The 57,671-nt window shown below is 43.4% G+C and carries 47 protein-coding genes, 1 tRNA gene, 1 pseudogene and 1 riboswitch (1 of these 50 running past the window's edge); of the genes and pseudogenes, 12 read left to right on the forward strand and 37 right to left on the reverse strand.

Annotated elements, in window-relative coordinates:
- From NFS18_RS04750 to yicI, 3 genes are all read right to left on the reverse strand, one after another.
- Positions 1 to 218 (reverse strand): transposase (locus NFS18_RS04750; protein WP_251388479.1); only part of this gene is annotated, 218 nt, incomplete at its 3' end.
- Positions 219 to 305: 87 nt separating this feature from the next.
- Positions 306 to 1,373, reverse strand: coding sequence for a glycoside hydrolase family 3 protein (locus NFS18_RS04755; RefSeq protein WP_331477514.1), 1,068 nt, complete (start codon positions 1,371 to 1,373; stop codon positions 306 to 308).
- Between the two features lie 50 nt (positions 1,374 to 1,423).
- A complete protein-coding gene (yicI, locus tag NFS18_RS04760; RefSeq protein WP_251388481.1) occupies positions 1,424 to 3,748 on the reverse strand; it encodes an alpha-xylosidase in 2,325 nt (774 codons plus the stop codon).
- Between the two features lie 227 nt (positions 3,749 to 3,975).
- On the opposite strand from yicI, the gene NFS18_RS04765 reads away from it, so the two are divergent.
- Both NFS18_RS04765 and NFS18_RS04770 read left to right on the forward strand, forming a co-directional pair.
- Positions 3,976 to 5,799, forward strand: coding sequence for a sensor histidine kinase (locus NFS18_RS04765; RefSeq protein WP_251388482.1), 1,824 nt, complete (start codon positions 3,976 to 3,978; stop codon positions 5,797 to 5,799).
- Positions 5,796 to 7,343, forward strand: coding sequence for a response regulator transcription factor (locus tag NFS18_RS04770; RefSeq protein ID WP_251388484.1), 1,548 nt, complete (start codon positions 5,796 to 5,798; stop codon positions 7,341 to 7,343). Before NFS18_RS04765 ends, NFS18_RS04770 begins: the two co-directional genes overlap by 4 nt.
- On the opposite strand, the gene NFS18_RS04775 is transcribed toward NFS18_RS04770, so the two are convergent.
- From NFS18_RS04775 to NFS18_RS04805, 7 genes are all read right to left on the reverse strand, one after another.
- On the reverse strand, positions 7,306 to 8,322 hold the full coding sequence (locus tag NFS18_RS04775; RefSeq protein WP_251388487.1) for an alpha/beta hydrolase: 1,017 nt from the start codon (positions 8,320 to 8,322) through the stop codon (positions 7,306 to 7,308). The two genes, NFS18_RS04770 and NFS18_RS04775, sit on opposite strands and share 38 nt — an antisense overlap.
- Positions 8,303 to 9,013 (reverse strand): SGNH/GDSL hydrolase family protein, encoded by a 711-nt coding sequence (locus tag NFS18_RS04780; protein WP_251388489.1) that lies wholly within the window; start codon positions 9,011 to 9,013, stop codon positions 8,303 to 8,305. The genes NFS18_RS04775 and NFS18_RS04780 overlap by 20 nt, the downstream gene beginning before the upstream one ends.
- A gap of 17 nt (positions 9,014 to 9,030) precedes the next feature.
- Positions 9,031 to 10,524: an alpha-L-fucosidase gene (locus NFS18_RS04785; RefSeq protein WP_251388491.1), complete on the reverse strand. Its 1,494-nt coding sequence runs from the start codon at positions 10,522 to 10,524 to the stop codon at positions 9,031 to 9,033.
- Between the two features lie 24 nt (positions 10,525 to 10,548).
- Positions 10,549 to 12,567, reverse strand: a complete 2,019-nt coding sequence (locus NFS18_RS04790) for a beta-galactosidase (RefSeq protein ID WP_251388494.1) — start codon at positions 12,565 to 12,567, stop codon at positions 10,549 to 10,551.
- A 210-nt stretch (positions 12,568 to 12,777) separates the two neighbouring features.
- Positions 12,778 to 14,544 carry a type 2 periplasmic-binding domain-containing protein gene (locus NFS18_RS04795; protein WP_251388496.1) on the reverse strand — a complete coding sequence of 589 codons (1,767 nt, stop codon included), beginning with the start codon at positions 14,542 to 14,544 and terminating at the stop codon, positions 12,778 to 12,780.
- A 36-nt stretch (positions 14,545 to 14,580) separates the two neighbouring features.
- Entirely contained in the window at positions 14,581 to 15,486 is a 906-nt protein-coding gene (locus NFS18_RS04800) for a carbohydrate ABC transporter permease (RefSeq protein WP_251388498.1), read from the reverse strand.
- Positions 15,487 to 15,504: 18 nt separating this feature from the next.
- The gene (locus NFS18_RS04805) at positions 15,505 to 16,452 is read right to left on the reverse strand and encodes an ABC transporter permease (protein ID WP_251388500.1); all 948 of its coding nucleotides are present in this window, start codon (positions 16,450 to 16,452) and stop codon (positions 15,505 to 15,507) included.
- Positions 16,453 to 16,683: 231 nt separating this feature from the next.
- Between NFS18_RS04805 and NFS18_RS04810 the strand changes: the two genes are divergently transcribed.
- Positions 16,684 to 17,319, forward strand: coding sequence for a YesL family protein (locus NFS18_RS04810; protein WP_251388502.1), 636 nt, complete (start codon positions 16,684 to 16,686; stop codon positions 17,317 to 17,319).
- A gap of 29 nt (positions 17,320 to 17,348) precedes the next feature.
- Positions 17,349 to 19,784 (forward strand): GH36-type glycosyl hydrolase domain-containing protein, encoded by a 2,436-nt coding sequence (locus NFS18_RS04815; RefSeq protein WP_251388504.1) that lies wholly within the window; start codon positions 17,349 to 17,351, stop codon positions 19,782 to 19,784.
- A gap of 82 nt (positions 19,785 to 19,866) precedes the next feature.
- Here the strand turns inward: NFS18_RS04815 and NFS18_RS04820 are convergent, their stop codons facing one another.
- From NFS18_RS04820 to NFS18_RS04830, 3 genes are all read right to left on the reverse strand, one after another.
- Positions 19,867 to 21,504, reverse strand: coding sequence for a Na+/H+ antiporter NhaC family protein (locus NFS18_RS04820; protein WP_251388506.1), 1,638 nt, complete (start codon positions 21,502 to 21,504; stop codon positions 19,867 to 19,869).
- Positions 21,505 to 21,615: 111 nt separating this feature from the next.
- Positions 21,616 to 21,786: riboswitch (Lysine riboswitch) on the reverse strand.
- 119 nt (positions 21,787 to 21,905) lie between these two features.
- Entirely contained in the window at positions 21,906 to 22,901 is a 996-nt protein-coding gene (locus NFS18_RS04825; RefSeq protein ID WP_251388508.1) for an FIVAR domain-containing protein, read from the reverse strand.
- A 3-nt stretch (positions 22,902 to 22,904) separates the two neighbouring features.
- Complete coding sequence (locus NFS18_RS04830; RefSeq protein WP_251388510.1) at positions 22,905 to 28,196, reverse strand: fibronectin type III domain-containing protein; 5,292 nt, start codon at positions 28,194 to 28,196, stop codon at positions 22,905 to 22,907.
- Between the two features lie 289 nt (positions 28,197 to 28,485).
- Here NFS18_RS04830 and NFS18_RS04835 point away from each other — a divergent pair, with 289 nt between their 5' ends.
- The 6 genes from NFS18_RS04835 (at position 28,486) to glgX (ending at position 37,184) form a co-directional block, all read left to right on the forward strand.
- Positions 28,486 to 29,253, forward strand: coding sequence for an ABC transporter ATP-binding protein (locus tag NFS18_RS04835; protein ID WP_251388512.1), 768 nt, complete (start codon positions 28,486 to 28,488; stop codon positions 29,251 to 29,253).
- Entirely contained in the window at positions 29,246 to 30,055 is an 810-nt protein-coding gene (locus NFS18_RS04840) for an ABC transporter permease (RefSeq protein WP_251388514.1), read from the forward strand. Before NFS18_RS04835 ends, NFS18_RS04840 begins: the two co-directional genes overlap by 8 nt.
- A gap of 170 nt (positions 30,056 to 30,225) precedes the next feature.
- A complete protein-coding gene (locus NFS18_RS04845) occupies positions 30,226 to 30,915 on the forward strand; it encodes a YczE/YyaS/YitT family protein (protein WP_251388516.1) in 690 nt (229 codons plus the stop codon).
- A 354-nt stretch (positions 30,916 to 31,269) separates the two neighbouring features.
- Positions 31,270 to 33,102, forward strand: coding sequence for an NAD(P)-binding protein (locus tag NFS18_RS04850; RefSeq protein WP_251388518.1), 1,833 nt, complete (start codon positions 31,270 to 31,272; stop codon positions 33,100 to 33,102).
- Entirely contained in the window at positions 33,096 to 34,832 is a 1,737-nt protein-coding gene (locus NFS18_RS04855; RefSeq protein ID WP_251388521.1) for a [FeFe] hydrogenase, group A, read from the forward strand. The genes NFS18_RS04850 and NFS18_RS04855 overlap by 7 nt, the downstream gene beginning before the upstream one ends.
- A gap of 276 nt (positions 34,833 to 35,108) precedes the next feature.
- The gene (gene glgX / locus NFS18_RS04860) at positions 35,109 to 37,184 is read left to right on the forward strand and encodes a glycogen debranching protein GlgX (protein WP_251388704.1); all 2,076 of its coding nucleotides are present in this window, start codon (positions 35,109 to 35,111) and stop codon (positions 37,182 to 37,184) included.
- Positions 37,185 to 37,283: 99 nt separating this feature from the next.
- On the opposite strand, the gene NFS18_RS04865 is transcribed toward glgX, so the two are convergent.
- The 8 genes and pseudogenes from NFS18_RS04865 to NFS18_RS04900 all read right to left on the reverse strand — a co-directional run.
- Positions 37,284 to 38,198, reverse strand: coding sequence for a calcium/sodium antiporter (locus tag NFS18_RS04865; protein WP_251388522.1), 915 nt, complete (start codon positions 38,196 to 38,198; stop codon positions 37,284 to 37,286).
- Between the two features lie 119 nt (positions 38,199 to 38,317).
- On the reverse strand, positions 38,318 to 39,109 hold the full coding sequence (locus NFS18_RS04870) for an anti-sigma-I factor RsgI family protein (protein ID WP_251388524.1): 792 nt from the start codon (positions 39,107 to 39,109) through the stop codon (positions 38,318 to 38,320).
- On the reverse strand, positions 39,102 to 39,584 hold the full coding sequence (locus NFS18_RS04875; protein WP_251388526.1) for an RNA polymerase sigma factor: 483 nt from the start codon (positions 39,582 to 39,584) through the stop codon (positions 39,102 to 39,104). Before NFS18_RS04875 ends, NFS18_RS04870 begins: the two co-directional genes overlap by 8 nt.
- Positions 39,585 to 39,605: 21 nt before the next feature.
- A complete protein-coding gene (locus tag NFS18_RS04880) occupies positions 39,606 to 40,148 on the reverse strand; it encodes a hypothetical protein (RefSeq protein ID WP_251388528.1) in 543 nt (180 codons plus the stop codon).
- An 89-nt stretch (positions 40,149 to 40,237) separates the two neighbouring features.
- Positions 40,238 to 41,608 carry a sodium-dependent transporter gene (locus NFS18_RS04885; protein WP_251388530.1) on the reverse strand — a complete coding sequence of 457 codons (1,371 nt, stop codon included), beginning with the start codon at positions 41,606 to 41,608 and terminating at the stop codon, positions 40,238 to 40,240.
- A 257-nt stretch (positions 41,609 to 41,865) separates the two neighbouring features.
- Positions 41,866 to 44,037 carry an alpha-galactosidase gene (locus tag NFS18_RS04890; RefSeq protein ID WP_251388532.1) on the reverse strand — a complete coding sequence of 724 codons (2,172 nt, stop codon included), beginning with the start codon at positions 44,035 to 44,037 and terminating at the stop codon, positions 41,866 to 41,868.
- A gap of 13 nt (positions 44,038 to 44,050) precedes the next feature.
- Positions 44,051 to 44,875 carry a carbohydrate ABC transporter permease gene (locus NFS18_RS04895; RefSeq protein WP_251388534.1) on the reverse strand — a complete coding sequence of 275 codons (825 nt, stop codon included), beginning with the start codon at positions 44,873 to 44,875 and terminating at the stop codon, positions 44,051 to 44,053.
- Between the two features lie 12 nt (positions 44,876 to 44,887).
- Positions 44,888 to 45,436: pseudogene (locus NFS18_RS04900) on the reverse strand (carbohydrate ABC transporter permease); the annotation flags it as partial.
- 150 nt (positions 45,437 to 45,586) lie between these two features.
- Between NFS18_RS04900 and NFS18_RS04905 the strand changes: the two are divergent.
- Complete coding sequence (locus NFS18_RS04905; RefSeq protein WP_251388535.1) at positions 45,587 to 46,450, forward strand: AraC family transcriptional regulator; 864 nt, start codon at positions 45,587 to 45,589, stop codon at positions 46,448 to 46,450.
- A gap of 129 nt (positions 46,451 to 46,579) precedes the next feature.
- Positions 46,580 to 46,652: transfer RNA gene (locus NFS18_RS04910), tRNA-Thr, on the forward strand.
- 81 nt (positions 46,653 to 46,733) lie between these two features.
- Here NFS18_RS04910 and NFS18_RS04915 read toward each other — a convergent pair.
- The 16 genes from NFS18_RS04915 to NFS18_RS04990 form a co-directional block, all read right to left on the reverse strand.
- Entirely contained in the window at positions 46,734 to 47,642 is a 909-nt protein-coding gene (locus NFS18_RS04915) for a mechanosensitive ion channel family protein (protein WP_251388537.1), read from the reverse strand.
- Positions 47,643 to 47,708: 66 nt separating this feature from the next.
- Positions 47,709 to 48,566 (reverse strand): peptidoglycan editing factor PgeF, encoded by an 858-nt coding sequence (gene pgeF, locus NFS18_RS04920; protein WP_251388540.1) that lies wholly within the window; start codon positions 48,564 to 48,566, stop codon positions 47,709 to 47,711.
- A 61-nt stretch (positions 48,567 to 48,627) separates the two neighbouring features.
- Complete coding sequence (locus NFS18_RS04925) at positions 48,628 to 48,984, reverse strand: YraN family protein (RefSeq protein WP_251388543.1); 357 nt, start codon at positions 48,982 to 48,984, stop codon at positions 48,628 to 48,630.
- A gap of 54 nt (positions 48,985 to 49,038) precedes the next feature.
- Positions 49,039 to 49,791, reverse strand: a complete 753-nt coding sequence (locus NFS18_RS04930) for a ribonuclease HII (RefSeq protein WP_251388545.1) — start codon at positions 49,789 to 49,791, stop codon at positions 49,039 to 49,041.
- On the reverse strand, positions 49,784 to 50,329 hold the full coding sequence (gene lepB / locus NFS18_RS04935) for a signal peptidase I (protein ID WP_251388546.1): 546 nt from the start codon (positions 50,327 to 50,329) through the stop codon (positions 49,784 to 49,786). The genes NFS18_RS04930 and lepB (NFS18_RS04935) overlap by 8 nt, the downstream gene beginning before the upstream one ends.
- 32 nt (positions 50,330 to 50,361) lie before the next feature.
- Entirely contained in the window at positions 50,362 to 51,216 is an 855-nt protein-coding gene (gene ylqF, locus NFS18_RS04940) for a ribosome biogenesis GTPase YlqF (RefSeq protein ID WP_251388548.1), read from the reverse strand.
- 42 nt (positions 51,217 to 51,258) lie between these two features.
- Positions 51,259 to 51,978 carry a signal peptidase I gene (gene lepB, locus NFS18_RS04945; protein WP_251388550.1) on the reverse strand — a complete coding sequence of 240 codons (720 nt, stop codon included), beginning with the start codon at positions 51,976 to 51,978 and terminating at the stop codon, positions 51,259 to 51,261.
- A 66-nt stretch (positions 51,979 to 52,044) separates the two neighbouring features.
- Positions 52,045 to 52,392, reverse strand: a complete 348-nt coding sequence (gene rplS / locus NFS18_RS04950; RefSeq protein WP_251388552.1) for a 50S ribosomal protein L19 — start codon at positions 52,390 to 52,392, stop codon at positions 52,045 to 52,047.
- Between the two features lie 222 nt (positions 52,393 to 52,614).
- A complete protein-coding gene (gene trmD / locus NFS18_RS04955; RefSeq protein WP_251388554.1) occupies positions 52,615 to 53,472 on the reverse strand; it encodes a tRNA (guanosine(37)-N1)-methyltransferase TrmD in 858 nt (285 codons plus the stop codon).
- Positions 53,472 to 53,975: a ribosome maturation factor RimM gene (gene rimM, locus NFS18_RS04960; protein WP_251388556.1), complete on the reverse strand. Its 504-nt coding sequence runs from the start codon at positions 53,973 to 53,975 to the stop codon at positions 53,472 to 53,474. Before rimM ends, trmD begins: the two co-directional genes overlap by 1 nt.
- A 176-nt stretch (positions 53,976 to 54,151) precedes the next feature.
- Positions 54,152 to 54,382, reverse strand: a complete 231-nt coding sequence (locus tag NFS18_RS04965) for a KH domain-containing protein (protein WP_251388558.1) — start codon at positions 54,380 to 54,382, stop codon at positions 54,152 to 54,154.
- A 26-nt stretch (positions 54,383 to 54,408) separates the two neighbouring features.
- Positions 54,409 to 54,654, reverse strand: a complete 246-nt coding sequence (gene rpsP / locus NFS18_RS04970) for a 30S ribosomal protein S16 (protein WP_251388561.1) — start codon at positions 54,652 to 54,654, stop codon at positions 54,409 to 54,411.
- Positions 54,655 to 54,707: 53 nt separating this feature from the next.
- A complete protein-coding gene (ffh, locus tag NFS18_RS04975) occupies positions 54,708 to 56,066 on the reverse strand; it encodes a signal recognition particle protein (protein WP_251388563.1) in 1,359 nt (452 codons plus the stop codon).
- A gap of 1 nt (position 56,067) precedes the next feature.
- On the reverse strand, positions 56,068 to 56,418 hold the full coding sequence (gene ylxM / locus NFS18_RS04980; RefSeq protein WP_251388564.1) for a YlxM family DNA-binding protein: 351 nt from the start codon (positions 56,416 to 56,418) through the stop codon (positions 56,068 to 56,070).
- A gap of 234 nt (positions 56,419 to 56,652) precedes the next feature.
- Positions 56,653 to 57,321 (reverse strand): deoxyribose-phosphate aldolase, encoded by a 669-nt coding sequence (gene deoC, locus NFS18_RS04985; protein ID WP_251388566.1) that lies wholly within the window; start codon positions 57,319 to 57,321, stop codon positions 56,653 to 56,655.
- A gap of 54 nt (positions 57,322 to 57,375) precedes the next feature.
- Positions 57,376 to 57,671, reverse strand: the end of a protein-coding gene (locus NFS18_RS04990; RefSeq protein WP_251388568.1) for a NupC/NupG family nucleoside CNT transporter. 907 nt of this gene lie beyond the right edge of the window; the window shows 296 of its 1,203 coding nt (coding positions 908-1,203); its start codon lies off the right edge, out of view; it ends in the stop codon at positions 57,376 to 57,378.

The raw sequence follows: 57,671 nt of genomic DNA on the forward strand, positions 1-57,671 counted from the left end.
TGGCAGAGCATCTGGAGCAGGTTTTCATCATCTTTATGGATGCGGAATGAAGCAGGGTCATTGGTCTTGAAACTGGCCTTCAAGAGTTTTTCAAAGCCAAGAACATGGAGGAATTCCTTCATCATAAGAAGCCCGCCATCGGAAGAGAGTTCACCTCCGTCAAAATTTACTATAAACTGCTTATTGCATTTAAGCTGGATATCCTTTAAACTATGCATAGAGTTTCTCCTTTGCAGAATTTATGTATGGTTGAGGTCCAACATAATTATAGCAAATCTGAAACTCTTTTTTAACCAAAAATAGTTTCACCTACTAAGTGAAAATGTAAAGCGGTTGAAAACACAGTAACTATACGGGTTTTTCCATAATTGGTACCGCCAGCGTGAATAATTCAGGATAATAGATTCCCTTGCCGTTTCCAGTGTTTTCTGCCGATGTTCCGGCGTGTTATAAGCTCCGCTCTTTCTTGTGCCATCCATCATATGCAGCTTTATCATCAGCATCAGAATTCGTACCACTTTCTCGTCTACTGCTGATTCTTTGATTTCTCCCTTTTCTATCTTTTCTTTCAATGGATCTGCCATAAAATACTTATCAAAATTATCGGTTACGGACATCTCAATATCCAACTGAGAAGCCGCCGCCTTTTCCGTATCATGGACAGCTCCCCAATCGGATACGACAACACCGTCGTATCCCCATTCTTTCCGCAGAATATCATTCAACAGATATTCACTCTGACAACAGTGTTCTCCATACAGTAAATTGTAAGCTCCCATCATAGTATAGACACCACCCTTTTTGACTGCATCATAAAATACCGGAAGATAAATTTCCCGCAGAGCATGCTCATCCACTTCCACATCCACCCAAAGACGTTCTGTCTCCTGATTATTGGCTGCAAAATGCTTCACACAAGCCGCCACATCCCATTCCTGCACACCTTGTATATAAGGTATAGCAAGTTCCTTAGTCAGATAAGGATCCTCGCTGAAATACTCAAAGTTCCTTCCACAAAGAGGACTTCTCTTAATGTTGACTCCGGGTCCTAAGATAACGTCTTTTCCACGTCCTCTTGCCTCTTCGCCAAGTACACATCCCGTCTCTTTCGCAAGCTGGCGATTCCATGTAGAAGCCAATGCACTGTTGCACGGAAGATAAGTCACATAATCATCGGAATGTCCGACCGTCTGCCATTTTGATGCCTCAAACTCCTGACGGACCCCCATAGGTCCGTCGGAGAATTTTATCGGCAAAATTCCAAGCCGCGGGACTCCCGCTGTCTGAAATAACTGCGCACCATGAATCATTCCGATCTTTTCATCTAAAGTCAGCTTCCCAAGTAACTCTTCTGCCTGTCTTCTCAATTTCATCTGTTTTTCACCTCACACATTTTTGCAGTCTGCTTTCATGGCAGTCATACCTATTCCATCTCACATATAAATGTAGTTCCTCTTTCTTCCACAGTCACAACTGTGTCCTCTCCGTCAAGTTCCATTTTGGCTCCCTGTACAGATTTAACAATGCAATTGACAAACCGGATCTTAGCTCCGGCTGTCACCTTTCCGGTAATCTTGCTGCCCTCATTTACAAAAGAAGCTGTCAGCACTTCTTTTTCTGCCTGATATACACATGTTTCTGCTTTGTCCGTCAGTCCGAATACCTTCAACTCCAGATTGTCCGCAAATGTATAATCTATCGTATCGTATTCGATTCCTGAAGCTACAATGCTGTTTTCTTTTACCCAAAGCGGAATAGACAGATAATCATGAATCTCTTTTCTCCATGTACCGCCCCACACTGTTTCGCCCGTTAGATAATTGGTCCATGTTCCCTCCGGAAGATAATATTCTGCAATGCCTTTTTCATTGAAGATCGGCGCTACAAGCAAAGCGTCTCCCATCATATACTGTCTGTCCAGATAGCGGCAGTTTCTGTCTGTCTCGAATTCAATCGCCATACTTCTCATCATCGGCACACCTGTCCTGGAAGTGTCAACTGCACTGCTGTACAGATAAGGAAGTAATTCCAACTTCAATCTTGTAAAATATCTTACCACGTCCACAGCCTCTTCATCATAAATCCACGGCACACGGTAGGAAGTACTTCCATGCAGACGGCTGTGGGAAGACAACAATCCAAATGCTGCCCATCTTTTATATACATCTGGCGTGGACTGGCTTTCAAAGCCTCCTATATCATGACTCCAATACCCAAAACCGCTGCTTGTCAAAGACAGTCCGCCCCGCAGGCTCTCACTCATAGATTCATAATCAGACCAACAGTCACCGCCCCAGTGTACCGGGAATTTCTGACCGCCCACAGTTGCAGACCTTGCAAAAAGCACTGCTTCTTCTTTACCGCGTTTTCTCTCAATTACTTCATATACTGCTTTGTTATAAAGATATGTATAAAAGTTATGCATTTTCTCCGGATCAGCCTCATTATAATACACTGCATCCGTTGGAATCCGTTCTCCAAAATCAGTTTTAAAACAATCCACTCCCATATCCAGCAGTTCTTCCAGTTTTGTCTGATACCACCTTACTGCTTCCGGATTAGTAAAGTCAACGATCGCCAAACCGGGCTGCCACATATCCCACTGCCATACATCACCGTTCGGACGTTTCAGAAAATAACCTTTCTTCCTGCCTTCTTCAAACAAGATAGATTCCTGTCCGATATAGGAATTAATCCATACGCAAACCTTCAGCCCCTTTGCCTTAATCCTCTCAAGCATTCCTTTCGGATCCGGGAATACACGCTCATCCCAGACAAAATCTGTCCAATGGAACTCCCGCATCCAGCAGCAGTCAAAATGGAACACACTAAGGGGAATCCCTCTCTCTTGCATCCCGTCAATAAAGCTCATAACAGTTTTCTCATCATAATCCGTTGTAAAGGAAGTTGACAGCCACAGGCCAAAGGTCCACTGCGGAGGCAGCGCCGGCTTTCCGGTAATATCTGTATAACGCATCAGAACATCTTTCATCGTTGGTCCATCAATAAAGAAATAATCCAACCTTTCTCCCTTTACACTAAATCCTACTTTGGACACCTGCTCTGTCGCAACTTCAAATTCTACCTTTTCCGGATGATTCACAAAGACACCATAGCCGCGGTTTGACAGATAAAATGGTATATTTTTGTAAGACTGGTCTGTACTGGTTCCTCCGTCTTCATTCCAGATTTCTACGGACTGTCCATTTCTCACAAATGGTGAAAAACGCTCGCCAAGACCGTAGATCAGTTCATCTACAGAAAGTCCAAGCTGCTGTCTCATATAAGCATTACCGCCACTGTCATAAGCAAAGCCCTTCCAATCCTCTTTCAGATATGCCAAATCTCTCCCAAGACTTTTCGTCAGCAGTTCCCCGTCTCTTTCATAGCGCATAGACCAATTTTCTTTATCGATCACGAGACTCAAACGCCCGCTTCTGACTGTCAGAAATCTCTCCTCTTCTATCATTTCCAGCGCCCCTTTTTGAAACAGCTCCAATTCAAATTCCGGTGCTTTTTCCATAACACCCCTATGATGAAACGTCTGCACCCTGATAACGTTTGGCATGGGGGCTGAAATCTTCACCGTCAGGCTGATCCCTCCGAGAGTATCTCCTTTTTTTTCGATCCGGCTTGTGGGTGCAGCCAATGTTACCTCTTCATCACCTTTTCTCACCTCATATACATGCTGTGGGGAAAAACATTCAATTCCTTCTTTAAATAACCAGCATCCGTTGTGAAATTTCATGATTCTAAGTCCTCCTATGTCTTTATGAAATAAATAATTTTCCTTTTATACGTTTTCATTATAAAAAAATCAGCTTAGAAAAAATACCACACGTTTCGGAACGAAAATACCCCTCTTTTCAGAGTTTTTATTGTTTTTTTACCCACATTTAAATATAATAAAACTATATCCGGCGAAAGATTTTTATCGGACAGACAATTGATGCTGATTATAAAAGGAGTTTCCTGATGCACTTTAACAAACTTTATTTACGATTCTTTTCAAAACAAAAAGTAGGCAGACAACTGATGACATTATATTTCTTCATCATTTTGCTTCCGGTTCTGATCTTAAGTCTTACCATTTACTTTATATCAAATAAGCAGATTACTGAGAATTATACAAGCCTGACTGAATCCAAGGCATTTCAGTTCCGCTCCGTCCTCGTTGCAACAACCCTTTCTCTGAACGAGACCTATGAGGCTGTAGCATGGGATGACTCCTTGCAAAGTCTCCTGTCTCAGACTTATACGGATGAAGACTCTGCCCAGGAAGCTCTGACTAGTTACGATACTTTTGACAGTATTATGAAAAATCAGACAGCATTGACTGATATGCGTTTATATATCCATTGTGACAAAATGCCTCTAACTAAAAACTACAGCCATTTTTATCCGATCACAGCGGAAACAGAGTCCGAAGAATGGTATCAAAAAGCTATTTCCCAGAGGAACAATTTCTGGAAAAGCAACCTCTATACTTCCGTTTCCAACTCCAGTCCTGAATCATGGACACTAAATTACTACTGTCGGATCCCACTTCCCCAGATTGATTCCGAGGCATTTCTGGTGATGACAGTTTCCAACAACCACCTTCGGAATCTATTCCGGACGGGAGATTATGAGGTATACATCTCTGTGAATGAAGATCCAGTCTTCTTAAGCAGTTCACGGAACTATGCCGGAAATGAATTCCCGGTTGTGATCAACGCCCCCTCCCGCTTTTATGATGAAGCCGGGAAGATGGAGTTAAATGGGGCAATGACAATGGCTGCCATACAGACTTTCCAGTCCTATTCCACAAAGGATCAATTCAAGATTCTGGTGATAGACCCAATGGCAATTCCCTACCTGCAAAAGATAGAGCTTGCATTTCTATTGATAGGGATATCTGTACTGGCTGTGTCTGCACTGTTGATTTACCTGTATACCACCTATTTCAGCGCAAGAATCCAGACTCTCCGCCTTGCTATGTACAAGGTCTCACACAATGACTATGAAATTGTAAACAGTATTCAGGGCGATGATGAATTAAGCGCCACATTCCGAGATTTGAAGGTCATGATTGAAAAGCTAAAAGAAACAGAAGCTCAGATTTATGAAGCTCAGATCAAAGAACAGGAACTGTCTAACCAGCAGCAGCAGATGGAGTTAAAACTGTTGGCAAACCAGATCAACCCTCATTTTCTCTATAACACACTGGAGATGATCCGTATGAAAGCATTTGCCAACGGGGATAGGGACGTAGCCAAAGCAATCAAACTCCTCGGCAAATCCATGCGCTATGTGCTGGACAATACCAAGTCCACGGCAACTACACTGGATAAGGAAATTGACTATATCTCTTCCTATCTGCAGATACAGAAGCTGCGTTTTGAAGAACAAATGGATTACACTATCGAAATTGATAATAAACTAGATTTAAAAGCATACCGGATTCTCCCGCTTTTGATTCAGCCTCTTGTGGAAAATGCAATCTCTCACGGTCTTGCCGATACAGAAAAGGACGGGCATATCCGCTTCAGACTATACATCACTTCAGATGACCTTCTTATGGCCGAAGTATACGACAATGGATGCGGTATGACAGCGGAAAAGCTTGCAGATGTCATTGCTCATCTGGACGTCCCGCAAAATGAAGCAGAACATGGAGTCGGTCTATACAATATCAACAACCGCGTCCATCTCTTCTACGGCGAGGAGTACGGTCTGAATATCAAAAGCCGGCCGGGAGAGGGAACTTTGATTACACTGACCGTTCCATTATTAAATCTGACGGAGGAAGTAAAATGAATGTATTGATTGCAGATGATGAACGAGTTGTTCTGGAGGGATTAAAATATATCATCGACTGGCACGGTCTCGGGTTTTCAATCTGTGGCACGTCTTCTAACGGTGCCGATGCCCTTGAAAAAATCTTAAGCCTGAATCCGGATCTCTGCCTTTTGGATATCCGAATGCCGAAGATGAATGGAATTGAAGTTGTACAGGCTGCCGTAGAACAGGGCTACACCGGCAAATTCATCATATTAAGCGGTGTCACAGATTTCAAACTGGCACAGACCGCCATGCGCTATGGTGTTGATTTTTACCTGACCAAACCAATTGACGAAGATGAACTGAAACAGGCTGTAACCACTGTCCGGGAACTGATTCTTTCAGAAGAAAAAAACCAGATCTTCTATAAAGAATATCGTGACAAGGCTAAGCAAAGTATTTTGCAGGAAATTCTGCTCAACACATGTGACTATTATAAGTTGGATTTAGATGACTTGCACCTGAATGCCAATATTTATCAAGTTGTCTCCTATGAGAATTATAATCAGGAATTCTTTTATCAGACATGGAATTTTGCGGATTTAATGCGTGTATCAAATCAAGATAACAATACTTTCGACTTATTAGAGCTAGACCGGCGCAAGATTATTTTGCTGAAAGGCGACTTTGCGATTTCCAAATTTGAGAACCTGCTTGCTCATTATCAGCTAAAACCGCAGAAAGGTTCTCCTTTCGATTCGGTATTTCTCGCTTATGGACAGAAAGTCTCCCGGATACAGGATATTTATCTCTCCTATCAGGACATCTGCCAGTTATCGGAACGGCGCTTTTTCTGTGAGGAGAACCAACATATCATTGGCTATGAGGAACTTCTGAAGAAATATCAGAACTTGACCGCCTCCGCCCTTACTCAAAATACAGCGCCTGACTATGCTGAACGATTTTTAAACTACATTCAGTCTCATAATCAGACGCTCATTACGGAAACGCTGCGTGAATTAAATACATACCTTGTATCCCTGAACACAGATATTGCCAACATTAAGCATTTTCTCATTGACCTTTATATTCTGGTCAAACAGAAAATTATGCATCTGTATCCGGACGTGGATATTCCGTTCCCGGCAAATGCTGCGGCAATTGATTTGCTGGAACGCAAATATTATCTCTACGAAATTATCACATTTCTCGCAGAACAATTTGATATGTGGCTCCACTCCGTAGGATATTCTTCCGGTGAAAATGTAATGGATGAGGTTCTGTACTACATCCACCACAACTATCAGGAAAATTTAAAGCTGGAAACCATCGCGCCTCTGTTTGGATACAACAGTTCCTATCTGGGAAAGATATTTAACAAACGGGTCGGCATCAACTTCACTTCCTATGTAGATCAAATCCGCATCGAGGAAGCCAAAAAGCTGCTGGGACAAGACCGCCTGAAGGTCTATGAAATTGCCAAGCAGGTAGGTTACAGCAATGTGGATTACTTCCATAAAAAGTTTAAAAAACACGTGGGTACTAGTCCTGCTGAGTACCGGAAAAATCTCTGTCCATAAATTCAATCATGGCACGGCTCCACGGATAGGCAGATTTTGAAAATGCCAGTGCACATCCGTGGCCGCCGGTCGGATATACATATGTATCACTTGGCACATCTGCCTTCTTAAGCGCCTCGCCCATTCTGACTGTATTGGATGGCGGCACACAGTCGTCATCTGCACAAGTCCACACAAAACTCGGCGGATACTTCTTTGTCACCATATATTCTACAGACAATTCCAGCATAAGCTTTCGATCCCCTTTGGTCAGATTCACCGCACTGCCCTCATGGGCTTCTTTTACAAAGCTGATGACCGGATAACCCAGACAGATTTTGTCCGGCTTTGCCGCCCCCTCATAGAGCGCCGCTTCTGAAGCGCAGAGATGTCCTCCTGCTGAGAACCCCATGGTCATCACATTCTCTGAATCCACGCCCAGCTCATTTGCGTGTTCTCTCACAAGTCGAAGCGCCTCCGCCAAATCCTCCTGAGGCTCGGGATACGCTGCCGGAGCCACCCGGTATTTCAATATAAACGCCCGGTATCCCTGTGCCTCCATGAAGTGCATGACCGGAGTTCCCTCTCCACTGAAGCATACATTTTCATAGCCGCCGCCCGGGCAGATAATAACTGCGGGCTTTTTATCCGTCACTTTCAACTCATTGCGTGCAACCAAAAAAACACCACGTTTCTCACTCTTACTGTCATTCCCCAACACCCAGTCCTCTGACGGATTCCAGAGTGAAATACATCGTCTCGTATGATTTTCCCGGATATCCAGAACTAGATTAACCGCATCCAAAAGCTGATCAACTACATTTGAAAAGGGTTCATCCCATGGCGTCTCTCCAAACTGCTGTGCCAGCATAAAAGGTTCTCCATAATACTCCTTCGGAAACATGGATAGCAGATATTCCGAATAAAACACCTTCAGATACTGCGCCATATCCGGATAAGCCAATATGTCATTCATGGAATTATATTTTGTAAATCTCATTCTGTTTTCCCCTCACTTCTTCATGTGATAAATATTTCTCACCAAGGACTATATGACCTGCTGCCTTTAACCACTGTTCTGCAATCAGCCCATGACCATTCTCGGTGGGATGTACCCCGTCCCAGATCCAGTATGCCGTATCCTGATTCTCACATGCCTGTTCAAAACACTCCTGAAGAGGTACAAACACTGCCCCAAATTCTTCTGCTATCTGCCTTGTCTCTTTCTGATATTCTTGTATACAATGATGCCACAATTCATAATCGTTATCATAAACCGGACCATGCTGCCCGATAAACGGCTCACATATAACAAACTGCACCTCCGGCAGCGCCGTCCTGATTTCTTTCAGCATCATACGATAAATGATCCCGTATGCTTCTCTTCCCGTTGCATGCCGGGCATGCTCTGCCTGAGGACCATCGTTTACTCCTACGAGAATACTGACCACATTTGGTTTCCATGCTATCACATCTTCATAGATCCTTCCATAAAGTTCAATGATACGATTGCCGGAAATTCCCCTGTTTATAAAATGCAGATTCTTCTCCGGATATTTGCTTCCCAGCAGAGCGTTGATAATATAAGCATAGCTGTGCCCCATCTGGTGGTTCAGATCCTCTCTGTCCTTCTCGTCCTTATAACGATTGCCGTCTGTTATACTGTCTCCATAAAATAATATTGTTTTCATTTACATTTCCCCACTTTTTACTTTACCTGTATCCGAAAAACTACCGGATATTCTGTATCCACACCTTCTGCCCTGACATGAAGACCCTTTGCATCCTTTTCATATGTCACTTCCGTGTCAAATCCCAACACACTTACTTTCTGAATCAGTCCGTGAAAATTCGGTATGTTCTGATCATCAGAGTCTGCCAACGACTGTATCGTCACCTGACCATCTCTCGGAAAATTCATTACAAATGCATAAATGCTGTCTCCATTTGCTGTAAAACGAATATCCTCTTTCGTGTAAGGAAGTTCTTCGTTGTCTGTAAACTGCCCCTCGGATACACGGACACTTCCCTCAGCCGTCTTCCGCCACGGTCTGCTGCCAAAGACTGCAGCCTCGTTTTTGTGCATCCAGTCTCCGATCTCCCGTAGGATTTTTCTGTCTTCCATAGGTATTTCGCCATCGCCCTTCGGTCCTACATTCAACAGCATATTTCCGTTTTTACTGATGATTTCGATAAAATTACAAATAATCTGGCGGCTGGTCTTGTACTCCAGTGTATCGGTGTAACACCATGAATTTTTAGCTATCGCCGTATCTGTCTGCCAGTGAAAAGGCTTCGGCTCTGCCAGAGCGCCTCGTTCTACCTCCACAATACCACTGCCGAACATCATGGCATCGTGTTTGTAACAGATTGCCACTTTCTTTCCCCACTGTTCTCCCCGGTTATAATAGTATGCCGTCAGCTTTTTCAATACTTCTTTGAATGCCTCGTGCTGTATCCACCAGTCAAAATACAAAAGCGACGGCTGATATCTGTCAATAATCTCACAAGTCCGAATAAGCCAGTCTGTCAGAAATTCTTCCGTTGGATACGGCTCGCTCTGTAATGCCTGCGGATCTGGTTCCGGCATTGCCGGCCAATAGAAATCCCCGCGTTTTAACGGCTCTTTGATATCACTGTCAAATTCCTTTCCATGTCCCATAAAAAACCAGTGCTCTGCCCGGTGGGATGAAGTGCAGAACACCAGCTTTTCCTTCATCGCCGCATCTTTCAGCTCTCCCAGCAGATCTCTCCCAGGCCCCATGTCCCATGCATTATACTTTGATACGTCACTCCTGTACATCTGAAAACCATCGTGATGCTCCGCCACCGGAAAAATATATTTTGCCCCTGCTTCTTTGAATACTTTCACCCACTCGTCCGGATCAAATTTCTCTGCTGTAAACAAGGGAATAAAATCTTTATAGCCGAATTTACTATGCTCTCCGAACATCTTTCTGTGATATTCCCATTCTTCCTTCTCCTGTATGTACATATTTCTGGAATACCACTCATTGTTGTGAGCTGCGATGCTGTATAATCCCCAGTGAATAAAAATTCCGAATTTCGCCTTGGAAAACCACTCAGGTACTGTAAACTGAGACAGTGAATTCCAATCTGCATCATATGGTCCTTCTGCAATTACTCTTTTAATTTCCTGTAAATATTCCTGCTCCTTTTCCAATGTCATTATTTTCTCCATTTCCTCTGTTCCTATAGTAATCAATTATTTATATAATCTGATAATCTGCACGCCTTTGGCGGGAAGCTCTGCCACGTCACCTGCTCTGTATTCTATTCTTTCAATCAATCCGCTTCCTGCTTGGTTAACTTTGATTTCCAACGTCTTATCGGTATGATTTAATAAAAACAGAAATCTGCCATTCTCATTTTCACGCATGGTTACTTCCAGTCCCTCTTGCGGTACAATAAGCCCTTCTATGCCACATTCCCTACACACATCTGCCAAAAAAGCCCGGTAAAATTCTTCATCAGAGCGAGTCGCTACATAATAGGCATGACCCTTGCCAAATGTATTTTTTGTGACAGCCGGCATCTGTGCATAGAAATCCTCCTCATAAACACTGACTGTTTCCGCGCCTTCCGTATGACTCAGATCGCAGATCAGCCTTGCCGGATACTGTTTGCCCTGATAAGTAAAATGGTTTTCCATATGCGGCGGCAGCGCATCACACTCTTCCACCCAGATTCCCAAAATATCCCGCAATTTCCCCGGATAACCGCCTGTAATGATCAAATCATATTCATCAGCAATACCACTGAAAAAAGTGGTCACAAAGGTACCTCCGTTTTTTACAAATACACGTATTTTCTCGTCATATCCATTCTTGACCATATAGAGGACCGGTGCAATAAGCACCTTATACTTGCTCAAGTCATCCTCCGGTCCTACAATATCCAGCGGAACATTTAAGTGATACAAAGCCTGATAATAGTTGTATATCTCATCCTTATATTTCAAATCACAACTGGGGCCTGCTGAGCTCTCAACAGCCCACCAGTTATCCCAATCAAAATAAATAGCGGCGTCTGCTTCTGTCACTGCCCCCAATGTCTGATCCCCCAATGTCTTTAGCTCTTCTCCCAGTGCCTTCACTTCCCGGAACACTCTTGTTTCATTCGTTCCCACATGGTCAATTACCGCCCCGTGCAGCTTTTCACAGGCACCTGCGGTACGCCTCATCTGAAAGAACATAATAGAATCCGAACCATGTGCAACAGCCTGATAACTCCATAAACGCATAACTCCCGGACGCTTTAATGCATTATACGGCAGCCAGTTTGTCACACTCGGCGTCTGTTCCATCAAAAGAAATGGTTTTCCTCCTCCGATCCCGCGCATCAGATCATGGCTCATAGCAATCTGTGCAGGCGTATCCTGATTGGACGGATAGTTATCCCATGAAACAACATCCATATATTTCGCCCACATTTTGTAATCCAACTCTTTGTAGAATCCCATCAGATTTGTTGTGACCGGAATATCCGGTGTAATAGTCTTAATTACCTCATACTCTCTTTGGTAGCATTTCAAGATACTCTCAGAGTTGAACCGCTTATAGTCCACTGTAATCCCCTGGAACTGGCTGCGGTTCTGTTCAAAATGTTCGCTCAGCAGATTCGGCAGTACAATCTCATCCCACTCATAAAACGTATGCCCCCAGAACGCTGTATTCCAGGCATAATTCAAATTTTCAACAGTCTTATATTTTTGCTTCAGCCAGACGCGGAATACCTTCTCGCAATTTTCACAATAGCACTCTCCCCCATATTCATTTGAAATATGCCATGCCACAATATTGTTATAATCTTTATATCGCTCTGCTATTTTTGCAGCCAGCCGGACAGAATACTTTTCATATGTCGGACTATTGGGACAAGAATTGTGCCTTCCTCCAAATTTCCGCTTCATACCATTAAATTCTGTCCTCAAGATATCCGGATATTTCTTTGCCATCCATGCCGGATGTGCCCCTGTCGATGTTGCAAGGCAGACATAAAATCCGTTCTCCTTCACCAGTTTCATAATCCTATCCAGCTTACTAAAATCATATTCTTCTTCGGAAGGCTGCAATGCCGCCCAGCTAAAGACATTCAGTGTCAGAATATCCACATTTGCCTCTTTCAGCAGGATCATATCTTCTTGCCAGATTTCCTCCGGCCACTGTTCCGGATTATAATCCCCGCCGTATACGATTTTCCCTGCCCTGTCACTATATCTCATATTTCATTCCCTCCTTCACGTTGCCTCACCTTTTCATAAAACACGCTTTAGTTTTGCTTAATATCATGATGCCGAGGTCAAAAGTCCCCAGCTATGATGAAGTAACAAAGGCATATGCCGGTTCTTCCGAACAGACATATGCCTTTGTTGTTGCCAAGCATGCGATAAAACAGTCCAGTGAACTGTTTTGAGTCATGCAGCGTTTACAAACTATTCCTCAACATTTTTAGCTGTCGGAAACTGTTTTGCTGATTCCTTTCTGGCAGCATCCTGATCTTTTGCATTCTTCATATCTACTTCCAGAACTTCTTCAATTCCAAGACCCTTTGCTGTGTCTCTCATCTCTGTCATATACTTGTCAAATTCTGACTGATCTTTTGCAAAGATCATTTTCCATGAGTTGTCGATGACTGCTGCCTTGCACTGTCCGCGTACGGTTGTAATATTAGAGCCTTCTTCTGGTGTTGTATATGCAGAACCCGGCGCAACCAAAATCATATCGTTGTTTTCAAGATACTCCATTGTTGTGCTTGCGTCCATGTGCTCCCTCCAGTCCTCTTCCAATGGAGATGTTACGTTTGCAATAGTAGACTCCCACATAGACCAGTCGTATGTCTCACCCGTTTTAGGATTGATGTCAGTACGTGCAACAGCCTCAAAGCTCAGTGTTGAGATACCGTCTTTCCAGTTTCCGCCGCCCCATTCTTCCGGAACATCTACTTCATTCATAGGAAGGGCTTTTTCACCAAACTCTGTCTTCACCGGTTTGCCGTCAACCATTTCCCATGTAAGTCCTTCCGGACCTGCACAGTTATTTGACTGCTGATTCAATTCTACGCCTTCCGGAGAATACAGCCAGTCGATAAAGTCTGCCATTCTCTGCGGATCTTCTGCCTGGCTTCCGATTGCGATCACCCGCTGTGTGTTGCCCAATGGGCAGCATCCATAAGAAAAGATCTGCATATCCTTAACCGGTGCAAGCATAAGTCCTTTTCCTTCTGCCTTATGCTCTGCTGTGTTATACATGTTCTGTCCAACCCACGGCCACGGGCAGTACAGTGTTTTTCCGTTTTTATATTTTGTGGTCCATGTATCATAATTCTGTGTTGTGGAATCCGGATCTACAAGCCCCCTCTGGTTCGCTTCATAGAAAAATTCAAGAACGTCGGCGTAAACAGAATCCTCTTCAACAACACTCTGATAATCCGATCCATCTGCCTTTGCCAGTACGAATCCAACCTCATCAAATCCATACATACAAGCCGGCTGTTTCGCATTATTCATCATATTGTCGTCCCAATCTTTGAACAAAGAGATTGCATAAATATCACTTGCGCCTTCCTTCTCCCTTGCCAGAGTCTGCATATCCTCAAGTACATCCAGAAATGCGGACATATCGGCCATTTCCGGATATCCTAATTCTGCATAATAGTCCCAACGGATATATGGTCCGAAAGTTGGTTCAAGAGCCTCACTTGAAGAAGTTGCAGCATTAGAGGAAACCATGTTCGGAAATGCCCACATTCCCTCTTCGGAAACAAGCGCACTTGTTCCCTCAATTGCATCACCATAGTTTGCAATGATATCCTTGCCTTCCATCAGATCTGTACAGTCCATGATCAGTCCTGACTCTACAAGGTCATTCAATACACCGTTTCTTGTATCAACCAATACCAGGTCTCCTAAGTCTCCGGCTGCCGAACGCGTCTGATACAGAGTATCTCCGCCGCCTGCAACATTAGGCGCGATAATATTCAGTTCCATATTGAATTTATCTTTGACGATCTTTGCAAACCAGCCGCTCTGAAGTCCCTGATAATTTGCAAACTGGTCAAATACATCCACTGTGATAAATTCTTCGTAATTTCCGTCCTTAGAACCTTTGTCCGCCGTTTTTTTGTCATCTCCGCCGCATCCTGTCAGCACAGTTGACATCATTGCCATACACAACAATACGCTCAATACTCTTTTTTTCATAATCTTCTCCTCTTTTTCTTTATTTACTCTGCAAAATCAGCCTTTTACTGAACCAATCATGATACCCTTGACAAAGAACCTCTGGAACATCGGATAAATACACAAAATCGGAAGTACTACAATGACCGATACTGTCATACGGATAGAAGTTCCTGTCTGCTGCGTTGCCAGAGCTGCCGCACTGACGGCTGCTGTCCCTGAATTCTTCACCATCGCGGCAAGTGAGCTTGCCTGATTGATATAAGTATACAGCAAATACTGCAGAGAATACAATTTCTGTTCTGTTACATAGATCAAAGTATCCTGATAGCTGTTCCACTGGTTGACCGCAGAAAAAATTGCTACAGTTGCCAGAATCGGAGTACACGTCGGAAGTACAACTTTGTAAAATACTTTGAAAATTCCTGCTCCGTCTATTTCTGCCGCTTCCTGTAATGCCTTCGGCAGAGATTCTACATATGTCTTCACAAGAATAATGTTAAACGGCTGTACAATAGTCGGAATGACATATACCCAGAAGGTATTGGTCAAATGCAGATTCTTCATCGTCAGGAACATAGGAATCAGCCCGGCATTGAAATACATTGTAATAACAACAAAACGATACCAAAATTTCCGTTTCCACATCTTATCCTGTGTAAACATAAATCCCAGAAATGCTGAGGACAGCACAGTCAGTACCGTACCGATCACAGTCTTTCCAATGGATACGAGCGCTGCGGATCCCAGGCCCTTGATTTCAAGCAGCGCCTTGTAGTTGTCCATGTGAAGCCCTTTCGGAAGGAAATTGATGCTTCCCGCCGCGCTTAAGTCATTTGCGCTTATCGTGTTAATTACCATATAGTAGAAAGGGTAGATACAAATCAATGTAAAAATTCCAAACAAAAGATAATTAAACACATTGAATGTCTGATCTGCAGCTGTCGGTTTTTTCTTTTTCATCTTTTTCTCCTTTCCCTGCTATACAATAGATTCGCCGCGGGTTTTCTTGGATATATAATTTACAATGGTGAGCAGAGCCACACTGACAATACTCTTTAGCATACTGATCGCAGTTGCCAGAGAATAACTGCTTCCTGTCATACCGATGTTGTAAACATAGAGATCCAATACCTGAATATGTTCTTTATTAAATGAATTCTGGAATACAAAATACTGATCCAGTCCGTTGTTCAGGAAGTTAGAAATTGCCAGCATCAGCATGATGAAAAATGTCGGCATCAATGCCGGAAGCGTAATATGCCGCATCAGCTGAAACCGGTTTGCCCCGTCAATACTTGCAGCCTCGTACTGCTCCTGATCAATTCCCGCAATAGAAGCCAGATACATAATAGCCCCCCATCCGAGCCCCTTCCATGTATTCCACATAAGCATCCACAGATATGTATGCGAATCGTTGTCCAGAAACTTAATCGGATCTGTGATAATTCCCATATTTTCCAAAAATCCATTTACCATACCTGTTGAAGAAAACAAACTAAATGCTACAGAATATACAAGCACCCAGCTTATAAAGTTTGGCAATGTTGTAAACGTCTGAACAAAGGTTTTGAACCATTTGCATTTAATCTCGTTTAAGAAGATTGCAAATGCTACGGGAAGAATAGACGTTGCAATTCCGAGAAGACTCATCGCAAATGTATTCTTCATAACCTGAATCAACTGAGACACCTGTGTTTTGTTTGTAAACAACATCTGAAACCACTGTAGCCCCACAAAATCACAATCGCTCAGGCTTCTTGGCGGTTTATAGTCAAAAAAGGCATATATCCACCCATGTAATGGAAAATACGAGAACAGAAATACCAGTATCAAAAATGGAACAATCCACAGAAAATACTGTAGTCCCCTTTTATCCTTCGCCTTCGGGAGCGGTTGACTTTTCGCAGCAGCTTTACTCTTTTTCATTTTCCTACCTCCTTACACTGCTCGTTTACTGGTCTTATCCTACCATTTCTGTGTCTGGACATACTACTGAAAAAATTCACCCTCTTTTCATAGTGAAATTAGATTTTTTTCACATTTTACATATAAATCTCTATTTTTTTCAGTATTTCATTACCGATTTTTCTGGTAGTCTTTTGAAACACCTGCCAGTATATTAACAATCATAAAATATCTTTCTCAGGAGGAAACACCATGAAATCAAAAACAATGAATCCGGTATTGGATTTCATCAACACACTTTGCAATTTTGTTGTACTAAACTTTGTCTTCTTAATTACTTGTCTGCCGGTCATCACAATAGGCGCCGCACTTTCTTCTCTATATTATGTAACGCTTAGGGAGGCCCGCGGTGAATACGGTTATCTCGTCCGCACCTATTTAAGTGAGTTCAAAAACAACCTTAAAAAAGGAACGATTGCTTTTCTTATCTTATTTCTTGCGGGCGCTGTATTTTTATTCAACATTGTGTTCTGGTTTGAAACGGGCACTATGGCAGGCACTGTACTGGCCGGTATTCTGATTGCCGCAGCAATTGCATGGTTTTTGATCGTTACATATACATTCCCACTCATTGGACGCTTTGAAAACAGTACAACGCAGACCCTGAAAAATGCCTTTGGACTGGCAATGAGTAATATGAAATCCACATTTGCGCTGATCATTATGGATACCTTTGTGTTTTTCCTATGCCTGTATCTGTCTCCTATGAAACTGTTTATGGTTCTGTTAGGCTTTGCATTTGTTGCATACTGTCAGTCCTTCATATTAAAAAAAGTATTTGAACCATATGAGAAAGACGTTCTGGCTTTGGAAAACACTGAGATATAAAAACAAAAAAATCTGGGAGGATACACAATATGAAATTTGGATTTTTCAATGACAAAGAGAAAGAATATGTTATCACATCTCCGGCAACACCACAGCCATGGATCAACTATCTTGGCAATGACGGGTTTTTCTCTTTAATCTCCAACACATGCGGCGGCTACAGCTTCTACAAAGATGCCAAGCTGCTCCGGCTGACACGTTACCGCTACAACAATGTACCTGCAGATACAAACGGACGGTATTATTTTATCAAACACAAGGACACTGTCTGGACACCTGCATGGCAGCCTGTTAAAACCCAGCTTGACACTTATGAGTGCCATCATGGACTTGGCTACAGCCGCTTCATTTCCTCTAAAAATGGAATAAAAGCACAGCTCACAGCATTCGTGCCGCTCAATGAAACATGCGAGATCAATCAACTGATTCTAACAAACAACAATGCCGCTTCTGAAGAACTTGACCTGACTTCCTATGTAGAATTTTGCTTCTGGAACGCAGTAGATGATTCTACTAACTTCCAGCGGAACTTAAGTCTCGGGGAAGTAGAGATCTGCGGTTCTGAGATCTATCATAAATCAGAATACAGAGAACGCCGGAATCATTTTGCATATTACACTGTTAATACTGAAATTGATGGTTTTGACACAAGCCGGGATGCCTTTTTAGGTGTGTACGGAAGTATCGAGAAACCGGAAAGTGTGCTTGCCGGAAAAACTTCCAACTCCATTGCCAGCGGCGGCGCTGTCATCGGTTCACATCATATTAAAGTACAGTTGAATCCCGGTGAATCCAAGAGCTTTATCTTCATTCTCGGCTACAGCGAGAACCCTTTTGAGGATAAATGGGAAGCTCCGGATGTCATCAAAAAAGATGGCGCCCGCGCGGCAATGAGACGTTTTTCCACAGATGAACAGGTAGAAGAAGCACTTCAGGCTCTGAAAGAGTATTGGAACACGCTGCTCTCCAACTTCTCTATAGACAGCACTGATGAGAAATTAAACCGGATGGTCAATATCTGGAATCAGTATCAGTGTATGGTTACATTTAATATGTCTCGTTCTGCTTCTTACTTTGAATCCGGCACGGGAAGAGGCATGGGCTTCCGCGACTCCTGTCAGGATCTACTTGGTTTTGTACACCTGATTCCGGATCGTGCACGCCAGCGAATTCTCGATATTGCGGCAACACAGTTTGAAGACGGAAGCGCCTATCATCAGTACCAGCCGCTTACCAAGAAGGGCAACTCTAATATCGGAAGCGGATTTAATGATGATCCGCTGTGGCTGATCGCAGGAACTGCCGCTTATATAAAAGAAACCGGAGATTTGTCGATTTTAGATGAAATTGTAGATTTTAATAATGATCCGGCACTTGCCAGACCATTGCTGGAACATTTAAAACGTTCTTTTGACTTTACGATGACGCATCTGGGTCCAAACGGACTGCCGCTTATCGGACGGGCAGATTGGAACGACTGTCTGAACCTGAACTGCTTTTCCAAAGAACCGGGGGAATCCTTCCAAACCTTCGGTCCATCTGAAGGCCCGGTTGCAGAGTCCGTCTTTATTGCCGGAATGTTTGTCAAATACGGCAGGGAATACGCCGAGATCAATAAATTACTGGGAAATGACTTGGAAGCAGAACGTGCCCGAAAAGCTGTAGAACAGATGTATGATACAGTCCTTTCCGCTGGATGGGATGGAGAATGGTTCCTCCGTGCATATGATGCTGCCGGAAACAAAGTAGGCTCCAACGAGTGTGAAGAAGGTAAAATTTTCATCGAGCCTCAAGGCTTTTGCGTTCTTGCCGATATCGGTATCCGGGAGGGACATGCTAAAAAAGCTCTGGACTCCGCCAAGAAATATCTGGATACCAAATACGGAATTGTATTACAGCAGCCGGCATATTCCAAATATTATCTAAACCTTGGTGAAATCTCTTCTTATCCGCCCGGATATAAAGAGAATGCAGGTATCTTCTGCCACAACAATCCGTGGGTATCTATAGCAGAGACCCGTATAGGACGCGGAAACCGTTCATTTGAGATTTACCAACGCACCTGCCCGGCTTATATCGAAGACATCAGTGAGATTCACCGCACTGAACCGTATGTGTATTCTCAAATGATTGCCGGAAAAGATGCTCCAAGACATGGAGAAGCAAAAAACAGCTGGCTCACCGGAACTGCTGCCTGGACATTTGTAAATGTCTCTCAGTACATTCTCGGCATCCGCCCGTCCTTTGACGGTCTGGTAATAGATCCATGTATTCCTTCTGAAATGGATGGTTTCAGCGCGATCCGCAAATACCGCGATGCTGTTTATCACATCACAGTAAAGAATCCAAACCATGTAGAAAAAGGCATCAGAAAGATAACAGTCAACGGTTTGGAAAACAAAAGCACCTGTATCAAGGCTGTCGATGGGATAAAAGAATATCATGTAGAAGTTGTGATGGGATAAAAGACGAAATATACATATCTATCAAAGATTTTATAAAAATACAGCCCATATATCCGAATAGATATATGGGCTGTATTTTCTATTATGCCTCCTGTTTATTAGTCACAGAGCGAATCACAAGCAGAGTTCCAACCATCAGCACAATACCAACCGGAAGACAGATTGCCGCTGTCATAACCGTGCCTGCAAAGTTCTGTACAATACCTGCCAGCAGATAAGTCACACCGGATACAGCCGCAACCGTGACCGCATATGGAAGCTGTGTAGATACATGGTTCACATGATTACACTGCGCTCCCGCCGATGCCATGATCGTTGTATCGGAAATCGGTGAACAGTGGTCGCCGCATACCGCGCCTGCCATACATGCGGAAATGGAGATGATCATCATCGTCTCATTTGTACCGGAGAACACATCCACTACAATCGGAATCAAAATTCCAAAGGTTCCCCAAGAAGTACCTGTTGCGAATGCCAGAAAGCATCCGATAACGAAAATAAGTGCCGGAATAATCATCAGCAATCCACCTGTCGCTCCATCTACTACTCCTGCTACAAACTCCTTCGCGCCAAGGCTGTCTGTCATAGATTTCAGTGTCCATGCAAAAGTCAGAATCAGGATTGCCGGAACCATTGCCTTGAATCCCTCCGGAACACAAGACATGGATTCAGAAAAGCTCAGCACCTTACGGACTGCGTAAAATACAATTGAAATCACAAAAGCAAAAAAGCTTCCCAGCATCAGACCTACAGACGCGTCACTGTTGGAAAATGCTTCTATAAATCCTGTTCCTTCAAAGAAACCACCTGTGTAGATCATTCCGATGACACAGCAGATGATCAGCGCAGCTACCGGGAAAATCAAATCAATCACGCCGCCTTTTGTCTCTTCTACCTCATCCTCTGCATTGGCATAAGGACGATCCGGCGTTGTGTAAATATCTCCCTTCACTGCATTTACCTCATGCAGCTTCATCGGACCATAATTTATATTCAGTACAACAATGGTCACCATCATAACAATTGTCAGAAGTGCATAGTAATTAAATGGAATCGCACGCAGAAAAATAGAAAATCCATCCTCTCCCTCTACGAAACCTGTTACTGCTGCCGCCCAGGAGGAAATCGGTGCAATAATGCAGACCGGCGCTGCTGTTGCATCAATGATATAAGCCAGCTTTGCTCTGGATACATTGTGCTTATCTGTTACCGGACGCATAACACTTCCTACTGTCAGACAGTTAAAATAATCATCAATGAAGATTAATACCCCCAGCAGAATCGTTGCAAGCTGTGCTCCTACCCGGCTCTTAATGTGTTCACTCGCCCAGCGTCCAAACGCTGCAGAACCACCCGCTTTGTTCATCATACATACCATAATTCCCAGTACAACAAGAAATACAAGAATTCCCATGTTGTAGGAATCTGTCAGTGAACCAACCATTCCATCCTGGAATACATGGACAATGGTTCCCTCAAACTGAAAATTAGAATAGAACACACCGCCGATCAGAATTCCAATAAACAGGGAGCTGTACACTTCCTTTGTTATCAAAGCCAGCCCAATGGCTACCAATGGCGGAATCAGCGACCAGAAGGTTGCATACAAATCCGGCACATATTCTGCAGCCTCTTCTGCTGCAAATACAGTCATACTACTGAACAGCAGCACACCCAGTAACGTCAGCGTTCCAAAAAGAACTTTTTTCTTTCTACTCATGTTTCTCTCTCCTTTGTAAAATGTTTTGCGGAACCAAGCGTGAACAAAAAAATGTCATGAGCAGCACTTTCTTTGCGCGCCCATGACATAAACTTATCGGTTTCGATATGATATCCTGATAGCGCTCCACTTGTGTGACAGTCCGCAGCATATTCTGCTGCGCCCCAGAAACTGTCTGCTCCGGATGCTTCCAGTCTCTTCGGCGGTTTCCCCTTTCTCATCTGACCTGGTCCGGTCTTACAGTCTAATGGTACTGATGAAATCCGCGCCTCTATCTAGTTCCGTTCTATATACTATTCATTTGTACCACGTTTCCGGTGTCTTGTCAATGAATGTTTTACTTGAATTTCCGTATATAAGAAAATGTGGAGGTTATTCCGCCTCCACACTTCCGATATTACTTATCGTCTGTAACGATTTCTTCGGTATACTACAAATCCTATAGCACCAACACTCATCATAAAAGACACTGCCCATAAGATAATTACCGAATTATCCCCTGTTTTTACACTTTTTTGTGGTGTATCCGGCACTTTCTCTGTTGTATTGTCTTGCGTTGTTTCCGTATCAGGAGCTTTCTGGATCACAAGCGCTCCGATTGCATTTTCCAAATTTTTGAGCGCCGCATCAAGCTCTTCTTTTGCAGCATCCTGTTTACCCAGTATTTCTTCTGCTGCTTTTATCGCTTCCTCCAGTTTCGCAAAACTATCTGCCGTATACTCTTCCTTTTTATAAGTTTTTGCTAGTGCAAGTGTCTTCTCCAATTCCGCTCTCAGTGCCTGAACCGAATCTTTATCTTCGTCAGTATCTCCATTACCATCAGACCCATCATTTCCTTCGGATCCATCGCTGCCGTCAGTTTCGCCATTGCCGTCGCCTGGTTCATTGTCTGATGTTCCGCCGTTTTTAACTTCAATCGTCTCTGGATAAGTAATCTTTTGAAGCGCCTCCGCCTTTGTGCCATTAACCACTTTCAAAGAATCTTCCACAACACTGACGCGGACGGTAACTCCCTCCTGATCTGCGGCTGAAAACACAGCTTTTCCAAGTTTCAAAAACTCTCCTTCAAAAAGGGCTCTGTTTCCTGACAGATAAATTTTCAAAATACCTGTATCCTCATGATAACGATACTCCGCAATCTTTGCCAGTCCTTCTTCAAACAAGAACTCCGCATTCAATTGCTCTGGTGCATCCGATTCCACTCTCAGGCTCAGCTCAAGAGAATATACATGCTCTCTCACAGTCTCTGGTAATGTCAATGACACGCTTGCCGCATTCTCTTCTGCCTGAAGCTGAATCCCCGGTTCACCCGCAGCAGATACCTGCAGCGGCAGCAGAGCGATACATGCAAATACTGCCATTGCAAACCCCGTAATTATTTTTTTCATGAATTTCATGTTCTACTCCTCCCCGGCTATATTGTTTCCTGTAAATTCAATATCCGGTAATTCCACTGGAATCTCTCTGAATAAGGAATCGCTTACAAGCCGCTGTCCCTCGTTTGTCTGAGCGTTGTTCACACGGTAAAGCTCCGCACGCACTCTCAGTCCGTCAAGATTCATCTGATCCTCCGGTTCAATCCAGTAAATCCATGTTCCGCCTGATACGTCCTGAATCACTCCTGTATCCGGCACATCTGCAAGAATAATCTGCTGTGCCTTGAGATTGCCGTCCGCATCCACACCTCCTACGATATTACCGTCCTGATCATAAAGCAGGACAACGTTATATGCCGGATTTCCTTTATAAAAACCTGTGAAGATGATGGAGTCTTTTGGAATCACATCTGACTCCTTATCGCCATACTTAAAGTCAGAAGCAAGTTTTCCGATTGCCGGCGTACTCTCCTGTGTACTATAGAAGTCCACATTATCTCCTGTCACACCGAGAACATCCAGTTCGGAGACTGCAATCTCCTCACCCTTCTGCCCCGAAATGACAAGTTTAACTGCATCAGATCTGTATGTAGCTACATATTTTCCGTCTTCGTTTCCAAAGTATACGGTCTGCACCTCTCCATCACCAAATGTACCCTTTGCTGCTTCGGTCCAGTTGCCGTCTTCTGCACGGAAATAAATTGTATAGCCCTGAATTCTCTTTTCTTTACCAACTGCATCGTCAACCATGTACTTGAGTCCGGAAATGACATGGAACTTATTAAATTCCATTGTAATCGCAGCTTCCCCTGCCGTCTTCTCCACAATAGCTGTATAAGTCGTCTCACTGTTGTTATCTACTGCATTTACGATTGGTTCTGTAATTTGCGGTTTACAGGTCACATTATCTGCCTCATGTTCCGGAGCTGCCTCACTCGTTGCCTTCAGATTCTCTGTAGTAACTGTCCAGAACTCCTTCTCCAGACTTCCGTCATGTTCGATTTTAATCGGTTCTAGCGTCTTTACTGCCGAACGGTTCAAATATTTATCCACCAGCGTCACTTCATATGTGATCACACGGTTATTCACCGTCACAATATGATCGCTGAAGGTATCTTCTGTTGCAAATCCGGCAAGCTCTTTCTGTACTTCTCCGCCGGATATCGTTGTACGGACAATTTCATATCCAAGTACGTCCTCTGCCGGGATATTCTCTGCGCCAAGCACAAAGTCAACCTGACTTGTATTATTCGCGTTCACTGTTGCGGAAGTATTGCTGCTCACAGCATTTACCGTTCCTTCCGCGTCCAGACCGCTGCCGCCATGTTCAAGACGGTACATGCGGGATGCATCACTTACATAGTAAATTGCTCTCTTCTCTGCCTCAAACTGTCCTGCGTAAGAGATTGTCTCTTCATTAGGAATCATTCCCCAGCGTTTAAAGAACTCTAATACATCTTTCTCTGCCGCCGCACAAGATAAGCGCATCAGATCCTGATCCTTGTCTCCTGCAAGTTTCAGCGCGATTCCTCCCGGAGCCGGAGCTTTTGCCGGTGTTCTTGCGTAAGTATCAACTCTTGCAAAGAAAAGATTCTTTAACTGATCCTCGTAGTTCTCATATGTTTTGTAATTATATCCATCGTCATATGCAAGATGAAGCTGCCAGTACATTCCAAGCTGTGTTGCCCCGTTCGGAGATCTTCCGACTGTACCGGATGTCACCTTCTCATAAAGATTCGCATATTTCCACCGTACACTCTCATCCCTATCTTGTGCCTGCGCAAGCTGTGCGAAATAGTTGTTTGTAATTTCTGCGATTGCATAATTTCCCTGGTTAATGTTATGTCCGATCTCATGGGCAACTCCCCAGCCAAAATATTGCCCGCTCACATATTTTCCATTCTCAGACTGTACCGGTTTGGCGCTTGCAAGTCCTGCGGTTTCGTTCCATTCAATTCCGATGTGATTTCCTGCCGCATACATAAATGCGCCTGCGAACATTCTCTGATACCGGATATTCAGATGTCCTTTCGGCAGTCTGTCTACTTCACTTTCCGCATCCTTGTTCAGTCCCTTGTGCTGATAGAACAGATGCATCATGTCTTCCATCGCATTCAGGGAATCCAGCAATGTCTGTGCATCCTGACTGCAGCCTGCTAAAATCTGCTTTGCAGGAATCGACAGCATCATGTTGTCCATCAGGATATCAGACGCTTCTAATATACAGTTCTCCTTCTGGTAAGGATACTTTACAAGCGCATTTTCAGAATCCTGATGCAGTTCCTGATGCATCGTCTCAACCTGCGCTGTATAAGTCTTCAGCTCCTCCACATACTTTTCTGCACGCGCCAGCCGTTCCGCCGGGTCTGTTATCTGATACAGATCAAGTCTCGGAACCCTTACACCGCCGTTTACACGAACCGCATACCGGTCGTTCACATTATTTCCTGTGTACTGAATATACAGTGCGCCGCCGCGCTCTGCTTCCGTTGAGCCGATCTTTGGAATCGTAATGTCATTTCTTCCGACCTTCAAAGTTGCAACTGTCTGACTCATTGCTGAACTTTCTGCATGATACTGGGTCGCTATAAGCTGCAGATTGGTATTCGCTCCTGTCTGCAAAGTATTGTGTCCCACAAAAATTGTAACTTCTTCACCGGCTGCCGCCGTAATTCCGACAGGCTGCCATGCATTCAGTCCGCTGAATCCTCTGCCGACATCCTTCGTCGTAATGGTATTATAGATTTCTACCGGATTACTTAAGTCACCGTTTAAAATGTCTTCTGCATTTTTCAGTTCCCGTTCCAGACGTTCCTTATCCGGATGATATTCTCCGCTTGCAGTGTCTTTTGTCTCAAGACGGGTGCGGAAGGCATCAATGGTTCCCTGATTCACTTCCTCCTTCAGTACCGTATGGAAACTATCCTCATAAAGCGCCATAATGTCGTCTTCTAATGAATCATAATGATAGAAGTACACTTCCGACACTGTAATTTCGCGTATATAACCATTTCCCCTTCCAAGACTGAATCGCAGTTTACTCGTTTGAACCGGGTCTGCCAATCGTATGAAATAATAATGCTTTCCATTACTGTCGCTTCTTCGCTCCACCTTCACGCCAGACAGACGCTGAAACTGGCCTGTTCCCGCATCCCAATACTCGACAGCAGACGCAGTAAGGCTTCCGAGTTCATTCAGTTCATGAAATCCTATCGTATCAATCGTATAATTCTGATCAAATTCAAATGTAAAGCCTTTGTTATTAAAATCAGGATATGAGGCTCCCTCATCCCAGTCTGCTGTATAGAAATACGATGCCGGGTTATGATCCACCATTCCCCATGCCGTTTTCCCTTCTGTATCAAGAGGACTATCCCGCATCTCACCGCGGCCTCTTGCTGCGCTTACAATATGCCTTCCCACACTGCCTTCTTCTGCTGTGTTGATCAGCTTATATTCCGGCATCTCCACCGGATCAAGGCTCTCCGTCTGTGCAACACTCTTTAATGACGGCTTCCCTTCTCCCAGTTCATTGACGCCGGTGAGATAAAGTTCATACTTTGTCTTATCTTTCAGCTCTGTAATCGTATAATGATTTTCCGTAATATTATCAATAACCTGATAAGCGTCCTCTGTACCCGACTCACGGTAGAAGAGACGGTAAAAGTCCGTATCTTTCATCTTCTTCCATGAAACATCGATGCTCTTATACTTTCCGACCGCACTTACATTATCCGGAGCATCCGGTACCTTTTCCGCATGCGGAATTGCTGTCACAGCATCGCTGTATCCACTCCGCCATGCACCGTTTACAGACTGCACCTGCACATGGTACTCTGTTTTATTGACAAGCTCTTTTTCCTGGAAAGTGGACACAGTCAATGCCGGCGCTTTCGCCATGCGAGTCTCCTCTTTTCCCTCACTGGAGATCAGTACTTCATAGCCTGTCACGTTCTGACACGGATCCCATGTCAAGACAAACTCCCTGCTTCCTTCCTTCACTTCTAAATGCTGTGGAATATCCATCTGTGGTTCCGGAATTCTATTTTCCATGCCATTTAGAAACTGCACTTTGGAAATCTCTGCAAGGTTATTGTTCTTCTTCATCCCGATGATTTTAAGCGTCACCTTCTTAACTGCAATCTGAGAACCGAGATGGATCTGGATATTCCCATTCCCATCTATCTCAGGGTGAATCTCACTCTCCGTAAGCAGAAACTGTACATTCTCTTCTACCGGCACTGTTACAGTCCCTTCTGTACCGTCTGCATTCATATATGTGACATCTACTATTGCTTTGGAAACCGGATTTTCTTTACTTGTCTTAATCAAAATCCCGTCTGCCTGTGTATCTGTATTCTCCAACAGTTCAAATTCCAGCACGACCGGATGCCCCTCCGAAATCTCGCCGCTTGTTGGTTTTAGAAAAACACTCCCGTTCCCGGACAGAATGTCGGCAAGATTGCCTTCCACTGCCGTGTCAGCTCCTGCCTTAGGCGTAACTGCATCTGCAGAAACTGAATCCTCTGCAAATGCCTGCGTGTCCCCGTTTTCTTGATAGCTATCCGCAAAATATTCCAGATCAGCAAGATCCGTGATTCCGTCCCCATTTAAATCAGTCTCCGCAGAAAAAACTCCTGCATCAATAGCATCTGTCAGCTTATCACGGTCCATATCATCAATGATGCCGTCTTTCTCTACGTCTCCTAGCAGAATCACGCCCGGATGAGGAACACCGTTCTCGTATGTATAGCCTTTTACAAATCCGGTCAAAAGATTCACCGTATATGCCCGGCCCTTTACTTCAATATCCTGCGTATAATCCGTAAATCCCGGCGCCGTCACTTTCAGTGTATACGTTCCTTCTTGAAGCTTTTCAAAAGAAACCATCCTCTTTGCCCCGGGTTCGTCTTTATCTGAAGGCAGTGTAATTGTCTTAGACTCCTGCCCTGTAAGCTCCACAGTAAGCGTAAGCTCTTTCTCCAGAATTACTGCGGCTCCGACAGATACATGAACCTGTCCGATATCTGTCGCCTGACTCTGTATCACAAGTTCTTCCGATTGGCTGTAGACATTTATTCCCTCTGTGTCTGCCGCTTCTGATTTCTGTTCTGTTTCTGCTGCTTCAGATTCCGGTTGATCTTCCTCCCCTGCTGCCGGACTCTCCTCTATCTGACTGCCTGGTTGTACTTCCAGCAATCCGTCTTGTGTGCCCTGCTCTTCCGTTATAACCGAGATGTCAGGCTCCGCCGACACCTGCATAGCAGGAGTCATTACCAGCGTTGCAGCAAGCAAGAATGAAACCATTCTCTTCATAAATATCTCCCTTCTTTCTTCCCCTTATTCTGTACCAAAAACCCGTTTTGATAACTCGAGATAATTATAAAATATAATTTATAGTTTTTTCAATTATTTTTTTATATATTATTATAAAAATTCTTTTGTAGGAATTGTAATTTTTTACACAGTCACAGGAATCTCCCTGTTCTCATACACTGTCTATATATGATTGCTTCTTGTCAGGCTCTATTCTATTCAACTATATGATGATAATATCTTTTGACGCTTACATCTTATTATGATCACTATTGAAAGGGGTGCTTACATGGAACCTGTATTAGAACTTAAGAATATCAATTATGCTTACCATACACTGGAAGGTGAAACTACAGCACTGACTGATATCTCCTTTTCCGTTGCCCCCGGCGAATTCATTGCCATCGTGGGACCATCCGGCTGCGGCAAATCCACTCTGCTCTCCATACTTTCCGGGCTTTTGCAGGCAGAAAAAGGACTGATTAAAATAAACGGAAAATACATGCAGGAGCATACGTCTAACATTGGTTATATGCTGCAGCACGACCACCTCCTTGAGTGGCGGACCATTCGCCGAAATGTTTTACTTGGTCTGGAAATTCAGCATATGCTCTCTGCCCGCTCCCGTGCAAAAGCAGATGAACTTCTGGATACCTATGGTCTGAAACAATTTGCAGATTCCAGACCATCGGAACTCTCTGGAGGAATGAGACAACGTGCCGCTCTCATCCGCACATTAGTTCTGGAACCGGATATTTTACTTTTAGACGAACCATTTTCTGCATTAGACTATCAGACACGGCTGACAGTTGGCGATGATATCGGACAGATTATCCGAAACGCCCACAAAACCGCAATTCTTGTTACCCATGATTTATCCGAAGCCGTCAGCCTTGCTGACCGGGTGATCGTACTGACTTCCCGTCCAGCCACAATTAAATCCATTATTCCGATTGTTTTTCATCTGGAAGATGATACCCCTATGCACAGGCGGAACGCCCCGGAATTTAAAACCTACTTTAATCTGATTTGGAAGGAGTTGAATCAAGATGAGTGAACTATTAAATGATATCTCTGCGGGACAGCAAAAATATCTGAACGGCCGTAAACGACACCGGCGGATTGTGCGTGTTTCCAGGATTGCTATCCTGTTAAGTTTCTTATTTCTCTGGGAATTCACCGCAAATGTTGGAATTATCGATTCCTTTATCTTCAGCAGTCCGTCTAAGATCGCCCTTTGTTTTTGGGGTATGGTTCTGGATTGGACAATATTTCTCCATATCTGGACCACACTTTATGAGACAATTATGAGCTTTGTACTGGTGACGGTGTTTAGTATTCTGATGGCGGTGCTGCTCTGGAGCAGCAAAAAACTTTCAGAAATTCTGGATCCCTATCTCGTTGTTTTAAACAGTCTTCCGAAGTCTGCTCTTGCGCCGCTTCTTATTGTCTGGCTGGGCGCAACACAGACGACCATCATCGTTGCCGGAATGTCCGTGGCAATCTTTGGAAGTATTTTAAATCTGTATACAGGCTTCATTACTGTTGATAAAGAAAAGGTCAAGTTAATCTATACGCTCCGGGGAAATAAGCGGCACGCCCTGACTAAAGTCGTCCTGCCTGCTTCCGTTCCCACCATCATCAGTAACATGAAGGTCAATATCGGACTTTGTCTGGTGGGTGTTATTATAGGAGAATTTCTTGCGGCACGAAGCGGACTGGGATACCTGATTATTTATTCGAGTCAGGTATTTAAAATGGATTGGCTTCTCATGTCTATATTACTTCTCTGCATTATGGCAATGGGGTTGTATGCCCTTATCAATCTACTTGAAAAGTGGTATCTGAAGAGATATTAAGCAGTGTATTTCATTTTTCTAAATATTTTTTAGGTTTTATCAGTAATTCTAAATATTTTTTAGGTTTTTATTGACTTTTTCTTGTGCATAAGCTACTATTTTCTATAGAATTATATTTCCAAACTCCGAAGTATAATGATAATACCCCACAAGAAAGAAGAGAACCCACTATGAAAAAAGAACGCTTACCGCTTCGCATTATCCTTTTCATTCTCGGAACAGCCTTTAATGCATTCGGTATCACACTGATCACCAAGGCTTATCTGGGTACCTCCCCGATATCAAGCCTGCCCTTTGTACTGAGTCTGGGTCTGCCGCCATCCTTCGGCACACTGACCTTTGTATTTAATATGATTTTTTTCACAGGTCAGATTGTCATATTAAAAAAGAACTTTGCAAAGATTCAGTTCTTACAGATTCCGGTTACCATCGTGTTCAGTACGCTGATCGACCTGTTTATGTCCTTCTTCGTACAGTTCAAACCAGGCAATTATCTGTATTCCATACTGCTTCTTATTTTGGGCTGTATGGTTATGGCATTTGGCATCAAGCTGACCATTACCGCAGATTTAATCATGACCCCGGGAAATGCATTTGTAAATGCACTGTCTGGTCAGCTTCACAAGAACTACGGCACAGTTGAGATTTATTTTGACACTGTTCTGACGATTCTTGCAGTGATCGCTTCCTTTGTATTATTCGGAAAGTTCCGTGGTGTCCGGGAAGGCACGATTATTTCTGCCTTTTTAATTGGATCATTTATAAATATATACGATAAATTATTTGGAACTGTTCTGAACAAGCTAATGTCTTCTGCGGAAGATACTGTTTGCTCAGAAAATAACAGTCCATGTGTTTAATTTTCAAAAGTCCTCCCCTGTTTTGGCAGGCGGAGGATTTTATCTTCTTAAAAACACACGGTTTTACTAGAGATTATCCACAAAATATGTATCTATTTTTTAGTACATTTATCCATGGATTTCATATTAATTGTCTCATCTTATCCATTTTGCACAATTTTCTTTCTCAGTTCACTCATCATTTTTGTTTATTTCTCATATCTATTCCCTTTCTTTCTAAATTTGTATATTGTCTAAAAAATAACGATCATTGCCATTTTTTGTGTATCTGTTACAATTTACATATGATTATTTTTCCTATCTTTAGGAAATTTTCACCATATTTTAATAAAATAAAAGGAGAGATAAACAATTATGAGCAGACTTGAACTAGCCACTCCCACAAAAGCTCAGCTCGTTGTAGAGGGCTTATACAAAGACCTGGAACGAAGAATTGAATCCAGCCCTCCGGGACTTTGTCCGGTTGATTTATCCAGAGCATTTCTGGATTTGTGCCACGCACAGACTTGCGGCAAATGTGTCCCATGCCGTATCGGACTTGGTCAGCTGAGCCATCTTATCACAGATGTTCTGGATGGAAATGCAACCTTGCAAACATTGGATGTAATGGAGGACCTTGCACTTTCTATTATGGATTCCGCAGACTGTGCCATTGGTTACGAAGCAGCGCACATGGTATACAAAGGATTGATCGGATACCGGGAGGACTATGAAGAACATATCCGTCAGGGACGTTGTACCTGTACATATCACCAGCCTGTTCCTTGCGTATCCCTCTGTCCGGCAGAAGTGGATATCCCCGGCTATATCGCACTGGTTGGAGAAGGCAGATACGCTGATGCAATCCGTCTTATCCGGAAAGACAATCCGTTCCCAACCACCTGCGGTTTTATCTGCGAACATCCATGTGAAGCAAGATGCCGCCGTAACATGGTAGATGATAAAATTAATATTCGGGGTCTGAAACGTGTCGCAGCAGATTTTGCCGGCAAGGTTTCGCCTCCCGAATGCGCTCCTTCTACAGGCAAGCGCGTGGCAGTCGTTGGCGGAGGTCCCAGTGGTCTTAGCAGCGCTTACTATCTGCAGCTTATGGGACATCAGGTAACCGTATATGAAATGCTTCCTCAGCTTGGCGGCATGCTCCGTTACGGAATCCCCAACTACCGTCTTCCGAAAGACCGTCTGGATGATGATATCCAGGCAATTTTGGATACTGGTGTAGAGGTAAAATACGGACAGCAGATCGGAGCGGATATTACCCTCCAGCAGCTCCGTGACGAATACGATGCCGTTCTGGTGTCCATCGGCGCCAGCACAGCCAAGAGACTTGGACTTGAAAATGAAAGAGCTGAGGGGGTTCTTTCTGCAGTACATTTCCTGCGTGACGTAGGACACGGCAATGCACCGGATCTTACCGGGCAGGAAGTGGCTATCATCGGCGGAGGCAACGTAGCTATGGATGCGGTCCGCACAGCAGTCCGTCTGGGCGCTAAGAAGGTAAGTATTGTATATCGCCGCCGCATTGCAGATATGACCGCCCTCCCTGATGAAATCGAAGGGGCTGTCGCAGAGGGGGTTGAAGTTCAGGTATTAAAAGCACCGTCCCGCATTGAATTGGATGATAACGGTCACGTAAAGGGCATCTATGTCACTCCGCAGATGGTCAGCAAAATCAAAGACGGACGTACTAGTATCCGCCCTTCAGGTGAGGAAGATATCTTGATTCCATGTACAACACTTGTAGTTGCCATCGGTCAGGATATTGAATCCAATCACTTTGCAGAAGCCGGAATCCCTGTTGTCCGCGGACGCATTATGTCTGAGAAAAACGGCGGATTTGCAGATCTTCCGGGTGTGTTTGCCGGAGGAGACTGTGCAACCGGACCTGCAACAGTCATCCGTGCCATTGCAGCTGCGAAAGTTATGGCAGCAAATGTTGACGAGTACCTGGGCTACCATCACATCATTTCCTGCGATGTAGATATTCCAGAACCTCGTATGGCTGACCGCACGCCGTGCGGCAGAGTCAATATGACAGAACGTGAAGTCTGCGAAAGAGTCTGTGACTTTGACGGCGTTGAAAACTGCATGACCGAACAGGAAGCACATCAGGAAGCAAACCGCTGCCTGCGCTGCGACCACTTTGGATTCGGAGTCTTTAAAGGAGGTCGGAACAGATTATGGTAAATCTTACTATTGACAATAAAGCGATCAGTGTTCCAGCCGGCACTACAATTATGGATGCCGCAGAACAGAATGATATCGTAATCCCAAGATTATGTTATTTAAAAGGCATCAACGAAATCGGCGCCTGCCGTGTCTGCGTTGTGGAAGTAGAAGGACAGGATAAACTGATTCCATCATGCAATAATACAGTAGAAGAAGGCATGATCGTATATACTAACAGCCCGAGAGTCCGTATGAACCGTAAAAATACAGTGGAACTGATACTGTCCCAGCATGACTGCCAGTGCACAGCCTGTGTCAGAAGCGGCAACTGTTCTTTACAGAAGCTTGCCAATGATCTGAATATCATTGACTTACCATTCCGTCAAGAATTGGAGATCACACCATGGAAACAGGATTTTCCATTGATCCGCGACTCCAAGAAATGTATCAAATGTATGCGCTGTGTTCAAATATGCGACAAAGTACAAAGCCTAAATATCTGGGATGTGGAAAGCACAGGTTCCCGTACAACTGTAAATGTATCCAAGAACCGCAAGATTGAAAATGCAGACTGCTCTCTCTGCGGTCAGTGTATCACGCACTGCCCGACTGGAGCACTGCGTGAACGTGACGATACAACAAAAGTATGGAGAGCCCTCCACGATCCAAAGAAGGTAACTGTGGTTCAGGTAGCTCCTGCCGTTCGTACCGCATGGGGCGAAGCTCTGGGGCTTAGCCGTGAAGAAGCAACTATGGGAAAAATTGCAGATTCTTTGAAACGGCTGGGATTTGATTATGTATTCGATACTACATTTACGGCAGATCTGACGATCATGGAAGAAGGCAACGAGTTTATCAAACGGTTCACCTCCGGTGAATTAAAAGACAGACCCATGTTCACTTCCTGCTGTCCGGGATGGATCCGCTTCATTAAATCGCAGTATCCTCATCTGGTGAAACAGCTTTCCACGGCTAAGTCACCGCAGCAGATGTTCGGCGCAGTGATGAAAACCTATTTTGCAAAATCCATCGGCGTCAATCCTGAGAATATGTACACCGTATCTATCATGCCATGTACTGCAAAAAAAGGCGAGTGCAATATGGAACTCTTCTATGAAGAATATGCCGGGCATGATGTAGATACCGTACTTACAACCCGTGAACTGACACGTATGATTCGTTCTGCACACATCAAGCCGTCGACACTTGAGGACGTCGAATGTGATGAACTGATGCGTGACGCTTCCGGCGCCGGAGTCATCTTCGGAGCAACCGGCGGTGTCATGGAGGCTGCGCTTCGTTCCGCTTACTTCCTGATCACAGGAAAGAATCCTGATGCTGATGCATTTAAGGATGTACGCCGTACACAGGAAGATGAATTTACGATGACGGCAGAAGTACCAATCGGCGATATCACTGTAAAAGCAGCCATCGTCAGCGGACTTGGCAATGCCCGCCGTCTTATTGACCAGATTGAACGTGAAGAAGTACATTTTGATTTTGTTGAAGTTATGGCTTGCCCTGGCGGATGTGTAGGAGGAGGCGGTCAACCGATCCACGACAATAAAGAACTTGCTCTGGAGCGCGGAGAGCGACTGTATTTCTTAGATGAAACCAATAACTTAAGATTCTCTCATGAAAACAAAGACGTACTGAAACTATACGAAGACTTTATGGAAGCTCCGCTTTCCCATAAGGCACATATGCTTCTGCACACTGACCACAATGCGTGGGAAATGCCGAGGTAAAAATAATTTTATTATCAAAGGATCAACTCCTCTTTCCTTAGATAATGCCCCATAAAGAAGGAATGTGGTTTTTACTGCATTCCTTCTTTTTTCGTCATTTTGACGTAAAATGACAGTATTATATAATTAATTCTGTATATATTGCCGATATATATATTATACAGGCGTTTCTGATATCCAGACCATCTTCAGAGACAGCCATTTAGGAGGTAAAACATGAACAACAAGGAACCGTTCACAATAACACAGACAACACCTCAAACAAAAGCGGAGAAAATGATCAATAAACTGAATCTTCCCCGCACCATACATATGGTCCCATTGGACATCATCAGCGGTTTTGAAGTACGTCCCGGATTCTATGAGATTAATGGTGCCACCGCTATTCCCGGAGGTGTTAACTTTACTGTATATTCTCATGGTGCAGCCTCTATTGAACTGCTCTTATTTCACCGGACGGAAGAGACGCCTTTTGCTGTTCTTCCATTTCCAGACCATTACCGAATTGGAAATGTATACTCCATGATCGTATTTAAGCTTAACATCGAAGATTTTGAATATGCTTACCGGGTAGACGGACCTTATGTTCCAGAGAAAGGTCTGATATTTAACAAAAACAAATATCTTCTGGATCCTTATGCCAAAGCGGTCACAGGTCAGAGTCAGTGGGGTGATACCTCTCCCCGCGGACAGCATTATAAAGCCCGCGTTGTAAAGGATGATTTTGACTGGGGTGATATAACAACGCCTCGTCTTCCCACAGAAGATCTGGTTATATATGAAGTACACGTAAGAGGATTTACCAGGCACGATTCTTCCGGTGTAGAGCACCCCGGAACTTTTTCCGGTCTTTTAGAAAAGCTTCCTCATCTTCTGGAACTGGGAGTCAATGTGGTAGAACTGATGCCGATCTTCGAGTTTGACGAGATGCAGGATTACCGGGAAATTGACGGCGAAAAGCTGTATAATTACTGGGGATATAATACAGTAAGCTTCTTCGCCCCCAACACCAGTTATTCAGCAAGTAAAGAATATAACCGTGAAGGCAATGAATTAAAACATCTGATCCAGGTTTTCAACCAGCATGGAATCGAGGTATATCTGGACGTAGTACTCAATCACACAGCAGAAGGGAATGAACAAGGACCTTTCTTTTCCTTCAAGGGCTTTGACAACAATATTTATTATCTGTTGACACCGGAAGGCCATTATTACAATTTCAGCGGCTGCGGTAATTCATTGAACTGTAATCATCCTATTGTGCGCCAGATGATTTTAGACTGCCTGCGTTACTGGGTCGTCACTTACCATATCAACGGCTTCCGTTTCGATCTTGCCTCCATCCTCGGACGCAATGAAGATGGTTCTCCAATGAACAAACCGCCGCTTCTGCAAGCCCTTGCTTTCGACCCGATCTTAGGAGATGTGAAGCTGATCGCCGAGGCATGGGATGCTGACGGACTCTATCAAGTCGGTTCTTTCCCGTCTTGGAACCGCTGGGCTGAATGGAACGGAAGATACCGTGATGATATGCGCAGATACTTAAAAGGAGACGAGGGAATGGCACATGCTGCAGCTTTGCGTATCGGCGGCTCCCGGGATATCTACGAACCAAGCACCCGGAAGAATGCTTCTGTTAATTTCTTCACCTGCCATGACGGTTTTACATTAAATGATCTATTCTCCTATAACACGAAGCACAATGAAAAAAATGGCTGGAACAATACCGACGGCGCCAATGACAACAACAGTTGGAATTGCGGAATCGAGGGCGACACAGACAATCCAGACATCCTGACACTCAGAAGACGGATGATGCGCAATGCTGTTACACTCCTTATGTGCAGCCGCGGTATACCCATGTTTCTTGCCGGAGACGAATTTTGCAACTCACAGTTCGGCAACAACAATGCATACTGCCAGGACAATATTACTTCCTGGCTGGATTGGAATCTGCTTGAAAAAAATCGGGCGATGTTTGAATTTTTCAAATATATGATCCATTTCCGCAAATCTCATCGTATACTGCGCACTAATGTCAGCAACGGTGCAAGCGGATTTCCGGATCTAAGCTTCCACGGCACTTCTCCGTGGTGCGGAAAATTTGCCGACTATGACCGATATGTAGGCGTAATGTTTGCCGGACAGGACCAAAGTTCTGGTCCCCAGACCATCTATATTGCCTCTAACGCCTATTGGGAAGATGTGCATGTAACGCTGCCTGCTCTTCCGGCTTCTATGTGCTGGCAGATTGCTGTAGATACATGGGAAGCACACCAGGAAATCCGCCCGCTGAACGGCGATCAGATTACTATTCGTGCGAGAAGTATCGTTGTACTGGTGGGAGAATAAGAATAAAAACTATAGTCTATACACTACAATATGCAATTTGGGACGCAGTAAATTATAATTTACTGCGTCCCAAATCATTGTTCTATTTATTTACTCAAATTATCTCACAATAATAAACACCATATATGCTGCATACATACCAACCATGACTGCTCCGTCCAGACGGCTGATTTCATTCCTTCTGCGGCACAAAATCAATGTTATGACCGTTGCGATAATCAAAAGCACTGTATCCTGCACTGACAGCGGATTAATCGGAATCGGGGAAATCACTGCTGAAAGTGCAAGCACCATCATAATATTAAACAAATTGGATCCAATCACATTTCCAATTGCCAGACCGTTCTCTCCTTTTCGTGAAGCAACTATAGAAGTCACCAACTCCGGTAAGGAAGTTCCCAAGGCAACAATTGTCAGACCGATCAGATTCTGACTCAGTCCGAATGATGCGGCAATCTTACTTGCATTGTCCACAACCAACTCTCCGCCGAATGCAATCGCCGCCAGACCTCCTACGATATATACTACACACCGCAGCGGTGAAAGCACCTCAAATTCCTCTGTACTCTGGATTCGGTTCACCAACGCATCTCTGATTGCCAGGCCTATAAATACAACAAATACACTCAGTAAAAAAAGACCATCTATCCGTCCCAGTTTCATATCAAATGCAATCAGTACAAACAGGGTTACCGTAACAAGCGCCGTAGCAAAATAATCCCACCGCAGTTTCACCTTAATTGGCAGAATCAATCCACAGGTTCCCAGAACTACCAACAAGTTAAATAAGTTGGATCCAATCACATTTCCCACTGCAATATCATTATTTCCAGCCATTGCAGCCGTCACGCTGACCGCCAGTTCCGGCGCGCTTGTCCCAAACGCAACAATTGTCAAACCGATGATAATACTCGGCACACGAAGCGTTTTCGCAACAGAAGAACTTGCCTCTACAAAATAATCTGCACCTTTAATTAACAGGAAAAATCCAGCCAGCAAAAGTAGATACATCATGATTTGATTCCTCTTTTCTTTTGTATTTCTCAAATAGTTTTATGCTTTGTGTCTTCATACACTGTGCAATATTATATCAGAACACAAAACAAAAATCTGCATTTTTTTGAAATATCTTTTTAATATCTGTTCCTCCCTTTATGTCTTCTCCCGTTTCCGTTTCCATGCTTTCGATTACAATTATTACCGGAACACAAATTATTATTCTCTTCATTCTGCACTTCTATTCCGTCCGCACCTTCCGACAGTTCATTTATCCAACTTCGGATCTGATGCATCGGAAGATCCTTTATCTCCTCCACTGTCACGGCGGCATCCAGTTGTTTCAATTCTAAAAATGCTTTGTATTTGCCAAGTGACAGCCCCGCCTCATGTGCGGCTTTTGCTTCCTCCGGATTGCAGGAACTACAGGTAACATTTCTGCTCGCCATCGCTGTACAGGATGTAATACCTGATATCATTTTCTCATTCGTCTTCTCATTTTCACCGGATACTGTAATCGAAACTGCCTGTGCATCTTCCAGATATTTCTCCTTTTCAAAACTTCCCAGCAACACCTCTATCGCATCTCTGTAATCCATATATCTCAAATCCAGTTCAGAAAGAAGAACCTCTCCATCTTTATTATAGCCTTTTTCCGATACAACTTTATCAAATCGGTTAATCCCAAGCTCTACTGATGGATTCACATCTACACTGACTGCAGAAACCGGTATCATAAAAACAGTCCATCCCCACACACTGATCATCAGAAAAAAGAAACATGCCATGACTGCTGCCATTCTCCATTGCATCCTTCGATACCCACATCCTTTTTCCTGCATCTTCTGTAAAACAGCATTTTTTGTATAGTCTTTCAGTTCTTCTTCTGCCTGTATTTCTCCAAAAGCCTGTTTTATATTTTCATGCAAATCCGTCACCTCCCAGCTGCTCCTTCAGCTTCTCTCTGGAACGCTTCAGAAGTGTATACACTGTATTGACATTTCTTCCCAACATTTTTCCGATTTCAGCCGCTGTATATTCTTCATAATAATGCAGATACACTACATCCCGGTATTTTTCCGGAAGTGAAAGAACAGCTTCCAGTATTTCACTATGTTCAGACTTCAATTCAACCGTCTGCGGCAGACATTCCTCCAAAGAAACGGTACGGCTCCTAAAAAAACTCTTCATCAAATCCTTACAGGCATTGACTGTCACGCGGATGAACCATGCCTTTTCGTGTTCTACATTTTCAAAAACAATAGAACTAAGGACATATTTCAAAAACACTGTCTGAAATATGTCCTCTGTATCTGCGTAATTTTTCAAATGAACCATACAAATCCGGCGAATCGTATCCGCATATGCGTCGACTGCCCTGTTCACTTCCGCCTCACTCCGCATTGTTATCCCTCTAAGAAATAATTATCTTCCATGTCTCCCATGGTGACCCATACCGGCTCCGCCGCCATTGCCCATTCCGGCTCCGTTGCCATAGCCCATTCCGGTTCCGTTACAATACCCCGTTCCGGCTCCATTTCCATTACCGTAATACTGGTCACAGCTTCCGTCATAAGCCGGATTTACACAAGCTCCATCTCCGTAAATACACACACCCTCATGCATTGTACCGCATACCGGGCATTGATTGAAAACTTCCTCTGTCACATATGTGACATTATCAGTCTCAACATTCTGTACACTATTTCCATTCTCGACATTCTGCACATCCTGTGCCACATTAGCATATCTCAGATTCTTGATATTTTGCGCAGCAGATCCCACTCTTAATCCACTCTGCCTCAAGCCTCCGCAGAATTTACCCATACACTCTGATATCCCGTAAAAATCACAGATGCCGTCGTTGTTTTGATCCACATAATTTCTGCCGCCTGCTGCAAATGTATTCATACTTCCGCAGAAAAGCACTCCGCACATCGTCAAAACTACCAATATTTTTTTCTTCATAGCATATTCCTCCATTGTTATCTGATCACTTATGTCTCTCTAATTATAATACGATCAGCACCTGCAAATCCTTTCATAAAGTAAAATTTTTATTTATTGAACATGGACCAATATCCCTGTACGAAGATAAATAATACAATTAACGGCAAAATATAAGACACATATACTCTTGCCCATTTCGGGAATTTGATACCCTCTCCGCTGTTCGCTTCTTCTGTAAACCTTTTCCATCCCCATCCGTAACGGCTGGTACAGAACAAAAGATACACAAGGCTTCCCAACGGCAGAAGATTATTGCTTACAATAAAGTCTTCAAAATCCAAAATTGTAGAACCTTCTCCCAACAGTTGTACACCGCTTAACACATTAAAGCCAAGCAGACATGGGAGCGACAGAATAATGATCGCAGCCAGATTACAGAGAACAGCCTTCTGTCTGCTGCATCCAGTCAGATCCATTGCAAAAGAAAGAATATTCTCGAACACCGCTATAATCGTAGATGCCGCTGCAAACATCATGCATAAGAAGAAAAGACTTCCCCAGATCCTTCCGCCGCCCATAGCGTTAAAAATATTCGGCAGCGTGATAAAAATCAAGTTCGGACCGCTGTCCGGATTGACTCCGAAAGCAAAACACGCCGGGAAGATGACCAATCCCGCAATCAATGCCACACAAGTATCCAGCGCTGTAATACAAATAGCTTCTCCTGTCAGGCTTCTGGACTTATTAATGTAGCTTCCGAAAATCGCAATTGCCCCGATACCAAGGCTCAATGTAAAAAAGGATTGTCCCATTGCCGCAAAGACAACTTCCATCAAACCTGCTTCCTTGATTTTACTAAAGTCAGGCAAGAGATAGAATTTCAGACCTTCTCCCGCCCCCGGCAATGTTGCGGAACGTACTGCAAGTACAATCATCAATACAAGTAAAAGAACCATCATTGCTTTTGTAATCTTCTCAACACCCTTCTGGAGTCCCCGGCTGCAGATTGCAAAACAAGCTGCAACAACAATCACCATACATAGCGCCATCAATCCCGGCTGCCCCATCAATGCACCGAACTCTCCCGCGACGCCTTCTGCATCAAGTCCTTCAAACTTTCCAACCGCCATCTTCACAAAATAGAGAAACATCCAGCCGCCGATGGTAGTATAGAACATCATCAGCAGATAATTCCCAGCCATAGCGCCATATTTATACCAATGCCACTTTGTTCCCTCAGGCTCCAGCTTGTCAAAAGACAGCGCTGCACTCTTCTGGCTTGCACGTCCCACTGCAAACTCCATAACCATGATCGGAAGTCCCAAAACCAACAGGAAGAACAAATAGATCAGCACAAAAGCCGCTCCGCCGTAAGCTCCTGTTATATATGGGAATCTCCATACATTTCCCAGACCGATCGCACAGCCTGCAGATATCAAAATGAATCCCAGCCGTGAACCAAACTTTTCTCTTTTCATCCTCATTCCCTCTCTTTAACTACTCATTCTTTAAAACAGTCCTTACCGTTCTTATTGCGAAAATATGTTACTGCTCACGGTCGAAATGCGCAGTTTATGTGCATTATATTATTTTTCCAATAACTATGATGATAAACACTGCTCGTTCTATAAGTACTATGGATACCAAATGATTTCCAAACCTTCTGGTATTTTTTTAGAACATAGCAAGTATACCTTATCTTCTCTTATTTGTAAATGGTTCTTTATACACTTCATCACGCATTCTCAGCATCAAAATGGAACTGCCATGCCTTATATTCCCCCATTACAAGTGGTACAGGATACCCAACATGCATCAGTACAGCACCACTGTAACACTTATTTGTCTCTTTACAATAGTACATTATATGGGGCTCTAACCCCTTCATGCGCACATAATTTGTAGGCTCATTCCCATGCGTGTCAAGTGTTACAATGTTTAATAAAGCCTCATCCTTCTTTTTACTCACAAAAGACCATGCCGCTGCTTCCACATCCTTTCCCGGAGTATGAAGTCTATAATAATCACCACCCCGTACTAATTTTTCATCTCTTTTATAAGTTCTGATTTGTTCTTTTACTTCCCGCTCCTCTTGGTCTGTTAAAAGGTTCAGGTCAAGTTCATACCCAAAACTTCCCGCCATTGCAACCACTCCTCTTGTTTTAAACTCAACTGTCCGTCCTGTCTGATGATTGGGCGCAGCAGAAACATGAGATGCCATTGTTCCCGGCGGATAACAGAATGAAGTACCATGCTGGATACGAATCCGTTCAATAGCATCTGTATCATCACTGCACCAGATTTGAGGCGTATAGTATAACATACCCATATCAAATCTGCCTCCGCCGCCACTGCATCCCTCAATAAGTATATCTGGAAAATTCTGGTTCAGCCGCTCAAGGAAATCATATACCCCCAATACATACTCGTGCATAATCTTCCCGTAATTCTGATACCCCTCTGTTATAGTAAATACATCACAAATACTTCGGTTCATATCCATTTTTATGTACTCTATATTTGCTGAACTGATTACCTTTACGATATTATCATAAATATAATCCACAACTTCCTTTCTGGAAAAGTCGAGTACAAGCTGGCTTCTGCCTCTTACCGGAAGCCGCCCCGGTATGACAAATGCCCAATCCGGGTGCTTTCGATACAGTTCACTATCCTCATTCACCATTTCCGGCTCAATCCATAACCCGAATTTCATATTAAGTTCATTGACTGCATCCGCAATCCTTGAAAGTGAACCTCCCAGCTTCTTTTCGTTAACTTTCCAATCTCCCAGACCGCTTTGGTCAGTATCTCTATTCCCGAACCATCCATCATCCAGAACCACCATATCAATCCCCAATTTTGCTGCCTTTCGGGCGATGTCTATAATTTTATCGCCATCAAAATCCATGTAAGCAGCTTCCCAGCTATTAATCAGAACCGGCCGCGCAGCATGCTTATATTTTCCACGACATACATGCTCCTGTATCAACTCATGGTAAATATGTGACAATGCAGTCAATCCTTTGGAGCTATAAGCAAGCACCGCCTCCGGACTGTAAAATGTTTCGCCCGGATCAAGAGAATAATCAAACATTTCATCGAGAAGTCCTATTTGTATCCTGGTCTGATGGTATTGATCTTTTTCCGCCTCAAAGGAAAAATTACCGCTGTATAAGAATGCCATCCCATAACAGGACCCGTAATCCTCTGTTGTTTCCTCACCTGCCAGAATAAAAAACGGATTGTGTTGATGACTGGACATCCCCCTCCGGCTTCCAAACTGTTGTTTTCCATGAATCACAGGAATTCGTTCCAAGTTTCTCTCCATAGTATGCCTGCCATAAAAATGTAAAAGTTCATGATTTCCGCCAAGAAAATCTATACAAGCACTATATACCTTATTGATAAATACTGTCTCATTTCCTTGATTACGTACAATTACACTTCTTGTAATAACATCAAGTTCAGGCAGCACGCCATAACGAAGCACAACTTCCAGACTCAATCTCTCATCCGTCAATATAATTTCCATAGTATATGCTTCTTTCTCATCCGTATAGACTGCCGGAAGTCCGGGAATATTATACTTCCCTGGTTTTGTGCTGTATTGCTGAAATCTCAAATCTACGCCAAAAACACCTTGCTTATCCCGGACATTAAATGCCGCGCTGCGGAAGTCCCCATTTCCGCAGCACGGATACTCCAGCGGAAAGACATCCATAGAAATAGTTCTGTTTTCCCCGGCATCATAAGGATTCCCTGAAAATCCCCGATCAGCATAGGTAAGTAAAAAACTCATATCCCCCTCCGCCTTCGGTCCATAATATAAATGAAGCAGAAATCCCATCTCATCTATTCCCATCTGATAAGTCGTATTTCTTGTATGCAATGTAATAAGTTCCATAAATTATCCCTTTCTATTTTCCCCCTGTCATTGCAACACCTTCAATAAACTGTTTCTGGAAAATCAGATACAGAATTACCATTGGCAGCATTGCAAATAAAGATCCTGCCATCAGTACCGGATAGTTTGTGCCTGACAGACTGTTTAATGTTGAAAGTCCGGCAGACAATGTAGTCGAATTGATATTCGTGTTCGCAACCAGAGGCCACATCAAATCTGCATAAGAAAATACTGCCGTAAACACAGTCAGAGCAGCCACTGAAGACTTCGTAAGCGGAAACATAACTTTTGTAAAAATCTGCCATCGGTTACACCCATCCAAATAAGCCGCCTCTGCAATCTCATCCGGAATTCCCATGTATGCCTGCCTTAAGAAGAATGTACCAAAGGCGCTCACCAATCCAGGAAATACAAGCGAAAGTATCGTATCCGTTATTCCCAACGCTGCCACCATTTCATACTGTGGAATGATAAAAATCTGTCCCGGAATCATCTGCTGTACAATTACAAGTGTAAACAGTATATTTTTTCCTTTAAAATTTATTTTTGCAAAAGCATATCCTGCCATAGAACTGAAAATTACCGCACATAATACGCGAAACAATATCATAAGACCTGTATTCAGGTACAGTTGACCAAAAGGAAGGAGGTCAAATACTTTTCCAAAAGAAGCAAAATTCCAATTTTGCGGCAGAATAGTTGGAGGTATCTGAAGTACCTCCGCATTTGTCTTAACTGCCGTAAGTAACATCCAGATAAATGGGAATACCATCATCAGCGACCCGATTATCAGGACAACATAAATCAATACGGTTGACAATGTTTTTTTCTTTTTCATGTCGTCTGCCTCCTATACTTCATAATTAACCCATTTTTTCTGTCCTAAAAACTGAACAGCTGTGATGATTCCGATCAACAGCACCGTTGCAATGACAATGGCTGACGCATACCCCTTATTGCCTTTAATGAAAGATTCTCTGTAAAACAGATAAATCAATGACTGTGATTTACTCAGTGCCGGGTTTCCTTCTCCAATCATCATGTAAATTAGATCATACACCTTTAATGAGGCCATTAATCGCATAATCAACACTACAAACAAAGTAGGAGATACCATGGGCAGCGTTATATATCGAAATTGCTGCAGCTTTGTACATCCATCCAGTCCCGCAGCCTCATAATAACTTTTTGAAATATTCTGAATCCCCGAAAGCAACAATACAGCATCATATCCAACAGCACTCCAAATTGCTACAATCGCAACTGTTGGAATCACCAGCTGCGGATTTGTCGTCCAGCCTGCATCAATATGAAATATTGTATTGATTATCCCATACTCTGAATTGAACATCCATCTCCACACCATAGCTACTGCCGCCGGAGCAACAACCAATTGTAGATATAGTTTAGCAATATAATGTATTTCTCTACATAGCTTCATGAACCTCATCTTATACCAAAATGCACTGCTTAAAAAAATGGTATACATTTAGGTGCATTTTGGTATATACTAAAAATAATTCTATTATACACTGGAGGATTATTCATTATGAAGCCGGGATTATTTTATCTTTTTCCAAATGAAAACTTTCTTGATCTAAACCCGTATCAGGCAGGATACGCCGACAATGATGGGGCTGCATCTTTCGGACCATGCACGAGAAACCATTATTTATTTCATTATGTAATATCAGGCGCAGGAACATTGATGACTGAAGACGAGATGAAATGCGAACGACATTTTCACATTCATACCGGGCAGGGATTTCTGATTTTCCCCGGGCAAGTCACGACATATTGGGCAGATAAAAACCATCCATGGGAATATGTCTGGATTGAATTTGACGGTGTCTATGCCTCGGAGGTTATTTCCATGGCCGGATTTTCTGTAGATTCTCCTATCTGGAAATCTTCCGATAAGATACTTGCCCGTAAACTTTGCGAAACCATGATGGCATTAGCTTCACCTGCAGAAGGCACACATTTTTATAAACAATCCCGATTATATGATTTTGCAGACTGCCTGATTCGCGCTACCGAAAAACCTGTCACTATTTTAAGCTCCAACGGCTCATTCTCCGACTATTATCTGCAAACTGCATTTTTATATATTGAAAAAAATTTTATGAACAATATCTCGGTAGAATCTATTGCTGCAAAATGCAATATACATCGAAACAAACTTTTAAAAATATTTAAAGAAAGAATCGGACAAGGGCCCCAAGAATATCTAATCAAATATCGGATGTCCCGGGCCGCACAGCTTCTGATCACCACCAATTTCTCTATAAATGAAATCGGAAATGCTGTGGGATATGAAAATCAGCTTCATTTCTCACGTACATTCAAAAATGTATATGGAATGTCGCCTAAATATTTCAGGGAACAAAAAATATCCAAAAAGTACTCATAATTCCTTCGGGCTGCGGGGAATTTCAGTGGAAGTTCAATACAATATACAGGTGTAGGGTAGGGGAAATTTTTATAAAAAAGTATTGAATTTTTTATATAAAGACGCTATAATAGAAAAGATCTGTTTTATGCCGAAATAGCTCAGTCGGTAGAGCACTTCACTCGTAATGAAGGGGTCGTCGGTTCAAGTCCGATTTTCGGCTTTCTATACAGATATTCCAAATTAAAAACAGCAAAAATTCAAAATACAGAATTTTTGCTACTTTTTTATATTCTCTATCTTTTTAATAATTCAGCTTATTGCCAGATTCCCGACTCATATGCACCTTCAACTGGTGATACGGAATCTCGATACCCTCTGCGTCAAACATAAGCTTTATGTCTTCCAGCACCTTCCATCTGGTCATCCAGTACTCCTCGGTTTTGACCCATGCACGGACGCCGATAATTACCGCGCTGTCGCCGAGTGAATCCACAAACACCCTGCACTCCTCTTCTTTGATGATATTTGCATTCTTCTCCAGCATTGTTTCCAACAAATATTTTGCTTTTTTCAAATCAGATTCATACGAAATACCAATCTTCAGATCTAACTGACGCTCATCCTTCGCCGTCACATTCGTCAGACTATTCCCCGTCAAAATTCCATTGGGAATGACGATCGTACGGTTATCCAGTGTAGACAGCTTTGTATAAAACACTTTAATTTCTTTGACCGTACCCTCATTTTTATTTGTATCTTCGATGATGTAATCGCCGACTGCAAATGGCTTCAAAACCAAAATCTGTATACCGCCTGCCAAATTGGACAGCGTTCCCTGCAGCGCAAGTGAAATACCAACGCCTGCCGCCGCAAATAAAGCCGTAATAGACGTCATTTCCATTCCCAGATTACCCGCCACGATAATGATCAAAAAAACATACAGTCCGAATTTTAACAGTGAATCCGTAAATTGTGCTACTCCGGCATCTGCATGAGTTCTTTCAATAGAAAGACGCACGCTTTTCCTGATAATCTGAATCACGATCCGTCCAACTGCAAAAATTAGCAAAGCGATCAAAAGACGGATTCCAAAGGACACCATGTCCGGGATATGATCCTGTATATACTGTATAAAACTATTCATCTCCGACTGCATTTCATTTACAGAAGCTTCCGCAGATTCCTGGATAATATCCGATGTTGTCTCCATATACAGTCTCCTTTCTGTTCCTTCCTAAGCTGTGCGCCACATTGCACAGCCACATGCCAATACATTTTACACTTCACTCTTTAATGATAAAAATGCTGCCAGATTCCCCCGCTTATCTCCCATCGTACGGTGTGAATACAATACATCACTGTTACAGTGTGTGCAAATATTTGTCACTGCAATATGTTCCTCTGTTATTCCCGTCTCTTTGAAAATAAGTTCGTTCGCTTTCCATAAATCCAACTGGTATCTGCCATTCGCTTTTCTGTAAAATAAGCTGTCCCAATCCTCTTCTTTGAAATTTGCACGGAATTGATCTATCACTTCTTCACTTACCTCGTAGCAGTCCTGACAGACAGACGGTCCCACAGCCGCCAGAATATTCTCCGGCTCACAGCCGTATTCTTTCTTCATCAACTCTACGGTTGCCTTACCGATCTTACCGACAGTACCTCTCCAGCCTGAATGGCTCAGTCCGATAACATGTTTCACCGAATCTAGAAAGAATAGCGGTACGCAGTCTGCATAAAACGTCACAAGGCAGATTCCCGGTACATTCGTCACCAGTCCGTCCACATCGGTATATTCCAACGGACGCAGGATTCCCATCCCCCGGTCAGCATCCGTTACTACACGCACATTGGTCGTATGAGTCTGTTGAGAAAATACCATATCCTCGCAGCGAACCCCAATTGCTTCTGCTATTCTGTGAAAATTTTCCCGCACATACTCCTCATTATCACCTCTCGTAAAACTCAAGTTCATAGACGCATAGCAGCCTTCACTTACACCGCCTAAGCGGGTAGAAAATCCATGCCGGACAATTCCGCTGTCCGCAAACATCGGGTATTCCAAATAAGGAACTCTCCCCTCTGCGAGCCGCATGCTATGCGATTGATTTTTCCACTTCAATTCTACTGCCATATTTTCCCCTTTTCTGATTCTTTCTGCAATCTATGTACAACCACAATTCTCTTCCCGCCTTCTAAAACAAACTGTTCTCTTCAAATGCGTTTTTAATCAAAGTGATTTTGCTGTCCTCAATCCCGATCACATCAAATCGGCATGGCACGTTATATAATCTGTGTCTTAACAGATAGTATTCTGCAGTCTTCCACAACTTCCTCTGTTTGTACACATCAACAGCTTCTACCGGACTACCTGTCATACGTCCCCTCCGGTACTTAACTTCACAAAATACAAGGTATTCTCCATCTTGTGCGATTAAATCAATTTCTCCCCGGCGGCAATGATAATTGTATTCCAAAATTCTGTAACCCTTCTGTTCCAGATAACGCCCCGCTATATGTTCGTACTTGCTTCCTATTTCTCTTTGGTTCATATGTTGTTTTTCTTCTATGATGACACATAACAGTCCAGCCCTCCAGCAGCACTGTTACACAAACTTTTTGATAAAGCTTTTTCTGTGAATCGGGGTCGGTCCCAATTCCTTCAATGCCTGAATATGCTCTGCTGAGCCATATCCCTTATTTTGTGCAAATCCGTAACCCGACAGAATCTTATCATACTGAATCATCAGCCGGTCCCTCGTTACCTTTGCCAAAATGCTCGATGCCGCAATGGATACGCTCTTTGCATCTCCTTTAATAATCGGCACTTGAGGAATCAATATCTCTGGAATGGTCACTGCATCATTTAACAGCACATCGGGAGTCATACCTAACTGCTCAATGGCAGTACGCATGGCTTCGTAAGTTGCCTGCAAAATATTAATCTCATCAATCCTTGCGGGAGATGCCATCCCAATTCCTGTAGCAACTGCTTTTTCCATAATCTCTTCGTAAAGTTCTTCCCGCTTTTTTGCTGAGAGCTTTTTGGAGTCATTGAGGTATAAGATTTCACAATCCTTCGGCAAGATCACTGCCCCGGCTACCACCGGTCCTGCCAGCGGTCCTCTGCCTGCCTCGTCAATACCGCAGATATAAGTACAGTCCGCATACTGGCGTTCATAACTCCACATCTGATCCAGCCTTGCCCGTTCTGCCCGGAGACGTTGTTCCTGCTTCTGATATTTTATGATCAGATTTCGGACTCCGGCTCTTTTATCTTCTGCATATTGTATATACAATGCTGCCCTATCCTCTGTCTGTTCAAACTCCTTCTTAATCTCGGAAATGCTCTTACTCATGCCTGATCACCCCAAATTTATTCAGCGGCCAGATACGGATCCATGCTCTTCCCAGCAAGTCTTCCCTATGAAGGACTCCAACACTTGGCTCACGGCTGTCAGAACTGTGATTTCGATTATCTCCCAGTACGAAGTATTCATCTTCTCCAAGAACAATCGGCTCCTCTGCAAGCCCCGCATTTTCCATCAGTTCATTGCCATAATGCTCATCCAACGGCTCTCCGTCAATATATACACAGCCTTCTACTACCTGAACAGTTTCTCCCGGCAAGCCTATAATACGCTTAATATAATAAGTATTTTCTTTATGTTGGTATGGAAATACAATAATCTCAAAACGTTCTGGTTCACGGAAACGATAAGAAATCTTATCTACGATCAGATTGTCTCCGTCATGCAGCGTTGTCTCCATGGATTGTCCGCTCACCTTAGTACGCTGTCCAACATAGGTAATGATCAAATAAGTCGCTCCGATAATAATCAGTAAAAAGACAATCCATTCCAGCAACTCTCTCAGAATTCCTTTTCCCTCTTCCATGTCAGTCTTCCTTCTTTCTGTTACCTTTTTATCTATTCTCCGGATTCCTCCGGAGTCTCCAGCGTGATTCTTCCCAGACGTCCGTTTCGGAAATCATCCAGCAAAAGCTTTGCCGCTTTCTCTGTATCCAATTCATTTCCTTTGACCAGGCAGTGTCTGCTCTTAGCAATACTGCGCAGATTCCCGAATCCATCCTCCACTTCCGCAATCTCATATTTTCCGGCAAGTATTCCGCTGTATTCCTTCACAAGGAACTTCGTCAGCTCTGCTGCCAATTCTTCTGTATGAAGAATCTCATCCTTAATGGATCCAATATAGGCAAGACGTAAGCCTACCACCTGATCCTCAAATTTCGGCCAGAGAATCCCAGGTGTATCCAGCAATTCCACATTTTTGTTCAGACGGATCCACTGTTTCCCTTTTGTGACACCCGGCTTATTGCCTGTTTTTGTACAGGCTTTTCCAGCCAGTGCATTGATAAATGTAGATTTCCCTACATTCGGGATTCCAACCACAATTGCACGTACCGGACGGTTCAGTATTCCCCGCCTTTTGTCCCGCTCAATTTTTTCTTTACAAGCTTCCTGAATCACACTGTTGATGGACTTGATTCCGCTTCCTTTCTTTGCATTCACTTTAACAACAGAAAATCCCATCCCTTTGAAATATTCCATCCATGCATCATTCCACTTTTCTTCTGCCAAATCTGATTTATTTAACAGAATTAATCTTGCTTTATTCTTTCCCAGCTCATCAATATCCGGATTCCGGCTGCTCAAGGGCACTCGCGCATCCACAAGCTCGATTACCAGATCGATCAGCTTCATGTTTTCCTGCATCATTCGTTTTGCTTTGGTCATATGACCTGGATACCACTGAAAATGCATTTCTTTCCTCCTGTCTTACTTCGCTCGCAATAGTCCATTGGACTACTTTACCGTATGCTTGTCAACAAAGCCAAAGTCCGGACCAAAATTGGCAACAAACCAGACTTTGCCGTAAATATCTTCCCTGTGAACATTCCCCACGTCTGCCATACGGCTGTCATCACTGCTCTCGTGATTGTCTCCAAGCACAAAATACTCGTTTTCCCCCAGTTCAATCGGCTTTTCCGCAACTCCCGGCGTAGTAATTTCATAGCAGTAAATATTTTTCACCAGAATTTCCCCATTGATATACACCTGTCCGTTCTTAATCTGTACAGTCTCTCCGGGTAGTCCCACTACACGTTTGATGGTATAATGTGCATTCTCATTCCCCCCTGGCTTAAAAGCGATAATCTCTCCTCGTTCAGGTTTTCTTGAATTATATACCAGGCGATTGATGAGCAGTACATCTCCATTTTTCAAAGCCGGACTCATGGCATCTCCCGCAATACTCACTCTCTGACCGAACGACAGCACCAAAATCACCGCAAGCAGGCAGACTACTACAATTTCTACTGTCCATCGTGTGATTTCCTTCGGATTCTGGGCAGCCAATTTCAATTTCTCCTTTGGAAAATGCAGCTGTAATCCATTCTTCTTATGCTTCCGGCGCAAATGTTTCCTTTTGCGTGCATTTGCACGTTTCACATTCTGTGTTCTTTTTTGTCTGTGTCCTTTTTTGTTTGCCGCTTTTCGCTTTTTATGAAGTCCCTTATCTGCCATTTAAACGCCTCTCTATAGAAAAAGAGACAATTTACAAATCTGTAATTGCCCCTCTCAATGTTGTTACTATTTTACTAATTCTTTTACTTTCGCTCTCTTACCAACACGTCCTCTTAAGTAGTTCAGTTTTGCTCTTCTTACTTTACCTCTGCGGACAACTTCAACTTTTTCTACGTGTGGAGAGTGAATCGGCCATGTCTTCTCAACACCAACACCATTGGATGTCTTTCTGACTGTGAAAGTCTCTCTGACTCCGCCGCCCTGTCTCTTCAGAACAGTTCCTTCAAAAATCTGAATTCTCTCACGGTTACCCTCTTTAATCTTAGCGTGTACTCTAACAGTATCACCAACTTTGAATTCCGGAGCATTCTCTTTGATCTGCTCAGCTTCAATGTTCTTAATAATATCGTTCATTGTGTGACCTCCTTAAATCTTTGACGTTCTTAACACTCGCCTGTTCGGTGCCAGAGGACCATCGCTCTTCTTTACACAAACAACTGTTGTATTTTATCACATTCCTCTGGAAGTTGCAAGAGGTTTTGAAACATTTGTTGATATTCAGTGACTATGAAGTTACTGTTCACGGTACCTTGCACCCCTCTGCAAGGCATCCAGCCCTCGCCGTCAGGCGACTTTTCAATGGGCTGAATCGTTACATATTTCTGCCAGCCACTTCTTTTCTTTATCTGTCAGATTACATTTTTCCAATAAATCTGGTCTTCTCTCCTTTGTCCGAAGAATAGACTGTTCCCGTCTCCACTTTTCAATATTTGCATGATGTCCGGACAACAAAATTTCCGGAACCTTTTTTCCATGCCATTCTTCCGGTCTGGAATACTGTGGATATTCCAATAAATTATCCTGAAAAGACTCAAACTCTGCTGACACATCATTATGCAGCACTCCCGGTACGAGCCGGGATATGGTATCTACCATAACCATCGCCGGAAGCTCACCTCCGGTCAGAACATAATCTCCGATCGACACATAATCCGTTACGATCTCCTCCAGCACACGTTCATCAATTCCTTCATAATGACCGCAGAGCAATACCAGATCCTCTTCCTGCGCCAGCTCTTCTGCCATCTTCTGAGTAAAGGTATCTCCTTGGGGAGAGAGATATACTACTCGAAGTTTTTTTTGTTTCTCACTCTTTGCCTCTGTCATCCCCACTTCACCGGACTGCATATTCTCCTGTTCAACGAAATCTGTTGTAGAGGTCTGTTCTCCGCCCATTTCTTCGGTCTGTTGCCATACCCGGATTTTTTCTTCCACTGCTTTGTAAGCCAGATACACCGGCTCTGCCTGCATCAGCATCCCGGCTCCCCCGCCGTATGGATAATCGTCCACACTTTGATGCTTGTTAAAGGCATAATCACGGATATTTACCGCTTCAATAGACAAAAGAGCTCTTGCTGCAGCACGCCCGATAATACTTGTATTCAGACCGTTCATCACCATTTCCGGGAATAAGGTCAATATATGAAAATTCATTATATCAGTCCCTCCAGCAAATGTACTCTCATTTCCATATTTTCCACATCTACATCTAAAATACAATCATGGATCGCCGGAATCAGCACCTCGCCCAGATTATCAAACTGTACCACGTAGACTTCATTTGCCCCGGTTTCGATCACATCCTGGAGAGTTCCCTGCTCGTCTTCGTCTGTCACAACCTTCATACCGATCAGATCAGCAATATAGTACTCGTCTTCCTCCAGTTCCACCGCATTTTCCCGGGTGACCAGCAGACTTTTCCCTTTGTACATCTCAATATCATTTATATTATCGATTCCTTTGAATTTTACAATAGCAAACTGTTTAAAAAACTTCACGCTCTGAATCTCCAACGGAATCTGCTCTTTTCCTGTATCCAAAATTACTTCTTTTAATTTCTTAAATCTTCCGGCATCATCAGTCGTAGGAAATACCTTGACTTCTCCCCGGATTCCATGTGTGGAAGAAATCACTCCCACCTGCAATAACTGTTCCATTCGTTTCTCCTGCTTTTCTCTAAATTAAATCTGTCGCTTACACGAACTTTCCTTACCCGTAGATAAAGATTTCACTTATATATTTCTACAGTTTAAGAAAGGAGCAGTCTTTCCAAATGGATTCCTGCCCCTTTTTCTGTTGCCATACAACACTTGAAACTTCTAGCCCCTCAAGTTCACTGCATAATGTCGACAACCACTTTTTTATCTTCTTTTGCTGCGGCTGCTTTTACAACAGCGCGGATTGCTTTCGCAATACGACCCTGCTTTCCAATCACTTTGCCCATGTCACCGTCTGCCACACGTACTTCGATGACTGTGGTTCTGCCGTCCTGTCTCTCTGTTACAGACACGCCGTCCGGATTGTCAACCAACGCTTTCGCAATTACTTCTACTAATTCTTTCATTTGCGCGTACCTCCACGGAAGGTCTATTATTTCTCGATACCTGCTGCTTTGAAGATTTTTCCAACAACCTCTGTCGGCTGAGCTCCATTGTTGAGCCATCTCTTAGCTGCTTCCTCGTCTACTTTAAATACGCTCGGATCCTGATTCGGATCATATGTTCCGATTTCCTCGATGAACTTTCCATCTCTCGGAGATCTGGAATCTGCTACTACGATTCTATAGAAAGGAGCCTTTTTCTGTCCCATTCTCTTTAATCTGATCTTTACTGCCATTTTACTGTACCTCTCTTCTTTCTTTTTTGATATAATTGTTGTAATTTTATATGTTAAAAGGGAAGATTAAATCTGCCTCTTTTACCACCCTTTCCGCCCATGAGTCCCGGAAGCTTTTTCATCATCTTCCGTGTTTCATTGAACTGCTTCACCATCCGGTTGACTTCGGCTATGTCAACTCCCGCGCCTTTTGCGATCCGGTGCTTCCTGGATGGATTGAGTAAGTCCGGATTCTGCCGTTCTTCCACAGTCATAGACTGTATCATAGCTTCCATCCGAGCCATCTTCTTTTCATTCTCCTCAGAATCCAGCTCCGGCATATTCTTGCCGCCCATAGCCCCAAGTCCCGGCATCATACCGAGTATACTGGAAAGTCCGCCCATCTTCCTCATCTGACTCATACTTTCCAGATAATCTTCATAGTCGAACTGAGCTTTCTTCATCTTCTGTGCCATCTGTCTGGCTTTTTCTTCATCCAGTTCTGCGCCGGCCTTTTCAATTAAGGTCAGCACATCTCCCATTCCGAGAATACGGGATGCCATCCTGTCCGGATAAAACTGTTCCAGATCAGACAGCTTCTCTCCCATACCGACATAGAGAATCGGTCTTCCGGTAACTGCCTTAATGGACAGCGCCGCACCGCCCCTTGTATCTCCATCTAACTTCGTTAAAATTACACCGTCAATTCCAATCTTCTCATGGAAACTTCCTGCTACATTAACTGCATCCTGTCCCGTCATCGCATCTACAACGAGAATTGTCTGATGTACATTCACCGCTTCTTTAATTTCCTGAAGCTCGGTCATCATGTCCTCGTCTATATGAAGACGTCCCGCCGTATCCAGGATCACAATATTATTCTTGTTTTTTACAGCGTGTTCTATTGCCGCTCTGGCGATATCCGCAGGTTTGATCTTATCCCCCATAGAAAATACTTCCACACCCTGCTTCTCACCGTTAATCTGAAGCTGCTTGATCGCTGCGGGACGATAGACATCACAGGCAGCCAGCAGCGGTTTCTTGCCTTTCAGCTTAAACTTCCCCGCCAGCTTCGCTGTTGTTGTTGTTTTACCTGCCCCTTGCAGACCAGCCATCATAATGACCGTTATCGCACTCCCCGGCTGCAGCGCTATCTCTGTTGTCTCAGAACCCATCAGAGAAACCATCTCTTCATTTACAATCTTAATTACCATCTGTCCCGGATTCAATCCATTCATCACGTCTTGACCGACCGCACGTTCCTGAACACTCTTGATAAATCCTTTCACAACCTTAAAATTGACGTCCGCTTCCAAAAGCGCCATCTTAACTTCCTTAAGCGCTGCCTTTACGTCCTCTTCAGTCAGCCTGCCCTTACTCCGAAGATTCTTGAACACGTTTTGAAGTTTTTCTGTTAAACTATCAAATGCCATTCTATAACTCCTCTATAATCAAATCCGAAATCTTTCGGATTCTTGCTGCCATTTCTTCCGGCTGCTGCCCGTTCTTCTCATACTCACTCAAAACTACATTGATTTCTTCTACATTTCTCTTAATGCTTAAAAATCTCTCCACCAGATGCAGTTTCTGTTCATATCCTTCCAGTGTCTTCTGACACCGCTTCACCAGATCATGTACACCCTGACGGCTGATACCCGCATCTGCTGCAATCTCGCTCAAGGATAAATCCTCCAGCACAAACTGCTCGTAAATTTCCTTCTGATGAGCATTGAGAAGTTCTCCATAAAAATCATACAGCAATGCCTGTTCCAAAATATCATTCACTTTTATCACCTCTGCTATCTTACACGAAAAAAGAAGTACTGTCAAGTATTTTTTCTTGACAGCACTTCTTTTTAGTAACAGTTCAGCCTTCGGCTTCCTGTTACAAGCATCAAGCCATGCAAAACCACTTCGTGGTGGCTTGATGCATCTCTACCTATACGTTATTTCACGGACTTTGCAGCCAGTGCAAAGTCCTGGGCTGAACTGTTACTCCTTTTTTTATACTATTACCTTTCAGTATCCGGTTCCGTTGTCTGTATTTTTCATAATCTTAATCAAACGGCTCGTTCCCAGTCTGTCTGCACCAAGGCTCATGAATTTTTCAGCGTCATCAAACGATGAAATACCGCCCGCAGCTTTTACTTTTACATCTTTACCAATATGTTTTCTCATAAGCGCTACATCATCAAATGTTGCCCCGCCTGTAGAAAATCCCGTAGAAGTCTTGATATATTCCGCCCCGGCATTTGTAACGATTTCGCACATTTTAATCTTTTCTTCTTCTGTAAGTAAGCATGTTTCAATGATTACTTTTAAGATTTTCCCGCCGCATGCTTCGTGAACCGCACGGATCTCATCTTCAATATCCTGATATCTCTTATTCTTAAGAGCGCACACATTGATCACCATATCAATCTCTTCTGCACCGTTCGCAATCGCATCTTTTGTCTCAAATACTTTTACTGCTGTTGTGCTGTATCCGTTCGGAAAACCAATCACTGTACAAATCGGCAGCTTACCATTTACATATTCTGCCGCTTCCTTTACATATGACGCAGGAATGCAGGCAGATGCCGTTTCGTATTTCATAGCATCATCAAGAATAACTTTCATTTCCTCCCATGTTGATGTCACACCAAGTAATGTGTGATCAACGATTTCTAATACTTTTTTCTGATCCATAGTAATTTCCTTTCTTTCTATCCGCATTTCATGCTCCCACAATTCTAAAATATCTTAAAATAACGAAACAATACTTACCAGTAAAGCACTGTTAATACTTACAAATACACCTGCGATTGTTGCTTTTACGATGAGGCGTGAAATTGTTCCTCTCTTATCCGGACAAAGAACACCAATCCCGCCGATACACATACCCATAGAAGAAATGTTTGCAAAACCACAAAGTGAAATAATCGCTACCAAACCGGTTCTGGCATCTAATGATTCAAGTAATGGCGCCAGATTGCCAAAAGCGATAAACTCATTAAGGATTAATTTCTGTCCTAGCAAAGTACCCGCTGTCATAATAT

Origin of the sequence: Mediterraneibacter agrestimuris (assembly GCF_943193195.1) — a bacterium.
Lineage (GTDB): Bacteria > Bacillota > Clostridia > Lachnospirales > Lachnospiraceae > Schaedlerella > Schaedlerella agrestimuris.

Bases quoted from the DNA above. Each gene is read 5' to 3' on its own strand.
- NFS18_RS04810 (WP_251388502.1), top strand. From the start codon at position 16,684: ATGAAATCAAAAACAATGAATCCGGTATTGGATTTCATCAACACACTT.
- NFS18_RS04815 (WP_251388504.1), top strand. From the start codon at position 17,349: ATGAAATTTGGATTTTTCAATGACAAAGAGAAAGAATATGTTATCACA.
- NFS18_RS04855 (WP_251388521.1), top strand. From the start codon at position 33,096: ATGGTAAATCTTACTATTGACAATAAAGCGATCAGTGTTCCAGCCGGC.
- NFS18_RS04865 (WP_251388522.1), bottom strand. From the start codon at position 38,198: ATGATGTATCTACTTTTGCTGGCTGGATTTTTCCTGTTAATTAAAGGT.
- ylqF (WP_251388548.1), bottom strand. From the start codon at position 51,216: ATGCATTTTCAGTGGTATCCAGGTCATATGACCAAAGCAAAACGAATG.
- NFS18_RS04835 (WP_251388512.1), top strand. From the start codon at position 28,486: ATGGAACCTGTATTAGAACTTAAGAATATCAATTATGCTTACCATACA.
- NFS18_RS04885 (WP_251388530.1), bottom strand. From the start codon at position 41,608: ATGAAAAGAGAAAAGTTTGGTTCACGGCTGGGATTCATTTTGATATCT.
- NFS18_RS04925 (WP_251388543.1), bottom strand. From the start codon at position 48,984: ATGAACCAAAGAGAAATAGGAAGCAAGTACGAACATATAGCGGGGCGT.
- NFS18_RS04775 (WP_251388487.1), bottom strand. From the start codon at position 8,322: ATGAGATTTACAAAATATAATTCCATGAATGACATATTGGCTTATCCG.
- lepB (WP_251388550.1), bottom strand. From the start codon at position 51,978: ATGGCAGATAAGGGACTTCATAAAAAGCGAAAAGCGGCAAACAAAAAA.
- NFS18_RS04890 (WP_251388532.1), bottom strand. From the start codon at position 44,037: ATGGAACTTATTACATTGCATACAAGAAATACGACTTATCAGATGGGA.
- NFS18_RS04795 (WP_251388496.1), bottom strand. From the start codon at position 14,544: ATGAAAAAAAGAGTATTGAGCGTATTGTTGTGTATGGCAATGATGTCA.
- pgeF (WP_251388540.1), bottom strand. From the start codon at position 48,566: ATGGCAGTAGAATTGAAGTGGAAAAATCAATCGCATAGCATGCGGCTC.
- glgX (WP_251388704.1), top strand. From the start codon at position 35,109: ATGATCAATAAACTGAATCTTCCCCGCACCATACATATGGTCCCATTG.
- NFS18_RS04965 (WP_251388558.1), bottom strand. From the start codon at position 54,382: ATGAAAGAATTAGTAGAAGTAATTGCGAAAGCGTTGGTTGACAATCCG.
- NFS18_RS04765 (WP_251388482.1), top strand. From the start codon at position 3,976: ATGCACTTTAACAAACTTTATTTACGATTCTTTTCAAAACAAAAAGTA.
- NFS18_RS04780 (WP_251388489.1), bottom strand. From the start codon at position 9,013: ATGAAAACAATATTATTTTATGGAGACAGTATAACAGACGGCAATCGT.
- NFS18_RS04785 (WP_251388491.1), bottom strand. From the start codon at position 10,524: ATGGAGAAAATAATGACATTGGAAAAGGAGCAGGAATATTTACAGGAA.
- yicI (WP_251388481.1), bottom strand. From the start codon at position 3,748: ATGAAATTTCACAACGGATGCTGGTTATTTAAAGAAGGAATTGAATGT.
- deoC (WP_251388566.1), bottom strand. From the start codon at position 57,321: ATGGATCAGAAAAAAGTATTAGAAATCGTTGATCACACATTACTTGGT.
- NFS18_RS04820 (WP_251388506.1), bottom strand. From the start codon at position 21,504: ATGAGTAGAAAGAAAAAAGTTCTTTTTGGAACGCTGACGTTACTGGGT.
- NFS18_RS04895 (WP_251388534.1), bottom strand. From the start codon at position 44,875: ATGAAAAAGAAAAAAACATTGTCAACCGTATTGATTTATGTTGTCCTG.
- NFS18_RS04800 (WP_251388498.1), bottom strand. From the start codon at position 15,486: ATGAAAAAGAAAAAACCGACAGCTGCAGATCAGACATTCAATGTGTTT.
- NFS18_RS04790 (WP_251388494.1), bottom strand. From the start codon at position 12,567: ATGAGATATAGTGACAGGGCAGGGAAAATCGTATACGGCGGGGATTAT.
- NFS18_RS04905 (WP_251388535.1), top strand. From the start codon at position 45,587: ATGAAGCCGGGATTATTTTATCTTTTTCCAAATGAAAACTTTCTTGAT.
- NFS18_RS04875 (WP_251388526.1), bottom strand. From the start codon at position 39,584: ATGCGGAGTGAGGCGGAAGTGAACAGGGCAGTCGACGCATATGCGGAT.
- NFS18_RS04930 (WP_251388545.1), bottom strand. From the start codon at position 49,791: ATGAGTAAGAGCATTTCCGAGATTAAGAAGGAGTTTGAACAGACAGAG.
- NFS18_RS04805 (WP_251388500.1), bottom strand. From the start codon at position 16,452: ATGAAAAAGAGTAAAGCTGCTGCGAAAAGTCAACCGCTCCCGAAGGCG.
- NFS18_RS04770 (WP_251388484.1), top strand. From the start codon at position 5,796: ATGAATGTATTGATTGCAGATGATGAACGAGTTGTTCTGGAGGGATTA.
- rimM (WP_251388556.1), bottom strand. From the start codon at position 53,975: ATGGAACAGTTATTGCAGGTGGGAGTGATTTCTTCCACACATGGAATC.
- NFS18_RS04825 (WP_251388508.1), bottom strand. From the start codon at position 22,901: ATGAAATTCATGAAAAAAATAATTACGGGGTTTGCAATGGCAGTATTT.
- NFS18_RS04880 (WP_251388528.1), bottom strand. From the start codon at position 40,148: ATGAAGAAAAAAATATTGGTAGTTTTGACGATGTGCGGAGTGCTTTTC.
- lepB (WP_251388546.1), bottom strand. From the start codon at position 50,329: ATGGAAGAGGGAAAAGGAATTCTGAGAGAGTTGCTGGAATGGATTGTC.
- trmD (WP_251388554.1), bottom strand. From the start codon at position 53,472: ATGAATTTTCATATATTGACCTTATTCCCGGAAATGGTGATGAACGGT.
- NFS18_RS04850 (WP_251388518.1), top strand. From the start codon at position 31,270: ATGAGCAGACTTGAACTAGCCACTCCCACAAAAGCTCAGCTCGTTGTA.
- rplS (WP_251388552.1), bottom strand. From the start codon at position 52,392: ATGAACGATATTATTAAGAACATTGAAGCTGAGCAGATCAAAGAGAAT.
- NFS18_RS04840 (WP_251388514.1), top strand. From the start codon at position 29,246: ATGAGTGAACTATTAAATGATATCTCTGCGGGACAGCAAAAATATCTG.
- ffh (WP_251388563.1), bottom strand. From the start codon at position 56,066: ATGGCATTTGATAGTTTAACAGAAAAACTTCAAAACGTGTTCAAGAAT.
- NFS18_RS04915 (WP_251388537.1), bottom strand. From the start codon at position 47,642: ATGGAGACAACATCGGATATTATCCAGGAATCTGCGGAAGCTTCTGTA.
- NFS18_RS04755 (WP_331477514.1), bottom strand. From the start codon at position 1,373: ATGAAATTGAGAAGACAGGCAGAAGAGTTACTTGGGAAGCTGACTTTA.
- NFS18_RS04830 (WP_251388510.1), bottom strand. From the start codon at position 28,196: ATGAAGAGAATGGTTTCATTCTTGCTTGCTGCAACGCTGGTAATGACT.
- rpsP (WP_251388561.1), bottom strand. From the start codon at position 54,654: ATGGCAGTAAAGATCAGATTAAAGAGAATGGGACAGAAAAAGGCTCCT.
- NFS18_RS04845 (WP_251388516.1), top strand. From the start codon at position 30,226: ATGAAAAAAGAACGCTTACCGCTTCGCATTATCCTTTTCATTCTCGGA.